38 protein-coding genes (1 of these 38 cut by a window edge) are annotated in these 42126 nt (G+C 56.3%); 28 read left to right on the top strand and 10 right to left on the bottom strand.

Features of this window, described 5'->3' with window-relative positions:
• The first annotated feature begins 386 nt into the window (after positions 1-386).
• From ACR0AM_RS17450 to ACR0AM_RS17440, 3 genes are all read left to right on the top strand, one after another.
• The gene (locus ACR0AM_RS17450; RefSeq protein WP_480477015.1) at positions 387-911 is read left to right on the top strand and encodes an RNA polymerase sigma factor; all 525 of its coding nucleotides are present in this window, start codon (positions 387-389) and stop codon (positions 909-911) included.
• A complete protein-coding gene (locus tag ACR0AM_RS17445) occupies positions 908-1645 on the top strand; it encodes an anti-sigma factor (protein WP_480477017.1) in 738 nt (245 codons plus the stop codon). Before ACR0AM_RS17450 ends, ACR0AM_RS17445 begins: the two co-directional genes overlap by 4 nt.
• Before the next feature lie 64 nt (positions 1646-1709).
• The gene (locus ACR0AM_RS17440; protein WP_480623600.1) at positions 1710-2768 is read left to right on the top strand and encodes a helix-turn-helix domain-containing protein; all 1059 of its coding nucleotides are present in this window, start codon (positions 1710-1712) and stop codon (positions 2766-2768) included.
• A 42-nt stretch (positions 2769-2810) separates the two neighbouring features.
• On the opposite strand, the gene ACR0AM_RS17435 is transcribed toward ACR0AM_RS17440, so the two are convergent.
• From ACR0AM_RS17435 to ACR0AM_RS17415, 5 genes are all read right to left on the bottom strand, one after another.
• Entirely contained in the window at positions 2811-4115 is a 1305-nt protein-coding gene (locus ACR0AM_RS17435) for a UDP-glucose dehydrogenase family protein (RefSeq protein WP_480494258.1), read from the bottom strand.
• Between the two features lie 381 nt (positions 4116-4496).
• The gene (locus ACR0AM_RS17430; protein ID WP_480623599.1) at positions 4497-5567 is read right to left on the bottom strand and encodes a DUF2793 domain-containing protein; all 1071 of its coding nucleotides are present in this window, start codon (positions 5565-5567) and stop codon (positions 4497-4499) included.
• Between the two features lie 169 nt (positions 5568-5736).
• Positions 5737-7176, bottom strand: coding sequence for a mannose-1-phosphate guanylyltransferase/mannose-6-phosphate isomerase (locus ACR0AM_RS17425; protein ID WP_480623598.1), 1440 nt, complete (start codon positions 7174-7176; stop codon positions 5737-5739).
• A gap of 71 nt (positions 7177-7247) precedes the next feature.
• The gene (gene galU / locus ACR0AM_RS17420) at positions 7248-8141 is read right to left on the bottom strand and encodes a UTP--glucose-1-phosphate uridylyltransferase GalU (protein WP_480519762.1); all 894 of its coding nucleotides are present in this window, start codon (positions 8139-8141) and stop codon (positions 7248-7250) included.
• Between the two features lie 643 nt (positions 8142-8784).
• Positions 8785-10020, bottom strand: coding sequence for a lytic murein transglycosylase (locus ACR0AM_RS17415; protein ID WP_480623597.1), 1236 nt, complete (start codon positions 10018-10020; stop codon positions 8785-8787).
• A gap of 185 nt (positions 10021-10205) precedes the next feature.
• Between ACR0AM_RS17415 and ACR0AM_RS17410 the strand changes: the two genes are divergently transcribed.
• The 4 genes from ACR0AM_RS17410 to ACR0AM_RS17395 are packed head-to-tail and all read left to right on the top strand — an operon-like array spanning position 10206 to position 14200.
• On the top strand, positions 10206-11165 hold the full coding sequence (locus ACR0AM_RS17410) for a cytochrome ubiquinol oxidase subunit II (RefSeq protein WP_480623596.1): 960 nt from the start codon (positions 10206-10208) through the stop codon (positions 11163-11165).
• The gene (locus ACR0AM_RS17405; protein WP_480623595.1) at positions 11162-13252 is read left to right on the top strand and encodes a cbb3-type cytochrome c oxidase subunit I; all 2091 of its coding nucleotides are present in this window, start codon (positions 11162-11164) and stop codon (positions 13250-13252) included. Before ACR0AM_RS17410 ends, ACR0AM_RS17405 begins: the two co-directional genes overlap by 4 nt.
• Positions 13249-13881, top strand: coding sequence for a cytochrome c oxidase subunit 3 (locus ACR0AM_RS17400; protein ID WP_480623594.1), 633 nt, complete (start codon positions 13249-13251; stop codon positions 13879-13881). Before ACR0AM_RS17405 ends, ACR0AM_RS17400 begins: the two co-directional genes overlap by 4 nt.
• Positions 13874-14200: a cytochrome o ubiquinol oxidase subunit IV gene (locus ACR0AM_RS17395; RefSeq protein WP_480623593.1), complete on the top strand. Its 327-nt coding sequence runs from the start codon at positions 13874-13876 to the stop codon at positions 14198-14200. Before ACR0AM_RS17400 ends, ACR0AM_RS17395 begins: the two co-directional genes overlap by 8 nt.
• Before the next feature lie 75 nt (positions 14201-14275).
• Here ACR0AM_RS17395 and ACR0AM_RS17390 read toward each other — a convergent pair whose 3' ends face one another.
• A complete protein-coding gene (locus tag ACR0AM_RS17390) occupies positions 14276-14977 on the bottom strand; it encodes a GntR family transcriptional regulator (RefSeq protein ID WP_480519774.1) in 702 nt (233 codons plus the stop codon).
• A gap of 67 nt (positions 14978-15044) precedes the next feature.
• Here ACR0AM_RS17390 and ACR0AM_RS17385 point away from each other — a divergent pair, with 67 nt between their 5' ends.
• Positions 15045-15590 (top strand): HutD/Ves family protein, encoded by a 546-nt coding sequence (locus ACR0AM_RS17385; RefSeq protein ID WP_480623592.1) that lies wholly within the window; start codon positions 15045-15047, stop codon positions 15588-15590.
• Here the strand turns inward: ACR0AM_RS17385 and ACR0AM_RS17380 are convergent.
• The gene (locus tag ACR0AM_RS17380) at positions 15587-16951 is read right to left on the bottom strand and encodes a formimidoylglutamate deiminase (RefSeq protein WP_480623591.1); all 1365 of its coding nucleotides are present in this window, start codon (positions 16949-16951) and stop codon (positions 15587-15589) included. The two genes, ACR0AM_RS17385 and ACR0AM_RS17380, sit on opposite strands and share 4 nt — an antisense overlap.
• 82 nt (positions 16952-17033) lie before the next feature.
• On the opposite strand from ACR0AM_RS17380, the gene hutI reads away from it, so the two are divergent.
• From hutI to ACR0AM_RS17315, 13 genes are all read left to right on the top strand, one after another.
• Entirely contained in the window at positions 17034-18242 is a 1209-nt protein-coding gene (gene hutI / locus ACR0AM_RS17375; RefSeq protein ID WP_480623590.1) for an imidazolonepropionase, read from the top strand.
• Positions 18239-19777, top strand: a complete 1539-nt coding sequence (gene hutH / locus ACR0AM_RS17370; protein ID WP_480623589.1) for a histidine ammonia-lyase — start codon at positions 18239-18241, stop codon at positions 19775-19777. The genes hutI and hutH overlap by 4 nt, the downstream gene beginning before the upstream one ends.
• Complete coding sequence (gene hutG, locus ACR0AM_RS17365; RefSeq protein WP_480623588.1) at positions 19774-20568, top strand: N-formylglutamate deformylase; 795 nt, start codon at positions 19774-19776, stop codon at positions 20566-20568. The genes hutH and hutG overlap by 4 nt, the downstream gene beginning before the upstream one ends.
• Positions 20565-22247: a urocanate hydratase gene (gene hutU / locus ACR0AM_RS17360; RefSeq protein WP_480494235.1), complete on the top strand. Its 1683-nt coding sequence runs from the start codon at positions 20565-20567 to the stop codon at positions 22245-22247. Before hutG ends, hutU begins: the two co-directional genes overlap by 4 nt.
• Before the next feature lie 142 nt (positions 22248-22389).
• The gene (nadA, locus tag ACR0AM_RS17355) at positions 22390-23439 is read left to right on the top strand and encodes a quinolinate synthase NadA (protein WP_480623587.1); all 1050 of its coding nucleotides are present in this window, start codon (positions 22390-22392) and stop codon (positions 23437-23439) included.
• A 6-nt stretch (positions 23440-23445) separates the two neighbouring features.
• Positions 23446-25014, top strand: coding sequence for an L-aspartate oxidase (locus tag ACR0AM_RS17350; protein WP_480623586.1), 1569 nt, complete (start codon positions 23446-23448; stop codon positions 25012-25014).
• Complete coding sequence (gene nadC, locus ACR0AM_RS17345; protein ID WP_480623585.1) at positions 25011-25859, top strand: carboxylating nicotinate-nucleotide diphosphorylase; 849 nt, start codon at positions 25011-25013, stop codon at positions 25857-25859. Before ACR0AM_RS17350 ends, nadC begins: the two co-directional genes overlap by 4 nt.
• Positions 25860-25973: 114 nt before the next feature.
• Complete coding sequence (gene bioB, locus ACR0AM_RS17340; protein WP_209507670.1) at positions 25974-26954, top strand: biotin synthase BioB; 981 nt, start codon at positions 25974-25976, stop codon at positions 26952-26954.
• The gene (locus ACR0AM_RS17335; RefSeq protein ID WP_480623584.1) at positions 26951-28084 is read left to right on the top strand and encodes an 8-amino-7-oxononanoate synthase; all 1134 of its coding nucleotides are present in this window, start codon (positions 26951-26953) and stop codon (positions 28082-28084) included. Before bioB ends, ACR0AM_RS17335 begins: the two co-directional genes overlap by 4 nt.
• Entirely contained in the window at positions 28081-28701 is a 621-nt protein-coding gene (bioD, locus tag ACR0AM_RS17330) for a dethiobiotin synthase (protein WP_480623583.1), read from the top strand. Before ACR0AM_RS17335 ends, bioD begins: the two co-directional genes overlap by 4 nt.
• Positions 28698-29984, top strand: coding sequence for an adenosylmethionine--8-amino-7-oxononanoate transaminase (gene bioA / locus ACR0AM_RS17325; RefSeq protein WP_480623582.1), 1287 nt, complete (start codon positions 28698-28700; stop codon positions 29982-29984). The genes bioD and bioA overlap by 4 nt, the downstream gene beginning before the upstream one ends.
• A complete protein-coding gene (locus ACR0AM_RS17320) occupies positions 29981-30601 on the top strand; it encodes a pimeloyl-ACP methyl esterase BioG family protein (protein WP_480519798.1) in 621 nt (206 codons plus the stop codon). Before bioA ends, ACR0AM_RS17320 begins: the two co-directional genes overlap by 4 nt.
• On the top strand, positions 30598-31353 hold the full coding sequence (locus ACR0AM_RS17315) for a methyltransferase domain-containing protein (RefSeq protein ID WP_480519800.1): 756 nt from the start codon (positions 30598-30600) through the stop codon (positions 31351-31353). The genes ACR0AM_RS17320 and ACR0AM_RS17315 overlap by 4 nt, the downstream gene beginning before the upstream one ends.
• A gap of 123 nt (positions 31354-31476) precedes the next feature.
• Here the strand turns inward: ACR0AM_RS17315 and ACR0AM_RS17310 are convergent, their stop codons facing one another.
• The 3 genes from ACR0AM_RS17310 to ACR0AM_RS17300 are packed head-to-tail and all read right to left on the bottom strand — an operon-like array spanning position 31477 to position 33712.
• The gene (locus ACR0AM_RS17310) at positions 31477-32403 is read right to left on the bottom strand and encodes a carbohydrate kinase family protein (protein ID WP_480623581.1); all 927 of its coding nucleotides are present in this window, start codon (positions 32401-32403) and stop codon (positions 31477-31479) included.
• 39 nt (positions 32404-32442) lie between these two features.
• Positions 32443-33540 (bottom strand): glucokinase, encoded by a 1098-nt coding sequence (locus ACR0AM_RS17305; RefSeq protein ID WP_480623580.1) that lies wholly within the window; start codon positions 33538-33540, stop codon positions 32443-32445.
• A complete protein-coding gene (locus ACR0AM_RS17300; RefSeq protein WP_480492735.1) occupies positions 33524-33712 on the bottom strand; it encodes a family 1 glycosylhydrolase in 189 nt (62 codons plus the stop codon). The genes ACR0AM_RS17305 and ACR0AM_RS17300 overlap by 17 nt, the downstream gene beginning before the upstream one ends.
• 219 nt (positions 33713-33931) lie before the next feature.
• Between ACR0AM_RS17300 and ACR0AM_RS17295 the strand changes: the two genes are divergently transcribed.
• From ACR0AM_RS17295 to ACR0AM_RS17265, 7 genes are all read left to right on the top strand, one after another.
• Positions 33932-34681, top strand: a complete 750-nt coding sequence (locus ACR0AM_RS17295; protein ID WP_480623579.1) for a sugar phosphate isomerase/epimerase family protein — start codon at positions 33932-33934, stop codon at positions 34679-34681.
• A complete protein-coding gene (locus ACR0AM_RS17290) occupies positions 34681-35727 on the top strand; it encodes a LacI family transcriptional regulator (protein WP_480623578.1) in 1047 nt (348 codons plus the stop codon). The genes ACR0AM_RS17295 and ACR0AM_RS17290 overlap by 1 nt, the downstream gene beginning before the upstream one ends.
• Before the next feature lie 22 nt (positions 35728-35749).
• Positions 35750-36499, top strand: coding sequence for a basic amino acid ABC transporter substrate-binding protein (locus ACR0AM_RS17285; RefSeq protein WP_480623577.1), 750 nt, complete (start codon positions 35750-35752; stop codon positions 36497-36499).
• Positions 36500-36563: 64 nt separating this feature from the next.
• Positions 36564-38210 carry an amino acid ABC transporter permease gene (locus ACR0AM_RS17280; protein WP_480623576.1) on the top strand — a complete coding sequence of 549 codons (1647 nt, stop codon included), beginning with the start codon at positions 36564-36566 and terminating at the stop codon, positions 38208-38210.
• Positions 38207-40192, top strand: a complete 1986-nt coding sequence (locus ACR0AM_RS17275; RefSeq protein WP_480477083.1) for a beta-galactosidase — start codon at positions 38207-38209, stop codon at positions 40190-40192. The genes ACR0AM_RS17280 and ACR0AM_RS17275 overlap by 4 nt, the downstream gene beginning before the upstream one ends.
• Positions 40193-40314: 122 nt before the next feature.
• Complete coding sequence (locus tag ACR0AM_RS17270) at positions 40315-41439, top strand: extracellular solute-binding protein (RefSeq protein ID WP_480477085.1); 1125 nt, start codon at positions 40315-40317, stop codon at positions 41437-41439.
• A gap of 116 nt (positions 41440-41555) precedes the next feature.
• Positions 41556-42126, top strand: the 5' portion of a protein-coding gene (locus ACR0AM_RS17265) for an ABC transporter ATP-binding protein (protein ID WP_480605635.1). It continues 542 nt past the right edge of the window; the window shows 571 of its 1113 coding nt (coding positions 1-571); the start codon lies at positions 41556-41558; the stop codon falls past the right edge of the window.

The raw sequence follows: 42126 nt of genomic DNA, 5'->3' as shown, positions 1-42126 counted from the left end.
ACCCCATATCCCGCCGCGCCTAAAGGACAGATGCAACCCTGCGGCAGACCAACCCATCCCAACATCCAAACACGCTAAATAAGACCTAACCACCAAACCCGCAACCAATACCAAATACTCAAGCAAGCAAAAACCGCAATCGAACGGCTAATGTGCTTTGGAACACCATGCCTTTGGTCGAAACCAATACAACTGCCGCAAATGGCCAGTATCCAACACCCAGTTGGTTGCAGAAACAGGCGCTGCAACAATTACAGACGCAAACGTGACTGCTTGGAGCAGGAGTTTCGTTTTATTTCACTGCTAAATATGGCAATTCTGCCCTTGCGGGTCCGATCCGCGATTGAGAAACACAAGCAGGTCGCGATCATTCGATGAGAGCTGAGATGACTTCTGAACAAGCCGTCCGCGATGCGGTTCAGACGCATTCGAAGCGTGTCTGGCGGTTTGCGCTGGCATTATCGGGTGCCTCGGATGTAGCCGACGATTTGTTGCAGGCCACATGTTTGCGCGCGCTTGAAAGACATCATCAGGTGACGTCGCATAACCGTCTGGACAGCTGGTTGATGACAATCTGCCGGTCGATCTGGCTGAATGAGCTGCGTTCGCGGTCGGTTCGGAGCGCGCAGGCGCTGTCGGTGACCCCCGAAGCGGATCTGATTGCAACGGGACCAGACACAGAAACGAATATTTTCGCGGCTGAAGTGTTTAATCAAGTGATGCAGTTGCCTGAGGCACAGCGCGAAGCGGTAACGCTCGTCTTCGTTGAGGGGTACAGTTATCGCGAAGCAGCTGCCTTGTTGGAGGTTCCAATTGGCACGATCATGAGCCGGCTTTCGAATGCCCGGCAGAAGCTTAAAACCGTGATGCAGATTGATGCAGCGGACACCGCGCGACGGAGTGGCAAATGACGTTTTCCGACGAGACGCTTCTAGCGTATCTGGAAGGCAGCCTGGACGAGGCTCAGACCCGCGCTATTGAGGCTGCGGTTGAAGATGACGCTACGTTGGAACATCGTCTGATGGCGCTGGATCCGTTTGCGCCAGTTGTTCGGGATGTTTTTGAGAACCTGCCCGCTGAAGCGCCGAAGGTGGACCTGCCGGAAAAAACGACGCGGCCCGGCATTAACGGGTTTCTGCGTCTTGTTGCGGTGGCTGCCAGCGCGGCTTTTGCAGCCGTCGCCGTAACATTCTGGGCCTCCCGGCCAGCAGATTTAAGCTGGGCCCAGCAGGCCGCGATCTATCAATCACTTTACGTGCCGGAAACGATTGCATCGCTGGACAGCTCGGACGCGTCGCTGGCCAAGCAATTTGCAATGGCCGAAGCCGAGTTGGGACGATCGCTGAATCAGGACATACTGGAAGCATTGCCAGGGTTGGAGCTGAAGCGTGCGCAGGTTCTTTCATTCAAAGGCAAGCCCTTGATCCAAGTGGTTTTTGCCGATGATCAGGGTCGACCACTTGCCTTCTGTGTTATTCGCCAAGGACCGAATGCCCAAAGTACCGACGTTCAACTATCAGTGTTGAGCGGTTTGGCAACTGCAAAGTGGGAGCAAGGCGGTTATGGATATATGCTGTTGGGCAGTTCCCCGCATACGGATTTAAGCGCTGAACTGGAAGTGTTGACCCGTACATTCTCGGGCTGATGGAAAACCCTTGTGAACAGTTGCAAATGCCCGAAGAATGCCGGGTATGACGTCGAAGAAAACCATGCCCCTTCCAGAAGACGAGGTCGATGATCTTGGCCCAGCCAGTATCTATGACGGAGATCCGGCAGAAGAGGACGACCCTTGGTTTTTGCCCCCGGACCAGGACGTGGAGGAAGATTTCTTTCTGCCTGGTCCCCGATCAGATCAGCGCCCGTTGTTCGATCCGCGCGATTGGCATTCGGCACAATCAGAATTGTCGGCAGAGCTTGCTGATCTTGCCCTGACCTTTGGCGCTCTGGATGAGCGGCTGCGTTTGGGGCCTGAGGGGTGGACGCACCGTTTGGCACTTATGGAAACGTCCGATCTGGGGTGGTGGACAGGGGATCGGGTCAGCGTAGACCGCCTGGCTTTGTGGGCGGGTCTGAGGATCGGCGCGACCCACGATGACGTGCAGGCGCTGTTTCGGGCAGGTTGGGCCGTGCGCCGTCTGAGCTCAGGCGCAGGCCCGGCTACAGGCGGGTGGGAAAGCGGGTTGACCGCGTTTCTCGACCGTCTGGCTCAGGGCTCTGATGCGACGCCCGAAGCGATCGTTGATCTGGCCGAAGTCATGCAGAATGCTGAAAGGTTGCACCCGGTAACACAATCGGCGATCGCGTTTCATGCTTGGCGAGCTATATCGCAGGGCGTCGGACACGACACCGAGGCGGCAATCATCGCAGCGCGGCACGCGGCTTCGATGGGGCGGGGCGGCGCAATGTTCATGCCACTGGCGTTGTCTGGTCCGGGTGCGTTGCGCGGAACGGGTGGGCCGACGGAAAAGTTAGGGTCTTGGATACAGGGCGCCGGGCAAGCCGTTCTTGCGGCCTTGCTGCACCTCGACCGGATCAGTGCCTGGGAGGGCAAGGCGCGCGACGCGACGCAGGATTTGAGCGGTCGCACCCCCCCGCGTCTGATTGATGCTCTGGCGGCGTGGCCCATGGTCTCGGCCCCGCTTGCGGAAGAACTTACCATTTCTTCGCGCGCGGCGGTTCAGCGGAATTTTGACCTGTTCACCCGGAGAGGTCTGGTGCGTGAAGTCACCGGCCAAGGCCGTTACCGGGTCTGGACTGCCGCACTATGATCCGTCAACCACTTGAAGATGCGTGCGGAGGGAAGCACGCTTTCAGCGCCCAACACCGACATAGGTGTCGAACCCTGACTTCAGCGCCGTAGTTTTCGAGTAGATGTTGCGCAGGTCAACCATCCTGGCTGTGTTCATTGACGCCGCAATTTCAGAAAGGTTCAGCGCGCGGAATTCATTCCATTCCGTCAGCAGCACAACAACATCTGCGCCCCGCGCGGCGATATATGGATCGTCGCACCATTCGACGCCCGGCAAAAGCGCTTCTCCTTCAGATTTTCCCTGTGGGTCAACAACGCGCACCTTTGCGCCTCCGCCGATCAGGGCGGGAACGATGGACAGTGATGGCGCGTCGCGCATATCGTCTGTGTTGGGTTTGAACGTGACACCCAGAACTGCCACGGTCTTGCCGTTGAAATGATCGTCACATGCGTCACGAATTTTCTCGATCATCCGCTTCTTGATTTCGTCATTAACGCGGATGACGGTCTCGGTGATCTGCATCGGATGCGCGTGGTCCTGCCCGATCCGCGCCAACGCGGCCGTGTCTTTTGGAAAACATGAACCACCGTAGCCGGGTCCCGCATGCAGAAATTTGTTGCCGATCCGCCCGTCAAGGCCGATGCCGCGTGCAACTTCTTTAACATCCGCGCCAACTTTTTCGCACAGTCCTGCGATTTCATTGATGAAGGTGATCTTGGTCGCCAAAAACGCGTTGGCGGCGTATTTAATCATCTCGGCACTTTCCAGATCGGTGGTTAGGATCGGGAAGTCGCGCAGATACAGAGGGCGATATATTTCTGCCATCACTTCGGCTGCGTGGTCGTTTTCCACGCCGACCACGACGCGGTCCGGGCGCATGAAATCGTCGATTGCCGCGCCTTCGCGAAGGAATTCAGGGTTCGAAGCCACGTCGAATTCGGCCTGGGGGTTGGCGGCCTTGACTGCTTCCTGCACTTTTCTGTTTGTTCCGACGGGCACAGTCGATTTCGTGACGATAACGGTATACCCGGTGACAGCCTGAGCGATTTCTTCCGCCGCTGCCATCACATAGGTCAGATCCGCATGGCCGTCTCCACGCCGGGTTGGCGTTCCAACTGCAATAAAGATAGCATCCGCGCCGTCCACTGCGGCTGCAAGATCGGTTGTAAAGCTCAGACGGCCAGCCGCGACGTTTCGAGTCATCAGCACGTCCAGACCCGGTTCATAAATAGGCACCTGTCCGGCTTTGAGCATATCGATCTTCTGCTCAGCCTTATCAACGCAAATCACATCATGTCCGAAGTCCGAGAAACACACACCGGACACAAGGCCCACATAACCTGTGCCGATCATTGCAATGCGCATCTGCCAAATCCTTTTTTGCCAATTACTATCAACGGCGTGGGCACAATCGAAGAATCCAGCGCCGGTTTCAATGATTTACAGGTATGGTTGCTGAGTTCCCATGTATTCTTGTTGTTTTTTAGGCAACAAGTGCGGGAACAAAGTTTTTACAATCCGTCGTGCAGCGCAGAAACTGTTGAATCAAGGCCATTGTCAGCTGAGAAGATACAATTCTGGGCATGGATCAGCAGTAGACAGCCACCAGGCGAGTGGTGTTGCGTCGCTCTCTTTTCGCCCGGAGAAAGGCGTCTGTGGCGGGTCCAATGAAATCGGCGATTGCTAAAGAAATGGGTCGACTACACAAAAAAACCGCCCGAACCAAAGTTCAGGCGGCAGCTGTACTCAGAACCAGCGCCCTATGGCGATGACACTTGGTGAAAAAGCCGCTGTATCCGAAGTTACCGAGAGGGCTCTGCAAGTGACTTGAGTGTTTTCGGGTACATCAAACCCGATGAAACGATTGTTAAATCCAGCGCTGCCACTAACGCTTGGCGCAGAGGAAAATGGCGCTGGGTAGTCCCACGTCATTGCAGCGCTTGCAAACAATGCGCCTTCAGCGGTCGTGCATGCGACAGGAGGCAACACGGCGGTGCAAATCATGGTTCCATCAGCAAAACGCGTGAAATCGCCACTGGCATTACTTCCGCGCTCTATGACCGCACCGGTTGGTGTGCCGCCAACTTCTGATACCGCCCCCAGAAGGTTGCCCGGCCCATAGCCGTAGTCGGCACGCATCAGGCGACCCGGAGTGGTATCCGTCATATTACCCTGAATAGCTGCACCAGCCGCTGTTCCGGTCGTAGGGTCAAAAGTCAGAGCTTCCGTCCAGGTACCTCCGTCAGGGGACACTTTAATTGAGAACCCCGTACTTCCGGATAACCCCATTTCAGCGTGGCCGGTCCAGTTCGACTGAAACACCAGCGATGCCGTATCGCTGGCACCCGCCTTGTTGATCTTCAGCTGATGCCCGCCGCCCTCGTGGCTCAGAAGCGTGGCCGGGCTTCGGACAGACAAGCGATTCGTAACGTCCGAACTTGTCGCCACCCCGATACCATCCAGGTTCTGAGTATTGACGGGCAAGGGCAGCCAGTCAGACCCATTCCAGAACTTCAGTTCACCAGTGGCTTCGTCCCAGGCACGCCAGCCCGCATACGGGGTCAAGAAATGCCAGGCGTTGTCCAGCCATGCGGCAAGCTCTCTTGCATGTCCGGCCCAGTCCCCGGTGGGGGTGGCGCCCAGAGCATAGATATCGCCCTGCTCGGGGACTACGGGCGGGGTGCTGGCATTGGTCGTTTGCACTGAAAGCTGAACGACCAGATCAAGCTGTCGCAGTGCTTCATTGTGGGTGACGTGTTTTTGGGCCTGCGAAGGCTGCAGAAAAGGCAAGTGCAGTCTGGGTGAGATCTGTGACACGGGGGGGCCTCCTGTGGCTGTCGGTCCGAAAGTCGGTTGCGCGCCACCCTGCCGTAAGGCGCGTCAATCTCGTCTGACCTGGCCGACCGCACAGGAAATGATCTGTTAACCCGAGTATCTCCGGGGATAAGCCGACCCGAGTATGGCCTGTGGAGAACTATGTCGCCGCTTAATCCCGGGCATAAATGTCTTCATATCGAATGATGTCATCTTCGCCTAAATAGGTGCCGGTCTGCACTTCGATCAATACCATGGGCACCTTGCCAGGGTTCTCCATCCGGTGCACAGCACCCAGCGGGATATAAACTGACTGGTTTTCACTGACCAACCGTTCCTGATCATCGATTGTGACCTTGGCGGTGCCCTCTACCACAATCCAATGCTCGGACCGGTGGTGATGGGACTGCAGGCTGAGCGCTGCGCCAGGATGCACATGGATTCGCTTGACCTGAAATCTGTCACCGATCACGAGGCTCTCAAACCAGCCCCAGGGGCGGTGATCGACCGGAAGCGTATCTGCCTGTTTGGCCCCTTTTGCCTTTAAGGCAGCAACAGCCTGCTTGACATCCTGGGCTTTTTCCATACTGGCAACCAGCACAGCATCTGGCATCGCAACTGCGATAACGTTCTCAAGCCCCATTGCCACCACTTCCTGCGCTGGCGATTCTGATCGTATCAGAACGTTGCGGCAGTCGATTGTGGTTACTTCCCCATGTGTCGCTATGTCATTTTCATCAGGATCTGACAATTCTTGAACAGCCGTCCAACTGCCAACATCAGACCAACCTGCGGAATAGGGAACCACGCTGAGGTTGGGAGCTTTTTCCATGACCGCATAGTCGATCGATATGTCATCGACGTCAGCCCAAGCTGAAGGATCCAATCTCAGGAACCCCAAATCTGTCTTGGCGCTGTCGACGGCCTTTTGGACAGGTGCAACAAGGTTGCTAGCGTACTTTTCATATGCGGCAACGATGTCACGTGCCGCAAACAGGAAGATGCCGGAGTTCCACAGGTAACTGCCATCTTTCACCATCGCCTGCGCCGCTTCCAGATCCGGTTTCTCCACGAACCGATCCAGGCGAACTGCACCCTCGGACGCGTCTGGGGCGTCGTTCAGCTTTAAGTAGCCATACCCGGTTTCGGGCCGAGTGGGCGTGATGCCAAATGTCACCAGATCGCCTCGTTCGGCAATTGCGCGCACGCCTATGTCGACTGCCTGATGAAAAGCCGCCTTGTTTGGAAGCACATGATCTGAAGGTGCAACCAGCATGATGGCATCCGGATCACGTGAGGCAAGGTACAACGCAGCCGCCAGTACGGCAGGGGCCGTGTTGCGCCCTTCAGGCTCAATCAGGATCGGGCCGGGGGCGATCCCCACAGCTGTCAACTGTTCAGGGACAATAAACCGAAAGGCATCGTTGGTTAGAACCAGTGGTTTGGCATAGGGCGCATGCGAGGGCCCAAGCATACGGTCGGCACAATCTTGTAAAAGACTGGTTTTGCCGACAAGTGGGACGAATTGCTTGGGATAGCTTTTGCGCGACAGGGGCCACAAACGCGTTCCTGAACCACCACACAGGATGACTGGATAGACCGTTCTGTTCATACGCGTGCCCCTGAATTGCTGATGACCAACGATATTTTTCAGTTCTTTTTGTGGAATGAGTGATCCCTTGGCTACTGGGCCGCTTTTCCAGTTGCAACGATGTCATTCAGATACTGGCTCAGGTCATCACGCAGGTCGTCACGGGCAAGGGCAAAGGAAACGGTTGCTTGCAGAAAACCGGATTTTGAGCCGCAGTCGAAACGCTGCCCGTCGAACTTGTAGCCAAAAACGGGCACGCCGGATGCGATATCTTCGGCGATTGCATCAGTCAGTTGGATTTCACCGCCGCTTCCGGTTTTCATTGCGTTCAGGTTGTTCAACACGGAAGGTCGAAGAATATAGCGCCCGATAACGGCCAAATTGGATGGCGCTTTCGATGGTTCAGGCTTTTCAACCATGCTCTTGGCCGGAATGACCGGGCCGATACTGTCGACAACATCCAGCACGCCATACGAACTTGTCTTTTCTGGCGGAACCTCCATCGTTGCCACCATGTTGCCGCCCGTTTCCTCATAGGCTTCGACCATTTGTTGCAGGCATGGTTTGTCTGCAGCAATCACATCGTCAGGCAACATAACGGCAAAAGGTTCATCGCCTATCAAGCGGCGCGCGCACCAAACGGCGTGGCCCAGGCCCAAGGCTTTGTGTTGGCGGATATAGGCGATCGCGCCGCTTTCCATATTGGTCTTGTTCAGGATATCGAGAAGCTTGTTTTTGCCTTTGGCCATTAGTTCCTGTTCGAGGACGAGGTTATGGTCAAAGTAATCTTCAAGCGCGGATTTCCCGCGAGACGTCACAAAGATGAACTCTTTGATCCCAGCGGCGCGGGCTTCATCGATTGCATATTGCACCAGGGGGCGGTCCACCAACGTCATTATCTCTTTCGGAACGGACTTGGTTGCCGGCAAAAACCGGGTTCCCATTCCCGCCACTGGAAAAACTGCTTTGGTGACTTTGCGTGTCATGGTGCCTCTCAAATCAAAACTTGGCCGGTAAAACAGAAAACATCCGGAATGTCCTCTTAGTCTTCAAAACCGTGTCAATCAATCATGCCCAGTGTGCCGGCTGTTATTGACCAAATCGTGCCACCTCGGTCCAGACGAGTCAAAAGCCGACTCCGTTGTTTCCTGTATACAAGGCCCGAACGACAGTTCCCAGCGACCCTTCCCTTACAACTCTGTGCCAAAAATCTGGCGACGATTTGTCGATCACGGAAAGTTGATATTTTGGAGCAGCATCACTTGCCTTGATAAGCCCCCGAAGGGAGTTCCGCGTGCCTTTCTTTGGATGGGCTTATCGCCTTGTTATGACAAGTAGTTTTGGACTGCGCGGTCAAAAAGAACTCAGATGGAAGGGATTGCGTAACTGGAATTAACACGGCTCACTTAGTCGCAAGTTGCGTCAAGTAACGTGTCTTAAGGGCACAAGTAACCCGTCGGCAAACATCCGAGCTTCTTGGAAATACATGATCTGACACATCAAGTCCGTTTTTGAATGAGCAACAATATGGCCGAAATCATTAAGATTGATGATAAATGCGGTCTGTTGCGACCGGCGATAAGATGCTCAAGCAAGTCGAGAGCGACCGTTCAACGCATGCTTGGTGCCTTATCGGGCCAGTTTCGTTGTCATCGAGGCTTCAGGAAAGCAGGTAGGTGCAACACCCATCGTTTCCTGCCATCTGCCTATTGATCGGCGGGTTTTGAAACCTGGCAAGCCGTCAATGCCTCCGACATCGTACCCCAAGCTTTCCAGCGCGCCCTGCATCTTTGCGATGTCAGAACGGTACAAACCGCCGACCTTGCCCCACCGTCCTGCAAAATCGCCGCTTCCAAATTGGATTCTGTCACCGACATGGCCGACGAACAAAGCATACAGATCGCTTTTGTTGTATGCCTTCAGAACGTAAAAATTCGGAGTGACAAGAAAAGCAGGACCAAATCGTCCTGCTGGCATCATCAGGTAACCTACCCCCTTCATCTCGTGGGCTGGAAAAGGTTTGCCCGAGACCCGGTTTATGCCCATCGCTTCCCACTGCCGAATTGACTGCCCCTGGTCGGGTCCTTCCAATGTACATGAAACGGTTGCCGGCACAGACACTTCGAAACCCCAGTCACGCCCGGCGATCCAGCCGTGCTGTTTCAAGTAGTTGCCAATCGAAGTGATTGTATCATCGGATGACCCCCAGATATCGACCTGTCCATCGCCGTTGCCATCTGCGGCGTAATCCAAATAGCTTGATGGCATGAACTGGGGTTGCCCTAACGCGCCTGCCCAACTGCTTTTCATTTGCCGGGCTGGCAGGGGCCCCGCTTCTGCGATTTGCAGAGCTGCTATAAGCTCGGCCGTGAAGTATTCCGCGCGTGTGCTCATGAATGCCTTGGTCGACAGAACCCTGAACGCATCATGGCGGATTGGCACCTGCCCATAGCCGCTTTCTCTGCCCCAGATTGCCAGAATGATACGAGCAGGAACGCCAGTATTGCTTTCGACTTTGGCAAGAATCGCAGAGTGTTGCTTTGCCATCCTGCGCCCGACAGACGTTGCACCCTGAATTGACCCCGTATTGAAATACCGGCTGGGCGAGCCAAATTCGGCTTGTTTTTGCGCCTTGGGCGTTTTGCGTTTATGTCCGGGCGGAACCAGATCCGGCAGGTCCCAGTTCAGAGTAACACCGGAAAACGCCTGTTGCAGTGTGTTGCGTGAAACACCTTTGGCCTGCGCCTTGGGCCAGATCGTCTCCAACAGCCACGACTGAAACTGGCGTTCAATTGCTGCACGATTCTGTGCCAGTGCGGTCTGGGACAGAAGGATCAATCCTAGAGTGACAAGCAAAGTACGCATTGACGATTTTTCTGTCCCGACTGGCCTTGCAAGTCAACGGGAAGATGCCGCGCGACCCGTCGCTGTTTATACCCAAAGTTGAAAGAAAGCTGAGGATGGCAATTTGTGGTTCGGAAAACTCTTGAGAAATTTCATCCACTTGCCGATAGTTGGATGGGATCGAGATGAGGAGAGGACAGTCAGCTGTGGCACAAGTCGATACGTCCAATCCATCCTTGCTCAGACTTGCCGCTGTGTTCCTGTTGATCGCTTCGGTGCAACCAGCTTTGGCCAGCGACAGCTTTATGGACCCGCAAGGCCCAATAGCGGCAGTTCAGAAAACGCATTTGCTTCGGGCGACCGTATTGATCCTGCTGGCCGTTATCCCGGTATTGGTGCTGGTCCCGATAATAGCGTTTCGGTATCGCCGCCGAAGCAACCGCATTGCGCCTTACGCACCGGATTGGGATTTCTCGGCCAAGCTGGAATTTGTCATGTGGGGCTTACCTGTAATAATCGTGGCCCTGCTGTCCTTTTATCTTTGGAAGGCGACGCATCGGCTTGACCCGTATTCGGCACCGTTTGGTGAGGATCCGGCGCTGCGGGTTCAGGTTGTCGGTCTGGATTGGAAATGGCTGTTTCTGTACCCCGATCTCGGGATCGCCACAGTGGGAGAGTTTGGAATTCCGACAAAGCGGCAAGTTGCATTGACGCTGACGACCGATACCGTAATGCAGTCTTTTATGATACCCGCGCTGGCTGGGCAGATTTATGCGATGCCGGGCATGACCACCCAGTTACATCTTGTCGCGGATGCGCCGGAAGTGATGCAGGGCGAAAACACTCAGTACAACGGACGGGGCTTTACCAAGCAGAAGTTCCGCACTATCGCGATGAGCGGTGAGGATTTCGACACTTGGGTCGAAGAAGTGCGTAGCAACAGCATTCAACTAGACAAGGCAACGTATCGGAAACTGGCCATGCGGACTGACAGGGATGAAGTTCAGGCCGTTTTGGGAACATCTCGGATGCCGGATGATGCGCTCTACTTCACAATAGAAGACGACCTGTTCCGGAATATCCTGAGCCGTTACCACAGCGGTCAGCCTTTACCGATCGAGCTACAGCCTGGAACTGCATCATTTAGGCAGGAGGCGCAAAAATGACGCCGACCGAGACAGGTTTCTTCGGGCGTCTGAGTTGGGACGCTTTTCCAATTGCCGGGTTGATCCAGAACCCAAATACTAATGAGATCGTGGCCAATACAGCCGCAGCTGTTGTGATTATTGGCGTTGTGGTTGTCGTAGGATTGCTGAGCTGGTTTCGTCTATGGACACCCCTGTGGCGCGATTGGCTGACCAGCGTCGATCACAAGAAGATCGGTGTCATGTATATCGTCTTTGCCATCGTGATGCTGGCACGCGGTGTGCTTGAAGGCGTTGTCATGCGCGCGCAGCAGGCTTCCGGGCCCGGCGTCGGTTTCCTCGAAGCAGAACACTTTGCCGAACTTTTCAGTACCCACGGCACAATCATGGTCTTCTTTGTTGCCGTTCCCTTTGTCTTTGGTGTTGCGAATTACATCGTCCCGCTGATGATCGGTGCGCGCGATGTGGCGTTCCCGCGACTAAACCAGATTAGTCTGGGCCTTACGGTTTCGTCAGGCATGATGCTGATGGTTTCGCTGGTGGTTGGAGAGTTTTCGACCGGCGGCTGGACAGCGTATCCACCGTATACCGGCGCGGCGTTCAATCCCGGTGTTGGGCCGGATTACTGGATCTGGGCCATCGTAGTTTCGGGCATTGGTACCTCACTGACCGGTATCAATTTTGCCGTTACCATCTACAAGTTGCGCGCTCCGGGCATGACGTTCATGCGTCTGCCGATGTATTGCTGGACAATCATTTGCAGTTCGATCCTGATCGTCTTTGCCATGCCACCTTTGGGTGTCGCCGCGCTGATGCTTGCCGCTGATCGCTATCTTGATTTTCACTTTTTCACAAACGACCTCGGTGGCAACATGATGAACTATGCCAATCTGTTTTGGCTGTTCGGCCACCCCGAGGTTTACCTGTTGGTACTACCTGCCTACGGCATCTATTCCGAGGTGTTCGCGACCTTCTCGGCCAAACGGCTTTATGGCTACAACTCGCTTGTCATCGCAACTATGTCGATCGCGGTGTTGTCGTTCACGGTCTGGCTGCACCACTTTTTCACCATGGGTCAAAGCGCGCTGATCAACGCGGTGTTTGGTATCGCGACCATGCTGATTGCCATCCCAACCGGCGTGAAAGTCTATGACTGGATGGCGACGTTGTGGCGGGGACGCATTCGGTTCTCGGTGCCAATGCTTTATGGGCTATCATTTTTGATGCTGTTTGCCATCGGCGGGCTGAGCGGCGTGATCCTGGCAAATCCAACCGTAGACTACCAGGTTCACAATACGCTGTTTTTGGTAGCTCATTTCCACAACGCGTTATTGCCTGGCGTGTTGTTCGGATTGTTGGCGGCATACAATTACTGGTTCCCCAAGGCCTTTGGATTCCGACTGAACGAATTCTGGGGCCGGGTTTCTGTTTATTGCTGGACCGGGGGGTTTTTGCTGACATTCATGCCTCTCTACTTCGTCGGGCTGTTGGGCATGCCGCGCCGATCTTTCAGCTATAGCGATCCGTCTTTCCACCCTTTCATGATCGTGGCCATCATCGGAGCGATTGTTATTACCTGTGGATTGTTCTCGGTCCTGATCCAGCTATGGGTCAGCATTCGTGACCGCGACCAAACCCGTGTTCCGGTTGGGGATCCCTGGGATGGTCGCACATTGGAATGGTCTATCCCTTCACCGCCTCCTGCTTATAACTTTGCGATCATCCCCAAGGTTACGGATCGGGATGAATTCACTGCACAGAAGGCAAAAGGAACGGCCTATCCAACACCAGACGCTTATGAAGATATCGAACTGCCCCGAAACACGGGAATTGGCTTTGTTCTGTGCGTTCTCAGTGGCATATGGATGTTTGCGCTGGTCTGGTGGATCTGGTGGCTTGCGGCGTTAATGACGGTTTTGATGATCCTTGTGGTGATCATCTGGACATTCGACGACAGTACAGAACTCACCATCCCCGCGGAAGAGGTGCGAAGGGACCACGAAGCCTGGCTGGCATTAGTCCACAGCGAAGCGGCGGTTGATCGCGATTATGAAACTTCTCCGGAAAACCGCGGCCTTGCCCGCCCGGATCTGGAGGTGGCGACATGAAGCGCGCGCCCACTCACAGCTATCCCGGTATCAATCTAGGGGAACATCACGCCAGTGCCCACAAGGCAACCGAGGTTGTCACCTTTGGGTTCTGGGTCTTCTTGATGAGCGATCTGGTCTATTTTGGCCTGATGTTTGCGATTTACATAACGATGATCGATGCGCAGGCAGGTGGCCCCGGCCCGCACGAGTTGTTTGATCTGAAAAGTGTCTTTGCGCAGACCCTGATATTGCTGACCAGCAGCCTGACAGTGGGTCTTGCCATGCTGGCGTTGAAGTACAATCTGCCGCGCGGTCGCATTGTCTTATGGTTTGGCGTCACCCTTGTGCTGGGGCTTGGTTTTCTGGTGCTGGAAGTGCGTGACTTCATGGCCATGGCGGATAAAGGCGGCATTCCGCAGCGCAGCGGTTTTCTGTCGGCTTTTTTCGGGTTGGTCCCACTGCATGGTTTGCACGTTGCGACTGGATGCCTTTGGCTGATCGTTTTGGGTATCCAGCTGCGCGTCAAGGGTATGACGGATGTGGTTATCTCGCGCGTGGTGCGGCTGGCGTTGTTCTGGCATTTTCTCGATCTGATCTGGATTGGGATCATTACCATCGTGTATTTCGGAGGTCTGACCTATGGATAAGCGCTCTGAAATGCATCGTCGCGAGCGTCGGCGCTATGTGACCGGGTATGGTGGCTCACTTTTGCTGACCTTGGCGATGTTTGGCGTGGCGCAGGTTTATGGGATTGAAACGGTTGGTGTTTACCTGACCATCGGGTTGCTTGGATTGGCACAGCTTGTGTTGCAGCTTGTCTACTTCCTGCATATCGACCGTCGGCGCAGCAGCCGCGAAGATCTGCACCTGGTGCTGTTTTCGACACTGGTTCTGATGATCATGATCCTTGGCACTATCTGGGTTCTGGGCAGTCTGGCCACCCGAATGCACATGCACTTGATGTAGTGCGTACTTGAAACAAGCGGGGGTAGCGGATCGAGATTTTGGCATTCGGCGGGATCACCAATAACGAATACGGCCTCAGTACGTAGTCCGCATTTGATAACCCTGATGAAAGGTCATGCGCACAAAGGTGACCGGGGTTTTTCGAAACCACGTTGTCCGCTCCAACTGGAACAAAGGGGTGCCGGGCGGAACGGAAAGAAAATCCTGAAGCGGACCGGTTGCCGGAACAGCTGAGAATGCAATTTCCGCGTTCGAAAAAGGAACCTCGGCCAGCAACCATTCGTTAGGACCGGTGGTCAGAAAGTCTTCATCCATGACGTGCGGTACTGCGGCGGTATTGATCCATCGTTCCTCGTACTGGAAGGGGCGATTGTCGGCATGGTGCATACAGCGCAAATGCAGAATTTGCGTACCCTCGGGCAGTCCGAGTTTGGCTTGTAGCCATGCCGGACAATCTATCAGCGTACGGTTGACCAACGCATATCGGTATTCGGCATTCATATCTTCAATGGTTTGCCGGACTACCGCAATAGGTAGTCGGGCTTGTTTGACCGGTGTTGTGACCACACGCGTGCCGCCTTTGCGTTTCCGTGTGACAATACCCTGATCAGCAAGTTCACGCAGTGCGCGATTGACAGTTGCACGAGCACAACCGAACTCGGCGGCAAGCTCCAGTTCGGTAGGCAGCAAGCTGCCTTGCGGCCAGATTCTGGTCTGGATGCGATTCAGAACTTCATCGCGGACATCCTGGAAGCCGACGTTTTTCTGCTCGTTCACATTGTGCTCACTATATTTTTTGAACTTATTAGTATTATGTCTAGGTTAACGGTGAGATGCAAAGAATTTGACCCAGAACCTTATCAGATTGCAGGATTGCGCGGTTACGCCATGGGCCAATGGTGGCGGTGTAACTACCGAACTTGCCGCGAAGCGGGTCGGCGAGCACGTCGCCTGGCGTATTAGTGTGGCCCGGATCGATCGGGATGGGCCATTTTCCCGGTTTCCAGGGATGTCGCGCGTACACACGATCATCGAAGGGGCAGGGCTTGATTTGCTCGGCGATAGCGGCGTTTTAACGGCACGCCCTTTGCTGCCGCTTTCGTTCGACGGGGCGCTCGCGCTGAATGCGCGACTGTTGGGCGGGCCGTGTCGTGCATTCAATGTGATCTACGATTCAAAGGTCGTTGTTGTGGTGAACGTTTTTGCAAATGATCAGGAATTCGAAGCGACAGCGGGCGAGTTTGTCTTTGTCGCCTCGGGAATGGCCCATATGTCAGACAAAACGCCTCTGGTGGCTGGAGACGCAATGACGCTGAACGCCGCCGTTACGGTCAGTCCGGCTGTGGGCTCTAAGATCCTTCGCGTGAGTTTCAATAAGACCCCCAGCTAAAGCACAGCCAGAAGTTCACCTGTTGCCCGTTTGTAGTTACGCGCGACCTTGTCCCGCAGGAAGTGACGCCCGTTTTGAACCTGGTGTCGGCCTGCGGACCAAAGATCAGTTACGACACTATCTTTGGCGGCAAAGACTAGACCATCCAGCAGTTGGTGGGGCTGTAATGCGCAAAGGGCAGGGGCTTGGCTGTCAATGGCGACAAGATCAGCCAGCATTCCTTCGGCAATTTGCCCCGCATTGCGGCCTAGCGCCTGCGCGCCGCCAATAGCTGCGCCGCGGTAAAGGGTTTGTCCGACAGAACCTTCACCAACCACCAGCACGTTACGTGACAGGTCGCGCAGTCGTTGCGAATATTCGAGTGTGCGGAGCTCTTCGGTCATGGAAATCAACACGTTGGAGTCTGATCCCACGCCAAAAGCGCCGCCTGCATTCAAATAGACAGGGCCATTGAAAGGCCCATCGCCCAGGTTGGCTTCTGTCACCGGGCACAGACCGGCAACGGCATTGCTGTGGGCCATGGCGCGAGTCTCTTCGTCGGTCATATGGGTTGCGTGGATCAGGCACCAGTTGGAATCAACCGGGGCATTATCCAGCAGCCATTCGACCGGACGCGCGCCAAGGCCAGCCTGCACTTCCTCAACCTCTCTGGGTTGTTCAGCAATGTGGATATGGATCGGACCGGAATTTTGTGATGCCACCACCTGCGCTATATCGCGCGGACACGTGGCGCGCAGGGAATGTGGCGCGATGCCGACGCGACAGTCGTCGGGAAGATTGCCGAGCGCTTCCCGCGCCTGAGCGACAAGTTCGCAAAAACGGCCCACATCATTGCCAAAGCGTCGCTGCCCGGCCTCCAGCGGTTTTTCTCCAACTCCTGCATAGCTGTACAGAACGGGCAGATGGGTCAGGCCAATTCCGGTCTCGGCGGCGGCGGCCATGATCCGGTCGCTGAGTTCGCAAAGCCTGTCATAGGGCTGCCCGTCCGGTTGGTGGTGCAGATAATGGAATTCCCCGACCGACGCGTACCCGGCCTCCTGCATCTCAACATAGACTTGCGCGGCGATGGCCTGAATTTGGTCAGGGCTCAGGTGGGCTGTGAAACGATACATCAGATCGCGCCAAGTCCAGAAACTGTCACGGCCAGCCAACCGATATTCGGTCATTCCCGCCATGGCGCGCTGAAAGGCATGGCTGTGAAGGTTGCCCAAAGCGGGCAGGAGAGTGTCAACGCAGGTGTCGCCGTTTTGCGCGACCGCGTCGGTTGTCAGATGCGCGATACGACCATTCTTGATCTCGACTCGCAGGTTTTCTGCCCAGCCGGCTGCCAGAAAGGCCCGTTTTGCGAATATGACCGTCATTCCTACCTCCGGTTTTATGAATAGACATATGCCATAAAGACCTGTACCAGAAAAGAGAGAATTGCACCGAAGAGGGATTCGAATGCAAACCCACGATCATCTGTTCACAGATCTGCACGCCGCTACCATGGTTGGTGCGGATGCATACGGATTGATCGAAGACGCGGCGATTGTCGTGCGTGGCGACCGGATTTCATGGGTCGGTCCGAAGACGCAGTTACCGGAAGAATACGCGACGTTCTCTCCAACCTCGCTGGACGGGCGGCTGGTGACGCCGGCTCTGATCGATTGCCATACCCATGTGGTGCATGGCGGCGACCGCGCGGCTGAGTTCGAGATGCGCCTTAACGGTGCCAGCTATGAAGAGGTGGCCCGCGCAGGCGGAGGGATCATTTCGACCGTGAAAGCCACACGTGCGGCCTGTAAAGAGGATTTGATCGCGCAGGCTCTGCCGCGCGTGGACGCGATGATCGCCGAAGGGGTCTCGGTGATCGAAGTCAAATCGGGCTATGGGCTGGATCAAGAAACTGAGTTGACCATGCTGCGCGCCGCGCGGGCCCTGCAGGAAAGCCGCCCGGTGCGCATAGCGACCAGCTTTCTGGGCGCTCATGCTGTACCCGCCGAGTATAAAGACCGGCCCGAGGCGTACATTGCTGAGATTTGCATTCCGACGCTTCGCGCGGCTCATGCCGAGGGTTTGGTAGACGCAGTTGACGCATTTTGCGAAGGGATTGCCTTTCTGCCCGACCAACTGGTGCCACTGTTTGACGTTGCCAAGGAACTAGGACTGCCGGTCAAATTGCATGCCGAACAACTGTCCAACCTGGGTGGCGCGAAACTTGCTGCAAGCTATGGTGCACTTTCTGCCGACCATATCGAGTATTTGGACGAAAGCGGTGTCAAAGCCATAGAAGCGGCAGGCACGGTGGCCGTGATCCTGCCTGGGGCTTTCTACACCCTGCGCGAGACGCAACAACCGCCTGTTGACCTGTTGCGCATGTACGAGGTGCCAATGGCCCTTGCGACCGACTGCAACCCGGGTTCGGCTCCGATGACATCGCTTTTGCTTGCAATGAACATGGGGTGCACTTTGTTTCGAATGACACCTGAGGAAGCTTTGAAAGGTGTCACCGTGAATGCCGCGCGTGCACTGGGCCTGAGAGACTGCGGCAGGATCGTTCAGGGCCTGCGGGCGGATCTGGCCGTCTGGAATGTCACTCACCCGGCCGAGCTTGCCTACCGCATCGGTTTTAATCCCCTTCACGCCCGTATATTCGGAGGCGCATTTTGACCACTCTGACTTTAACTCCCGGTGCTGTATCTCTGGCGCAGCTGGAACAGGTATTCCGCCAGGAGTGCGCCGTTCGACTGGACCCGGTTTGCAGGCCTGCCATAGCTGCGGCGCACGCTCGCATTATTGAGGCGGCGACTGGTCAAGCCGCCGTTTACGGGGTTAATACGGGTTTTGGAAAACTGGCAAGCGTCAAGATCGCGGCCGAGGATACCGCGACGCTACAACGCAACCTGATCCTGTCCCATTGCTGTGGCGTTGGACCAGCGATCCCGCGTGCTGTTGCGCGGCTCATGATGGCGCTCAAACTGCTCAGCCTCGGACGTGGCGCGTCGGGTGTGCGGTTGGAGCTGATTGACCTGCTGGAAGCGATGCTTGTCGCAGGCGTGACACCGGTGATCCCGGCACAGGGGTCTGTTGGTGCTTCGGGCGATCTGGCACCACTGTCGCACATGGCAGCCGTCATGATGGGCGAGGGTGAAGCTGAGTTTGGCGGTACAGCCATGCCTGGCGGCGACGCACTGGCAGCGGCAGGTTTGACCCCGGTCGAACTTGGTCCCAAAGAAGGGCTGGCACTGATCAACGGCACTCAATTCTCGACGGCGTTTGCGCTGGCGGGGCTTTTCGGCGCGTGGCGGGCGGCGCAAAGCGCTTTGGTCACTTCAGCCCTGACAACTGATGCGATCATGGGGTCTACCGCGCCTTTGCAACCCGAAATTCACGCCTTGCGTGGTCACCGAGGCCAGATCGAAGCGGGCGCAACCATGCGCGCGCTACTGGCTGGGTCGGTCATTCGCGAGAGCCACCGGGAGGGTGATACGCGGGTTCAGGACCCGTACTGCATCCGCTGCCAACCGCAGGTTGTTGGCGCCGCGATGGATGTGCTGCGTCAGGCTTCAGTAACCCTGGAAACCGAGGCCAACGCCGCCACCGATAACCCTCTGGTTCTGGCCGAGGCCGGGTTGATCGTATCAGGCGGAAACTTTCATGCAGAACCGGTCGGATTTGCCGCCGACATGATTGCTCTGGCAGTGGCCGAGATCGGGGCGATTGCGCAGCGGCGTATCGCGCTGATCGTCGATCCGGTACTCAGCTTTGATTTGCCTCCGTTTTTGACACCCAAGCCCGGTTTGAACTCTGGCATGATGATTGCCGAAGTCACGACAGCCGCGCTGATGAGCGAAAACAAGCATCTGGCCAATCCCTGTGTCACGGATTCAACACCGACTTCGGCCAATCAGGAAGATCACGTGTCAATGGCAGCCCATGGCGCGCGGCGGCTGGGACAAATGGTGACCAATCTGGAACGTATCCTGGGGGTCGAGTTGCTGTGCGCAACGCAAGGGGTTGAATATCGCGCGCCGCTGCCAACCAGTGAAAGCCTTCAAGGTGTCATGGCGCGCCTGCGTTCGGTTGTACCGGCGTTAGAAGATGACAGATACATGGCAAATGACATCGAAGCAGCCTCGGCCCTTATTGCAAGCGGTGAGATTGCCGAAAGCACCGGTGTGGCCATGCCAGAGCTTGGCGCATGACTGCTCCGGTCGAGGTTGTTCAGGGTGGTAGTCCAATTGTTTTGGGCCTGCCTCACACGGGCACTTATGTGCCTGCGGCGATTGATGCCAAACTGAATGCTCGGGGTCGGGCGCTGACAGATACGGATTGGCACATCCACATGCTCTACGACGGGCTTTTGCCCGGTGCTACCACGGTGCGGGCCACCTTTCATCGCTATGTGATCGATGCCAATCGTGACCCAGGCGGTACTTCTCTTTACCCTGGCCAAAACACGACGACCTTGGTGCCGCTTACGGATTTCGACGGGCAGGATATCTGGGACATCCTTCCAACTGAAAAAGATACCATTGAACGACGTGACGCATTTCATGCGCCATATCATGCCGCTTTGCTGGCCGAACTGGAAAGGGTGAAGGCGATCCATGGCATCGCTGTGCTGTATGATTGCCACTCAATCCGCAGTCACATTCCTTTTCTGTTCGACGGCGTTTTGCCCGACATGAACATTGGAACAAATAACGGGATGACCTGTGCACCGGAAATCGAAACAATTGCACATGAATTCGCCTCTTCATCCCCTTTCAGCACCGTTTTGAACGGGCGCTTCAAAGGCGGGTGGACGACACGGCACTACGGACGCCCGGATAACGGTATTCACGCGATCCAGATGGAGCTGGCGCAGTCGACCTACCTGACATCAGAAACGCCACCCTGGACTTTTGACGCCGCCAAAGCCACCCATCTCCGGCGTTGGTTGAAAGACATTCTAGACGTCCTCAATGACACAGCATTGGAGCTTGCCCGATGACCGATCCTCGCAAAAACACCCGTGACATCTTTCCACCCACCGGACCTGAACTGAACGCCAAAAGCTGGATGACCGAAGCGCCGTTGCGGATGATGATGAATAACCTGCATCCTGACGTGGCCGAAAACCCGCATGAGCTGGTGGTCTATGGCGGGATTGGCCGCGCGGCACGGACGTGGAAGGATTTTGACACCATCGTTGCCAGCCTGAAAGATCTGGAAGAGGATGAAACTCTGGTCGTCCAGTCCGGCAAGCCGGTTGCCATTGTTCGCACCCATAGTGATGCACCCCGCGTATTGATCGCAAACTCGAACCTTGTGCCGCACTGGGCCAATTGGGACCACTTCAACGAGCTCGATAAGAAAGGTCTGATGATGTACGGCCAGATGACCGCTGGCTCGTGGATCTATATTGGTACACAGGGCATCGTGCAGGGCACTTATGAAACCTTCGCCGAGGCCGGGCGTCAGCATTATGGCGGTGACCTGACAGGTAAGTGGATCCTGACTGGGGGGCTGGGTGGAATGGGCGGCGCGCAGCCTCTGGCCGCTGTCTTTGCAGGGGCTTGTTGTCTGGCCGTGGAATGCAACCCGGACAGCATCGACTTTCGCTTGCGCACTAAATATCTGGACGAGAAGGCCGAGACGCTGGATGAAGCGCTGGCATTGATTGATCGCTGGACCAAGGCGGGCGAAGCGAAATCTGTTGGTCTGTTGGGAAATGCCGCTGAAATCTTCCCGGAAATATACGCTCGGATGCAAGCTGGCGGGATGCGCCCCGATATTGTCACGGATCAGACCAGTGCCCACGATCCGGTAAATGGCTACCTGCCGCTTGGTTGGACCATGGCGCAATGGAAAGACAAGCGCGAAAGTGACCCGAAGGCGGTCGAAAAGGCTGCACGTGCTTCGATGAAGCAGCACGTCGCTGCAATGGTGGACTTCTGGAACGCGGGCGTGCCGACGTTGGATTACGGTAACAACATCCGACAGGTTGCGCAGGATGAAGGGTTGGAGAACGCCTTTGCCTTCCCCGGCTTTGTGCCCGCCTATATTCGCCCGCTGTTTTGTCGGGGTATCGGACCCTTCCGCTGGTGTGCGTTGTCCGGCGACCCTGAAGATATCTACAAGACCGACGCCAAAATGAAGGAACTGTTCCCCGACAATACCCATCTGCACAACTGGTTGGACATGGCGCAGGAGCGTATTGCGTTTCAGGGCTTGCCAGCGCGGATCTGCTGGATCGGGCTGGGAGATCGCCACAAGGCTGGGCTGGCGTTCAACGAGATGGTTAGAAACGGCGAATTGAAAGCTCCGGTCGTCATCGGCCGAGACCATCTCGACAGTGGCTCTGTTGCCTCACCCAACCGCGAGACCGAGGCGATGAAGGACGGTTCGGATGCTGTTTCGGACTGGCCGCTGCTGAACGCGCTTGTCAATACGGCGTCGGGTGCGACCTGGGTTTCGCTGCATCATGGTGGCGGGGTTGGTATGGGCTTCAGCCAGCATGCGGGCGTCGTCATCTGTGCAGACGGAACAGATGCCGCGGCCAAGCGATTGGAACGGGTGCTCTGGAATGATCCCGCGTCAGGTGTCTGGCGTCACGCGGACGCAGGGTACGAGGACGCGAAAGCCTGCGCGCGTGAACATGGGCTGCGATTGCCGGGCATTTTGGGCTGACTACCACGCCAACCTTTGTTTTGTCGGTTTGCCTTAGCGCTAACGTCACATTTTCCGGTTTCGAACCGGTACTGTTTCGGCTAGGGCTAAGCCGTTCAGCAGCCCCGAGGGGTTGAAGGCAACTGACAAAGGTGGCTACCCGTTGCTCGATATTGCACATGTCCGCTCGGTGATTTCGGACGTTTATGACCTTGCCCCATCGGCCTCTCTGGCCAATGAGATGAAAGACACGTTTGCCCGCATGGATCGCGTGGTCAGCCCACCAGATTGGGCGATCTACGCGCCTTACGTGCGGGCCATCAATACGCTCAAGAAAGAACGTAACGCCGTGATCCTTGGGCACAATTACATGACGCCCGAGATTTTTCACGGTGTGTCCGATTTCGTTGGGGACAGTTTGCAGCTTGCGATCAAGGCCAGTGAGGTCGAAGAAGATGTGATCGTTCAGGCCGGTGTTCATTTCATGGCCGAGACATCAAAGATCCTCAGCCCTCAGAAGACTGTTCTGATGCCCGACATGGATGCCGGTTGTTCGTTGGCAGAATCGATCACCGCTGAGGGAATCGATGAAATGCGCGCCAAGTACCCCGGCGCGCCGGTTGTGTCCTATGTAAACACCACTGCCGAGGTCAAAGCAGCTTCGGATATCTGCTGCACCTCTTCGAACGCGCTTCAGATCGTGAACGCCATGGAAAGTGATACGGTCATCATGACACCGGATCAGTATCTGGCGCAAAATGTTGCCAATCAAAGCCACAAGAACGTGGTGTATTGGCCTGGCTCTTGCATCGTGCACGAACAATACACGGCACAGGACCTGCGCGACTTCCGCGAATGGAACCCGGGAACACGGCTGATCGCGCATCCTGAATGCCCGCCGGATGTGGTGGCCGAGGCAGACTATTCCGGCTCGACCAGCGGCATCATCAAATACGTGCACGATGAAAAGCCGAAAAAGGCGATGCTGATCACCGAGTGTTCGATGGCATCCAACATTGCCGATGAATTGCCCGAGGTCGAATTTGTCGGGCCATGCAACATGTGCCCGTATATGAAGAAGATCACGCTTGAAAAGATCCTCTACTCCCTGCACACGATGGAAGGGCAGGTCGAGGTCGCCGAAGATGTGGCTGAAAATGCGCGCAAATCCGTTCAGGCGATGATCGATCTGTCCCGCAAGCTTGGCATTTGATCTGAAATGACCAAAGTCACCACGGATCGCGTCATTATTGTGGGGGCTGGCATCGGTGCGCTTTATGCAGCACTGAAGCTCGCGCCGCGACCAGTGGTTGTAATCTCACCCGATGTTTTGGGTGAAGGTGCAAGTTCCTCATGGGCGCAAGGCGGTGTGGCCGCAGCAATGGATTTGTCGGACAGCCCGGAAAGCCACAGCCTGGACACCGTAATGGCTGGCGCTGGCATAGTCGTTCCGGCTGTTGCCGATCTGGTCACGCGCGAGGCGCGTCAATATATCCTCGACCTGACGACATTGGGCACGCCATTCGATCGCACCAAGGATGGCAGTTATGTGTTGTCACGCGAAGCGGCGCATAGCTTCGCGCGTGTCGTACGGGTGAAAGGGGATCAGGCAGGTAGTGAAATCATGGCTGCCCTGATCGAACGGGTGCATGAAACGTCCTCGGTTCAGGTGTTGGAAGGTGTCCTTGCCACGGCGCTGGACGTATCCAACGGTCGGGTGACTGGTGTCACGGTTCAGGACGCATCAGAAACGGGGTCCGAGCCCGTTACGCTCTGCGGGCCTGCTGTGTTGCTTGCCGGGGGTGGCTCTGGCGGGTTGTATGCCTTGACGACCAACCCGGCGCGCATTCGCGGGCAGGTCATCGGGATGGCCGCGCGTGCTGGTGCACTTATTGCTGACGCCGAATTCGTTCAGTTTCATCCGACGGCAATGGATGTTGGTGAAGATCCGGCACCGCTGGCAACCGAAGCGTTGCGCGGCGAAGGGGCGACCCTGATCAACAATAAGGGTGAGCGGTTCATGTTATCCGTTCATCCGGACGCAGAACTCGCCCCGCGAGACGTCGTCGCGCGTGCAATTTTTGCCGAAGTGCAGGCAGGTAACCGACCCAAGCTGGACACCCGCACCGCATTGGGCTCGAAGATAACGGACCTGTTCCCGGCAGTTGCTGAATACTGCGCGCGCAACGGCGTCGACCCGGTCAACGAACCGATTCCGGTCGCACCGGCAGCGCATTATCACATGGGCGGTATTGCCACCGACACTGACGGTCGCGCGACACTTGACGGGCTTTGGGTCTGCGGCGAGGCATCTTCGACAGGCCTTCACGGTGCCAACCGGTTGGCCTCGAACGGGTTGCTTGAGGCGCTTGTCTTTGCACGCATCTGCGCCGAAAGTATCGGGGCATCCGTTCCGGTGGTGTCAAATGCCGACCCCGTTGCATTGCAGTTTGTTCAGGTAATGTCCCCGGACACAACAAAATCTATCCAGGAGTTGCGCGAAACCATGACGCGCGACGTGGGCGTTGTCCGGGACCGGGCGGGCCTAATCCGTGCTCTGCAAACTATAGCGCAGTTGGAGGCGCAGCACGATGCCTGCCCGTCATTTCGCAACATGTGTGCAACCGCGACCTTGATCGCTGCCGCAGCCTTGCAGCGCGAAGAAAGCCGCGGTGCGCACAAGCGATCCGACTTTCCAAAAGCCAATGATGGGCCCGGAGAGCGGTCCCGGATGTATTTGTCCGAAGCAATGAGCATTCGGGCCAAAGCCTGCGAGGAACTGTCATGACATATGCAATCCTGCCGGATCTGATTCTGGAACCCGTGGTCCGCGCTGCGCTGATGGAGGATCTGGGAAGCTACGGTGATGTGACAACCCGCGCTGTGATCTCACAGGAAACAACCTATACAGCCAGCCTGAACGCACGCGAAAACGCTGTTGTGTCGGGGATGCAAGTTGCTGCAATCGCGTTCCGGCTTGTGGATCCGTCGCTTGAGGTTGACGTGCGGATCAAGGATGGTTCGCGTTGCGAACGCGGTGATACGCTGATGACCATCAAGGGCTCTGCCGCATCGATCCTGTCCGGCGAACGTGTCGCTCTGAACTTTGCCGGTCGCCTGACGGGTATTGCCACAATGACAGCCGCATTTGTGGAGCAGACCAACGGCACAACAGCCCGTATGACCTGTACACGCAAGACAACGCCAGGTCTGCGCATCGTGGAAAAACAGGCCGTGCTGCACGGTGGCGGTTTCAACCACCGCTATTCCTTGTCAGATGCGATCCTGATCAAGGACAACCACATTGCTGCGGCAGGCGGCATCCGTAAGGTTCTTGAAGCCGCTAAGGCAAAGGCCAGTCACATGATGGCGGTCGAGATTGAGGTTGATCGACTGGACCAGCTTTCCGAAGTGCTGGACGTTGGCGGGGCTTCGGTTGTTTTACTGGACAACATGGACAATGACATGCTGCGCGAAGCGGTTGCCATGGTGGGCGGGCGGTTGAAGACCGAAGCCAGCGGCAACGTGACCTTGGAACGGGTCGCATCGATCGCGGCGACAGGGGTGGATTACATCTCGTCCGGTGCCTTGACGCATTCTGCCCGCACCGTCGATCTGGGGCTCGATTTCTGAAGGCGCGGCATTTCCGCTTGATTTAAGATCGTTTGCGCCAACACAGTTGCGTATTCAAGTTTTATCGATAATAAATCCACAGCAACGCAAGCTGCAGAGAGTTTTATAGATAAAATGATCATCCCACACTCCGGCTGGACCCGTAAAACTGCGCAAGCTATTCACGATCTTCCGCTGATGGATCTTTTGTTTCGTGCGCAGACCGTGCATCGCGAAAACTTTGATCCGAACCAGATCCAGACCTCGAAGCTATTGTCGATCAAGACGGGTGGCTGCGCCGAGGATTGCGCCTATTGCTCGCAATCAGCCCGTAATGGATCAACCTTGCCAGCATCGAAGCTGATCGAGGTTCAGCGCGTTCTGACCGAGGCCAAGAAAGCCCGCGATGGTGGCGCGACCCGGTTCTGCATGGGGGCGGCGTGGCGCGAGCCAAAGGCGCGTGACATGGATGCGCTGGTCGCGATGGTCGAGGGCGTCAAGGAACTGGGCATGGAAACCTGCATGACGCTGGGTATGCTCGACGACACTCAGGTGGTGCAGCTGCGCGATGCCGGTTTGGACTATTACAATCACAACATTGACACCTCGGAACGCTATTACTCCGAAGTCATCACCACCCGTACCTTTGCGGATAGGATCGATACGATGAACCGGGTGCAGGAAGCAGGGATCAAGGTTTGCTCAGGCGGCATTCTGGGGATGGGTGAACATACTGGCGACCGTATCGACATGTTGCTGACATTGGCCAACATGACGCCTCCACCTGACTCGGTGCCGATCAATATGTTGATGCCGCAGGCCGATACCCCACTTGCCGACGCCGAGCCGATTGACCCGATCGACTTTGTGCGGATCATAGCAACGGCCCGCATATTGATGCCCAAGTCCTATGTGCGGCTTTCGGCCGGGCGCAGCGACATGAGTGACGAGATGCAGGCGATGTGCTTTTTCGCCGGTGCCAACTCGATCTTTGTTGGCGAAACGCTTTTGACAGCAGAAAACCCCGAAGAAGACACCGACGCGGTCCTGTTTGCGAAACTTGGTCTTCAGGCCGAAAAAGCCGAAACGCGAAACTGCACGGAAGCTGCCGAATGAAAGCAGTCAACCGACTGGAATCGATGCTTGATGCGCTTCAAGCCCGGCACCGCCGCCGGGCCTTGATCCCGACGCAAGGGCTGGATTTCGCGTCGAATGACTATCTGGGTCTTGCCGGTTCTCAAGTGTTACAACGTGCGGCGCATGATGCGTTGTCGCGGGGTGTGCCTGTAGGTTCGGGAGGTTCGCGTCTGTTGCGGGGCAACCACCCTGAACATGAAGCGCTGGAGCGGGAAGCGGCCGCATTCTTTGGAGCTGAGGCCGCGCTGTTCATGGGAGGCGGGTTTCAGGCCAATCAGGCGATCTTCTCCACGTTGCCAGCGGCTGAGGATTTGGTCCTATATGACGCCCTGGTTCACGCGAGCGCCCATGAAGGCATGCGGGCCAGCCGTGCAGACCTGCGTGCCTTCCGCCACAATGACGTTGCGGATGCACGCAACGTATTGCGCGACTGGCAATCTACAGGCGGTTCGGGTCAGGTCTGGATTGCCGTCGAAAGCGTGTATTCCATGGAAGGTGACCTGGCGCCGCTGGAAGACCTGTCCGTACTTGCGCGCGAAGCTGATGCGGTTTTGGTTGTTGATGAGGCCCACGCAACCGGCGTTTTCGGAGAGCGAGGCAGGGGTCTCGCGCATGACCTGAACGCTGATCTGCTGACATTGCATACCTGCGGTAAAGGGCTTGGTGTCTCAGGCGGGCTGATCTGCGGTCCGCGCGTGATGATTGATACCCTGATCAACCGCGCTCGTCCCTTCATCTTTGCGACCGCTCCGTCGCCTTTGAACGCTTCTCTGGTTCGTGCTGCGCTACGGGAACTGGCCGAGGATGTCAGCCTGATTGAAGGCGCGCATGAACGTATGCGCCATGCCCATGACGCCGCACGGCAACTGGGGTTGCCCGCAGCCGCGTTGAACAGCCAGATCATCCCGGTTGTACTGGGAGATGACGAGCGCACAATGGCGATGGCGGCCACTTTGCAGCAGCAGGGTTTTGACGTTCGGGGCATCCGCCCGCCCACTGTCCCAAAAGGCACATCCCGTTTGCGCGTCTCGATTACCGGAAATGTCACCCTTCAGGATATCTCGACCCTGTTTTCAACCATCGCAATCTGTCAGTCGGAGGCCGCATGAGCGCGCTGATCGTTACCGGAACCGACACAGGTGTTGGAAAAACCGTGTTTTCGGCTGGTCTGGCGGCAGCTTTGCAGGCCCGGTACTGGAAGCCTGTTCAGTCTGGTCTTGAGGATGCTACGGACACTGAAACCGTCAGCGCGCTGAGCGGTGCCGAGGTCCTGCCCGAAGCGTACCGGCTGAACATGCCCGCTTCACCGCATCTGTCTGCCGAAGACATGGGTATTGAGATTGACCTCTCGCGTCTTGAAATTCCGAAAGTGGACGGGTCTCTTGTTGTCGAAGGCGCAGGGGGCCTTATGGTGCCGCTGAACCGCCAGTCGTTCTTTCTGGACCTGATTGCCGGATGGCAGGCTCCGGTTGTTCTTGTTGCGCGCACCGCCTTGGGAACGATCAACCACACCACATTGTCTCTGATGGCGCTTCGGGCTGTTGGCTGCGAGGTAGTCGGCGTCGCATTCGTGGGTGACCCCGTGCCGGACGTGGAGCAAACCATCGTCGAGATGTGTAAAGTGCATCATCTGGGACGCCTGCCATTTCTGAGCGACCTGACACCGCAGAGCCTGAACAGTGCATTTTCGGCAATTGATGTGGCGACCATTCGGAGGTTCCTGTGACCCCGTTGGAATTTGATGCGCGCCATCTGTGGCACCCTTATACACATGTGCTTGAACCTGGCCCGATGCACCTGATTACCGGGGCAGAAGGTGTCTGGCTGACGCGTGCTGATGGCGTCAGAATGATCGACGCAATGTCGTCCTGGTGGTGTACGGTGCATGGGCACAGGCACCCGGCCATCATCGATGCGATGCAAAAGCAGCTGAATACACTGCCGCATGTGATGTTTGGCGGTCTGACCCACGAACCCGCCGTGGAACTTGGCCGCAGGTTGGTCGACCTTCTGCCAGATGGCCTGGATCGCATTTTCTACAGCGACAGCGGCTCGGTCGCGATCGAAGTCGCGTTGAAGATGGCAGTCCAGTACCAGATTGCCAAAGACCGGGGCGAACGGTCTGAATTTGCCACGATCCGTGGTGGCTATCATGGCGACACATGGAAGGCGATGAGCGTTTGTGATCCCGTCAACGGGATGCATGGCCTGTTTCGCGGTGCGTTGTCGATCCAGCACTTTCTGCCACGCCCTCACATTCAATTTGGCGATGTGTGGCTCGACGATCCTTCCGAGAACGGGTTGGAGGCGCTGGAGGCGCTGCTGCACGACAAAGGGAACAGAATAGCCGCACTGATCCTTGAACCGGTGGTGCAGGGCGCAGGTGGGATGTATTTCTATCACCCCGCCTGGTTACGTGGGGCGCGTGGCTTGTGTGATGCGCATGACGTTTTGCTGATCTTCGATGAGATCGCGACCGGATTCGGACGCAGTGGCGAGATGTTTGCAATGGATCACTCCGGGGTGGTTCCGGATATCCTGTGTCTTGGCAAGGCGCTGACCGGTGGGCATATCACCTTGGCCGCCACTATCGCGACTGAGGCCGTCGCTCACGGGATTGGTGAAAGTGAGGCCGGAGTTTTGATGCACGGTCCCACCTACATGGCCAACCCTCTGGCTTGTTCGGCAGGGGTGGCGAGCCTCGACCAGTTGCAACAGCGAAACTGGAAGCAGGAAGTTGCATCAATCTCGCAGCAGATGAAGGCCGAACTCGCGCCCGCACGCAATTTGCCCGGTGTTTCAGATGTGCGCGTGCTCGGCGCAATTGGCGTCATCGAGATGGATGAGCGGGTCGACCCCTCCATCGCACATGGGTTGGCTACGGAAACCGGTGTGTGGTTGCGCCCGTTTGCTCGCAATATTTATTGCATGCCTCCCTATGTTATTTCACCTGACGAACTGAGCAGGGTAACGTCCGCGATGCTTGCTCTGGCTGGGGGGCAGAAATGAAAAGCCGTTGGCTGGCGCAATCAGACGACAGTACTCTGACCCTTGTGTTTGGTGGATGGGCACTGGGCGATGCTCCGTTCCGGGGTCTTACGGGGGGCGGAAATACTCTGTTGGTGGAAGGCTACATCAGTCTCGATGATCCCCTGCCTGATCTCGCCCGTTTCGATCACATTGATATGCTGGCCTTTTCCTTCGGTGTCTCGTCGGCTGCGCATTGGCTGGCGTGCTCGGGCTTTCGTCCCGACCGATTGATCGCCATCAGCGGCACTTTGCACCCTGCGTGCCCGGAACGTGGTATTGCGCCCGACATGATCAAGGCAACAGCGGCTCAGCTTTCCGAGCGCAGCTTCGCCAAGTTCTGCCGCCGTGCAGGTTTGCCAAGTGAGCCCCCGGAACTCGATATAGTCGCGGCGAAGCAAGAGCTTTTTTCCGTGATCCAGCGCGGGCCTGCCCCTGATCCGGGTTTTGACAGGGTGTGGATACCCACAAACGACCGGATCATTCCGACTACGGCCCAAGAAGCCGCATGGGCCTCAACCTCGGCCCGCGTCGAGCGTGTGGCGGCGCCGCACGTACCATTCCTACCGGGGCAAAGTTGGGCGAGTTGGGTATCATGACAGCGCAACTGGCAGACAGGGTGCAGCGGAGCTTTAGCAGAAGCTTTCAAACCTACCACGACACAGCAAGTCAACAAGCCTGGGTCGCAGGCAAGCTGGTGTCTGAACTGCGTCGTGCCGGAGCTCCGGACCGCTTTGAAACTGTCTTCGAGCTGGGATGTGGCACAGGGCATCTGACCCGTCTGATGCGACAAAGCTTTCACCTGCCAAACTTCATATTGAACGACATCGCACCACAGGCTCAGGCAACAGCGGATGCGGAAAAGGCCACGTTCATTGCCGGTGATGCGCGTGAAGTTCACTGGCCCTCCCGGATTGATCTGATCGTCTCGGCTTCGATGATCCAATGGATGGAAAGCCCGTTGCAATTGCTTCACAGAGCGATGGACGCGCTGGAGCCCGGCGGGTGGTTGGCGGTTTCGGGTTTTGGCCCTCAGCAATATCGAGAGCTTAGCGCGATCGGATCAGCTGCGCGTGCACCGGGTCTTACTACTCCGGCTGCTCTTGCCGCTGCTGTCGACGGCCCGATGCAGAAATTGGCCGTTGGTGAAAGCCTGAGGCGAACCTACTTCGATACGCCTCGCGAGGTTCTTAGGTATTTGCGAAGAACAGGTGTAAACGGCAGGGCGCAAGGAACATGGACCAAGTCCACGCTGGCTCGGTTCGAAAACGTATACGCTAAGGAGTTCGGCACGGATCGCGGGGTCTCGCTGACATATCATCCCGTGTGGATCATTGCCCGGAAGCGATAGATACTTTTCTGCCGTGGCCTAACGTAATTTGTGAGCCTGCCAAGCGGTCGCAAACTCCGCAGCCACGGCCCTCGGACTTGATGCGATTGTCACCAGTTCGATTTTTCGGGTTTTTGCCGACAATCAAACTTCGTGTGCCCAGGGCGGTTCTGCCCCGGCGCGTGATACTGTTACTGCGGCAACAGTTGCACCCAACGCCATGGCCGCCCGCAAGCTTTCGGAGGTCAGATTGCGCAGCCCCTGCTTTGTCAAATTCCCGGCGCGACTGAGTTCAGTCAGAACACCAGCGTTAAACGTGTCGCCCGCGCCGATTGTGTCGACAACCTGAACAGGTTTCACAGGAACCGAAACCTTGGAACCGTCGGCCAGGTACCCATTCGCTCCGTCGCCACCCCTGGTCACGATGAGGGCTGACGGACCGGTCTGCAACAAAAGAGACGCTTTGGCGGCCTCGGGCTCGGCTCCCGGGATGATCCAGTCAAGATCTTCGTCTGAAACCTTCACAATATCGGACTGCGCAATCATGCGGTTCAGACGGGTCCGATACCGGGTCTGGTCCTTGATGAATCCCGGTCGGATATTCGGGTCCAACATCACTGCGCGATCCGCTCCGTGGCGTTTCAGAAGTGAAGCATAGGCATCCGCGCAGGGTTCACACGCCAGACTGATACCCCCAAGATACAGGGCGGACACGGCTGTTAGCTGCTCCGGCATGTCCTCGGGTTGCAGCATTCGTCCGGCGGTGTTTTCATCGACAAAGCTGTAAGTGGCGTGACCGTCTTTTAGCTGTACGAAGGCAAGGGTCGTGGGGCGGTCAGAGACAATCACATGTGACGTGTCAACATGGCTTGAATTCAGCGCCTTTGTAATTTGTTGGCCAAACATGTCAGACGACACGCCGGTCAGCATTCCGACGGAAACACCTAGACGACCGACTGCGACCGCCGTGTTCAATATCGCCCCACCTGTGTGCGGTACAAATCCTTGTTCGCCCGACACTGTCGGCTCGGAAATCATGTCGATCAGGGCTTCACCACAGCACAGGATCATTTCGTAGTCCTTTTCAGAGTATTTTGTCAGGGAGACTTGTTATCGCATCAAAGCGTTCTTGCAGAAATTGTTCGCCCCGATGATGCCGAACTCTGCTTGCTCGGAGACATACAGGTTCAACGAGCGGCGCAGCTCGCTGAAACGGCCACCGCCGTTGAACGCTTCCCGGAACTCTTTGCCGAATAACCAGCGATTCTTTTCCGCGACGCCGCCAACAAGAAACACTCCGCCCGAAGGCATCAGTGTGACAGCCATGTCGCCCATCAAAGCCCCCAGATGGGTGTTGAACATCCGAGCGGCTTGTACCGCGATGGGGTCAGAACGGTCGCGGGCATCGAGCAGAATGTCTTTCGCCGAGCGCGTTGGTGTCTGTATATGGCCTGCCGCCAGCCCGATCGCCTGATATAGGATAGGCAAGCCCGTACCGCTCAGGAACATCTCAGCTTCCAGTGCGAGGCTGTCACCAAAAAAACACTCAGGCGCAATGCTGCGGGCTGCTTCAAAGATGTCAACTTCGTCGCGGTGACGCGGATACAGACCCACATGACCACCTTCTCCGGAGACTGTGTGATAGTGGCCCTCGGAAAACAGCAACGCTCCCACGCCAAGCCCGGTGCCAGGACCCACCACCAATCGCGTGCCTGCGGGCGGTGTCGCGTGACCTTGCAAGACGGCAACATCTTTCTGGGTTACTTCTGCCACCGACCACGCGGCAGCGGTGAAATCATTGATTACAAACGTATGACTGGCGCCGGTGGCTTTTGCCAATTCGGCCTCGGACAGGTCCAGATTGGCATTTGTCAGCCGAATCGTGCCATTCCGGACAGGGCCTGCACCCGCCGCCACGACCGCCTGTGGATTTGTTCCGATTTCATCCCGAAGCGCGTGAAACGCTTCCAGCAGATCTTCCAGTGTCCCCGTTGGGCGCTTGCGCAGGGCTGTCAGCTCTCCGTTCGTAACCACGCCCAGCCGCGTGTTGGTGCCCCCTATGTCAGCAACCAGATTCCAATGCTCATGCACCGCACCGAATGGTTGCGCTAACGGCTGAGAGACGTTCTGACCCCCGGAATGGGCAGACTTTAGCGCCATGAAAGACGCTTTGGGTGTTCTCTCAAGCGTTTCAAAATTCACGTTCACCAGTCCAAACCTTTTTCCACATTCGAAGGCCCATTCGCATTTGTCGCAGTAGTGACCAAACAAAACAGCCCTTTACCGGAACATTTTGTGCAAAAGCGTCCCTTACGGCAGCCAGGTGTCGGTCGAGATAATCCATGCGATTATCATTCTGAAGACGTTCTGCGCGCGCCATACCGTTTTTGGTGATACAGATTGGTGGCTCGCTCGTATAGCCCTTCATTGTTCGGATCAGAAATCGGTTGCGGGAAATGGCTCGATTTCCCACCCCATCTGGGTTTTAGGCAAAGGCTCGGAGCCTTATTCAAAGCTGGCGTACGGATCGAATCAATACGGCGCTTGACAAGGATACAGCTCGTAATTCACCATATTTGAAACGTTTCAAAGGTGAGGGATGCGAGTTTCTGCCCAACTCTACACAGTGCGGCAATGCGGTGATCTTGCAGATCAGCTGCAATTGGTTGCGGCCTGCGGTTTTTCAGATGTCGAAACCACTGGCTTGCACGGCCTGACCCCAGCTCAGATGGCGGGCACTATTTACGGGTCAGGCCTTAATGTTCGGTCTGCACATTTTGATTGGGAAGAGTTCGAAGGGCGATTTTCGGATATCGTCGAAGTATTAAACCTAATGGAATGCCGGGTGGCTGTCATGCCTTGGCTGGCGCCCCAGGTGCGGCCCGACACTGCCGAGGGATGGAGGGCGGTGTCGGGCCAGTTGTCCAAATGGGCAAATCAGCTGACAGATCAAGATATCAGCCTAGCGTATCACAATCATGATTTTGATCTTATCGGTGAGGCTGGTGACACACCTCTTGACCTGATCCTTGCCGGCGGAGATGTCTTTTGGCAACCAGATATCGGTTGGCTGGTTGCGGCTGGTCTGGATCCGGCGGACGCGATCCGCCGCCACGCCAATCGAATCCTGTCCGTGCATGCAAAGGATATCGACCCAGCAGGCGGAACAGGTGACGCGCGCTGGCGCGATTTGGGCGAAGGCGTGGTTGACTGGAACGCAACCCTGCGTGTGCTTGCCTCGACCAACTGCACGGACCTGTTTGTCGAACATGACGAAACCGATGATCACGTGCGCACCCTGCAAACGGGTCGGTCATTTTTGACGGAACAATTGGCAGGGTTTGGGTGATGGCGCGGGCGACGATCAAATCGATTGCCAGAAGTACTGGGTATTCCGTTGGCACAGTTTCGAATGCTTTGCGGGATTCTGTATCGGTGAAACGGGAAACCCGGGAAGAGATTCAAAAAGTTGCGTCGGATCTGGGATACCGGGTGAATCTGGATGGCCTGAAGCTACGCACCAATAAATCCTATAGAATCGGGGTCATGGTCAGTGTTTCGAACGACGCTGCGGAAGAGTGGGAAGGTGTAGAGTTTACGCGTATTCTAGCCGGTATATCCAATGCGCTAATAGGAACACGCTATCAGTTGAGCGTGTTCAGCACATGTGATGGCGAGGCCGCGGTGCAGACGTTGAAGTCCATCGTGCAGGAAGGGCAGGCTGATGGCGTGATCTTTTCCGGCACACGTGTTCATGATGAACGCGTCGCGTATCTGCAGGGGCAGGGCTTTCCTTTTGTCACATACGGCATGAGCGACAGCCCCCAACCGCATCCTTATGTGGATCTCGACAGTCAGGCAGCGGCTTATGATGCCACCGCCAGGCTGCTTGGGCTGGGGCATCGTCGCATCGCTTTGATAAACCCGCCGGATGACCTGATCTATGCACAGCAACGCCGCCGGGGTTATGCTGATGCGCTATCAGAATGCGGTGTGGAGTTCGATCCGGCACTGGTTTCCACCGGCCCGACCACCGCGGAATCCGGTCAGCAGAAATTTGCTACGCTTATGGAGTTGCCGAAACCGCCGAGCGCCATCATCTGCGCTAATGAGGCCATAACCCTTGGGGCGCTGTCAGCTGCCGATAAAGCCGGAGTGCAGGTTGGAAGGGACGTTGTGGTCATCTCGAACGACGACTTGAAGCTCAGCCAGTATTTTGTACCGCCACCCAGCACTTATTACTTGCCGATTGCTGAAACAAGCCGTCTGCTGGGTGAGTTCATGTTGAAAGCTTTGGACGGGGTCGATCCGTCCGAGATTCAGAAAAAGATCAGGGCCTCATTGATCGAGCGGCAACCTGACACCCCGGCGCCGGATGCGGCGCAAACCACCTGATCCAACAAAGGAGTACCTGAAAATGTTTAAAAACCTACTTGCCGTTGCAACACTCACAACACTGATGGCTCCAGCGGCCTTTGCTGCCGACCTGGAAGGTCGTGTTCTGAAAATCGGAACCGATGCGACATACCCACCGATGGAAACCGTGGATGAAACAACCGGTGAGATCGTGGGCTTTGACGTCGATGTGATGAATGCGATTTGCGCGAAGGTCAATTGCGTCCCCAATTTCGTAAACACCGCCTGGGATGGTATCTTTGCGGCCCTTCAGCAGGGTGAGTTCGATCTGGTTATCTCGGGCGTGTCGATCACACCGGAACGCGAAGAAACCATGGACTTTTCCGAGCCTTACATCGTTGTCAGCCAGGCCATTCTGTTGCAGGTCGATAATGCTGACATGACACTTGAGGATTTCAAAGCCGGTGGCCAGAAACTGGCCGCGCAAACTGCGACGACCAACGCCCAATTGGCGGAAGAGCTAGTTGGGCGCGAGAATGTCAGCCTTTACGACAACTTCTCGGCCGCCATTCTGGCGCTTCAGAACGCGGACGTTCAGGGCGTGATCATCGATGGCACGTCGGCAGCGGCCTATGAACAGGAATTTGCGGGCGAGTTGACTGTTGGCATCACAGGCTTGCAATCCGATCCGTTGGGTATCGTGTTTCAAGAAGGCGATCCGACGGTGGATGCGATTAACGCCGGTCTGAAAGCCATTCAGGAGGATGGAACGCTGGACGAACTGACAGCCAAATACTGGGGCACCAATTGATCCATTAGCGCCCTTCCGGTCCGGCGGCCAGCGCTGCCGGGCCTTGTCTTAGCGGAGAAGTTCCATGTTGCGCCTCAGCACGATCCGCCCGAGTAACCTGGTGTTGCTCGCAGCAGCGCCCTTTATTATCTACCTGTTCGCCACATCCTCAAAATACTTGCGGTCTCTGGTCGCAATTCTGGGGATCGGCACCGACGCGGGGCCCATCTTTGTTGGATTTCTGCTGATTGCGACCGTTGCGATCCTTGGATATCTTTGCGCACGCTACGTGCGGTTTTCACAAAACTCCCCCGGCTGGTTGCGATTCTGCGCGCTTGCCGCGTTCCCAACTTCTGCGGCGCTTTTGGTCATCAGCTTTGTTTCTCCGCTGCTTCTGATGCCATTTGCCGAGTCGGTCTTCTTCCATGCGCTCAGCGAAAACACATCACCCCTTATCGATCGATCCAGTCAGACCTGGGTATTGTTTCCGGGCGTGATCGCCAAGGTTCAGACGGGATTACAAGTTTTCCTGGCGGTTTACGCGGCTGTCGTCGCACTATGCCTAATTTCGGCACGTTTGCAGCCGCCCTGGCGCGGGCGCGTCTTGTTGGGGTTGGAGTGTCTCACAGGCGCGGTTCTGTTTTATCTCATGTTCATGGCTCATTGGCAGTTCGCGACCGGGGTGGCCATTACATTCCGCGCGGCCATATTTGCCTATATCTTCGCGGCCATTCTTGGTTTGGTCTGGGTCGGGTTGCAATCGTTTAAACCAAAGGCGCGTACGACGGTCGTCTATGGTTCGATCAGTTTGGCATTGCTTGCAGCCTCAGCCTTTTTCTTCATGCAGCCGCAGGTCAGCTTTGTTCTGGTGGGCAGCACCGAAGGGCGTATCGCGGTTGTGCGCGGCACGCCGCAGGCGCAGGCTGACGTTATCCGGTTTGGTGAGTTCGAAGGGGCCGACGGTCAGCAATATCGCATCCGCAGCGCAACCGATGCCACTGCCGCGCTTGAACAGATCGAAACGGTCGACAGTGTCTCGGGCGCTTTTGTCCCGGCCGATGCCCATACACAAGGTTATCCGGTCCTGTGGCAAACAAGATTTCTACCCGACAAATACCGCAATCCGGCCCTGGCATTTGCCGTGTTCGGGTTTTTGTTGCTGACACTGACCATTGGCGGGGCTCAGCATAAGCTGCATCCTCTGGCGGTCGGGGCCGAGTTTTTCGTGGATACGATACGCGGCATTCCGATGCTGGTGATCATTCTTTATATCGGACTGCCACTGGCGGGCGCAGTCAAAGACGCCACCGGCGGCGGTATCGACATGACCAATATGACCCGCGGGATCATCGCGATCTCAGTTGGTTATTCCGCCTATATGGCCGAAATTTTCCGATCCGGGATCGAGGCGATACCGAAAGGCCAATTGGAGGCGGGCAGCTCTCTGGGTTTGTCGCGCTGGCATACGGCGCGGCTTATCGTTCTGCCGCAGGCCCTGCGGATTGTCACTCCACCGCTTGGCAATGAGTTTATCGCGATGATCAAGGACACGTCATTGCTGTCTATCCTGTCCGTCCGCGACATGACCCAGAGGATGCGAGAATTTCAGGCGGCTAGCTTTCTGCCCTTTGCACCCTTCAATACGGCGGCAATCCTGTATGTCGTTCTCACACTCGGCTGTGCCAGTTTCCTGAAGTGGATCGAACGACGCACAGCAAAGGACACACGATGAGCGCGCTGGAACTTGGGGTTTGTTACTACCCCGAACAGTGGGACCCTTCGCAATGGCGAGACGATGCCGCCCAAATGGCAGACATGGGGTTGGATTGGGTGCGGATTGCTGAATTCACCTGGGGTCTGATCGAACCCGCGCGCGGTCAGTTCCACTGGGACTGGCTGGATGAAGTGATCGAGATACTGGGTCAGGCTGGTCTGCGGGTCATGATGTCCACCCCAACAGCCGCCCCCCCCAAATGGTTGATCGATGAGTATCCCGAAATCCTGCCCGTTGGGCCGGATGGTCGGGTCAGAGGGTACGGTTCGCGCAGGCATTATTGTTTTTCCAGTGAGGTTTATCTGGCCGAGGCGCAAAGGATCGCAACTGAATATGCCCGCAGATATGGTCAGAATTCGTATGTCCAAGCGTGGCAGATCGACAATGAGTACAACGACCACGATACAGTTCTCAGCTATTCCGATGCCGCGCGAACAGGTTTTCAGAACTGGTTGGAGGAACGATACGGGGCAATCGATGCGTTGAATGACGCGTGGGGAACCGTTTTCTGGGGGTCGCTCTACTCTCAGTTTGGTCAGATCGAACTGCCCAACGGGCTGGTCGCCACGCCCAATCCAGCCCATGCTCTGGAATTCGCGCGCTATTCTTCCGATCGAGTTCGTCTGTTCAACAAAACGCAGGTGGATGTTCTGCGCAAATATGCGCCGGGCCGGGATATTACCCATAACTTCATGGCAGGTAGTTTCGAATTCGATCACCACGCCGTAGCGGCTGATCTGGATATTGTCGGGTTCGACAGCTACCCGCTAGGGAACTTATTGGGCTCTACCCTTTCAGATGAGGAAAAGCGCCGCTATCTGCGCACCGGCGCACCGGATTATCAGGGCTTTCATTGTGATTTGTATCGCAGTCAGGGGCGCGGTCGGATGTGGGTGCTGGAACAGCAGCCGGGCCCGGTGGATTGGGCTGACAAGAATCCGTCGCCGGCAGAGGGGATGGTTCGGCTTTGGACCTGGGCGGCCTATGCACATGGCGCGCAAGCCGTGATGTTTTTTCGCTGGCGACAGGCAAAATCTGCGCAAGAGCAATACCATACTGCGATTTTGCGGTCAGATGGCAGCCCGGATCAGGCCGCTGTTGAATTGGCTGAGATCGTGAAGGATCGCGCCATTTTGCCGCCCGAGAGACGGGCAAAATCACGGGTTGCAATGCTACTGGATTATACCTCTATCTGGGCGGCGGACATCCTGCCACATGACAACGATTTCCCCAATGCCCAGATTTTTCGCGAGTGGTACACTGCAATTCGTGGTTTTGGGGTCGATCTTGATTTTGTTGGCCCTGAAGATGAACTGAGCGGCTACGCCCTCATCATATTACCTCAAAGCATGATCGTGACCGCTGACCTTGCAGACAAGCTTGACGCTTCGGGGGCCAAGATTCTGATAGGTGCTCGTTCCGGCAGCAAGACATCCGGGATGAACACCCCGTCCAATCTGGCTCCAGGCGAACTGGCAAAGTTAACAGGTATCCGTGTCACGCGCGTCGAATCACTTCCTTCACTTGCGCATGAGGCTGTGGTTCTTCCCGATGGGCAGCAATTTGAATTCACGGGTTGGCGTGAAATTGTCGAGACCAAAGAGCGCGTTTTAGCCCGCTTCAAGAGCGCTTATTGCGATGCCAGTCCGGCGGTCATCCGTTCTGACCGCACGACCTATCTGGCAATGGTTCCGCGAAATGAGCTTTTGCAGGCGATTGTCGGGGAGGTACTGAACTGGGCTGGGATAAATGCAACGCCTTGCGACCCCGATATGCGCATAACCCAACGCGGCTCGACCTACTACGCGTTCAACTTCAGTGACGTTTCAAAGCCTTTGCCTGCTGGTCGTGCACGTCAAATTCTGCTTGGTTCAGATCCGGTCAAACCAAGGGACATCACCGTTTGGCAGGAGAATGCAGCGCCTCATAAATCAGCTTAGACGTGTCAAATCGCGAAACTGGACATAAGATTTTCGCAAACTGTCACTTTTGGACTGACGGATGGGCGCAGAAAGTCCTATGAATAGAAAACAAAAAACGAGTCCAACAACGGGAGAACACTATGGTTACCAAGTCATCACTTTCCAGACGCACTGTTTTGAAAGGAGCGGGTGCCGCAGCGCTTGCCGCGCCTCTTTACAGCAAGAGCGCACTGGCTTCGTCGGGTGAAATCAACATACTGATGTGGTCGGATTATCTGCCGCCCAGCTTTATCGAAGAGTTTGAGACCCTTACTGGCATCAAGGTGAACTACACCGGGATCGGCTCAAACGAAGAAATCATCAACAAGATGAAGGCGACCAAAGGTCAGGGCTTTGACATCGTCTCGCCAACCAACAACCGCTCGTTGCAGTGGGAGCCGCTGGAGTTGTTGCAGCCCTTTGACATGAACAAGGTTCCGGTCGACCTAGTGAACCCTGCCATGGCCAAAATCGGTACGGATGCTTGGAACTTTGGCGGCGCCGGGGTTCACTGGTTGCCGCATATCTGGGGCACCGAAGGCATTGCATACCGCACCGACTTGTGGCTGCCGGCTGGGGACGCCCCATCCTATGGCGATGTTTGGTCGGAAGAAAACGCAGGCAAAACCATGGGCCGCGCGCATTCGATGATGCTTGGCGCTGGTCTTTACATGGAGCGTTCCGGCGAGATGGAGCCGGGTTCGGTCTGGGCCGCTTATGGTGACGAAGAAACCATGCGCAAGGTCTGGGGTCAGATCACTGACTGGTGCATTGCACGTAAGAATCGCATCAAGCTGATCTGGAACGATGCCGATACACAGAAGAACGGTCTTCTGAATGAAGGTGTTGTTGTCGGTCAGACCTGGGACGGCCCGCCACTGGCACTGAAATCGGCTGGTGAACCAGTGCACTATCAAGCGCCCATCGAAGGGGCGATGGCATGGGTTGACGGAATGTCGATTCCGTCTGGCGCGGCGAATATCGACCAGATTTATGCCTTCATCGACTTCGCCTATCAGGCCAAACCTGCCGGTGTTGCCATCGACAGCCATGGGTACAACTCTCCTGTTCTGGGGGCGGATCAGTATTCAGGCGACACCTACAAGAAGAACTTTGCCGAGGCCTATCCGGGCGACTCGCTGGCCAACCTCAATCCGTGGCCGGCCGAAGCCCCATGGTATGCTGAAACGCGGACCGAGTTCGTCAACAAGTTCAAGAGCGCATAAGCGATCTGAAACCATGCCCCTCGCGTTCTGCGAGGGGCCACAATCTGTGCGCCGCTCCGGCGTAACGGAAAGCTATGTGGTGTGGTGACAGTGCACACCTCAGGGAGATACCAAAAATGAGTGCAGGGGTCGGAGTCGATCTGGAAAACCTGTGGATCCGTTTCGGTGACTTCGTCGCCGTGCGCGATGCAAACGTCACAATTAACGGGGGAGATTTCTTTTCATTCCTCGGACCCTCGGGTTGCGGCAAAACAACGATCTTAAGGGCTGTTTCCGGCTTTCTCGAGCCCAGCGAAGGCAATGTTCTGATCGGCGGCAAAAACATGCGCGGGATTGGGCCCAACAAACGCCCCACAGCTCTGATCTTTCAGAACCTAGCGTTGTTTCCCTTGATGAAGGTTTGGGAGAACATCACGTTCTCGATGGAAATCAAAGGCGCCAGTGTTGCCGAGCGCCGCAAGCGCGCTGACGAGCTTCTGGACATGATCGCGCTTCCGGAGCAAGGCGACAAACTTCCCAGCGAATTGTCTGGTGGCCAACGTCAGCGAGTGGCCATCGCTCGTGCCCTTTGCGCCGAGCCGGATGTATTGCTTCTTGATGAGCCTCTGTCAGCACTTGACCTCAAACTGCGCCAGCACATGCGAACGGAACTGCGTGAGATACAACAGCGTGTGGGCATTACTTTTA

Source organism: Ruegeria sp. AD9, assembly GCF_056542305.1.
The sequence above is the reverse complement of the archived record's forward strand: the minus strand, read 5'-3'. Positions and strand labels throughout refer to the sequence as shown.

Excerpts from the sequence above, each read along its gene's own strand:
- ACR0AM_RS17425 (WP_480623598.1), bottom strand. The coding sequence starts at position 7,176 with ATGAACAGAACGGTCTATCCAGTCATCCTGTGTGGTGGTTCAGGAACG.
- ACR0AM_RS17300 (WP_480492735.1), bottom strand. The coding sequence starts at position 33,712 with ATGGCGCGCGCAGAACGTCTTCAGAATGATAATCGCATGGATTATCTC.
- ACR0AM_RS17435 (WP_480494258.1), bottom strand. The coding sequence starts at position 4,115 with ATGCGCATTGCAATGATCGGCACAGGTTATGTGGGCCTTGTGTCCGGT.
- galU (WP_480519762.1), bottom strand. The coding sequence starts at position 8,141 with ATGACACGCAAAGTCACCAAAGCAGTTTTTCCAGTGGCGGGAATGGGA.
- ACR0AM_RS17275 (WP_480477083.1), top strand. The coding sequence starts at position 38,207 with ATGAGCGCGCTGGAACTTGGGGTTTGTTACTACCCCGAACAGTGGGAC.
- ACR0AM_RS17290 (WP_480623578.1), top strand. The coding sequence starts at position 34,681 with ATGGCGCGGGCGACGATCAAATCGATTGCCAGAAGTACTGGGTATTCC.
- bioD (WP_480623583.1), top strand. The coding sequence starts at position 28,081 with ATGAGCGCGCTGATCGTTACCGGAACCGACACAGGTGTTGGAAAAACC.
- ACR0AM_RS17335 (WP_480623584.1), top strand. The coding sequence starts at position 26,951 with ATGAAAGCAGTCAACCGACTGGAATCGATGCTTGATGCGCTTCAAGCC.
- ACR0AM_RS17270 (WP_480477085.1), top strand. The coding sequence starts at position 40,315 with ATGGTTACCAAGTCATCACTTTCCAGACGCACTGTTTTGAAAGGAGCG.
- ACR0AM_RS17415 (WP_480623597.1), bottom strand. The coding sequence starts at position 10,020 with ATGCGTACTTTGCTTGTCACTCTAGGATTGATCCTTCTGTCCCAGACC.
- ACR0AM_RS17350 (WP_480623586.1), top strand. The coding sequence starts at position 23,446 with ATGACCAAAGTCACCACGGATCGCGTCATTATTGTGGGGGCTGGCATC.
- hutI (WP_480623590.1), top strand. The coding sequence starts at position 17,034 with ATGCAAACCCACGATCATCTGTTCACAGATCTGCACGCCGCTACCATG.
- hutU (WP_480494235.1), top strand. The coding sequence starts at position 20,565 with ATGACCGATCCTCGCAAAAACACCCGTGACATCTTTCCACCCACCGGA.
- ACR0AM_RS17280 (WP_480623576.1), top strand. The coding sequence starts at position 36,564 with ATGTTGCGCCTCAGCACGATCCGCCCGAGTAACCTGGTGTTGCTCGCA.
- ACR0AM_RS17310 (WP_480623581.1), bottom strand. The coding sequence starts at position 32,403 with ATGATCCTGTGCTGTGGTGAAGCCCTGATCGACATGATTTCCGAGCCG.
- nadC (WP_480623585.1), top strand. The coding sequence starts at position 25,011 with ATGACATATGCAATCCTGCCGGATCTGATTCTGGAACCCGTGGTCCGC.
- hutG (WP_480623588.1), top strand. The coding sequence starts at position 19,774 with ATGACTGCTCCGGTCGAGGTTGTTCAGGGTGGTAGTCCAATTGTTTTG.
- ACR0AM_RS17405 (WP_480623595.1), top strand. The coding sequence starts at position 11,162 with ATGACGCCGACCGAGACAGGTTTCTTCGGGCGTCTGAGTTGGGACGCT.
- ACR0AM_RS17320 (WP_480519798.1), top strand. The coding sequence starts at position 29,981 with ATGAAAAGCCGTTGGCTGGCGCAATCAGACGACAGTACTCTGACCCTT.
- ACR0AM_RS17315 (WP_480519800.1), top strand. The coding sequence starts at position 30,598 with ATGACAGCGCAACTGGCAGACAGGGTGCAGCGGAGCTTTAGCAGAAGC.
- ACR0AM_RS17285 (WP_480623577.1), top strand. The coding sequence starts at position 35,750 with ATGTTTAAAAACCTACTTGCCGTTGCAACACTCACAACACTGATGGCT.
- bioB (WP_209507670.1), top strand. The coding sequence starts at position 25,974 with ATGATCATCCCACACTCCGGCTGGACCCGTAAAACTGCGCAAGCTATT.
- ACR0AM_RS17440 (WP_480623600.1), top strand. The coding sequence starts at position 1,710 with ATGCCCCTTCCAGAAGACGAGGTCGATGATCTTGGCCCAGCCAGTATC.
- ACR0AM_RS17450 (WP_480477015.1), top strand. The coding sequence starts at position 387 with ATGACTTCTGAACAAGCCGTCCGCGATGCGGTTCAGACGCATTCGAAG.
- ACR0AM_RS17395 (WP_480623593.1), top strand. The coding sequence starts at position 13,874 with ATGGATAAGCGCTCTGAAATGCATCGTCGCGAGCGTCGGCGCTATGTG.
- ACR0AM_RS17295 (WP_480623579.1), top strand. The coding sequence starts at position 33,932 with ATGCGAGTTTCTGCCCAACTCTACACAGTGCGGCAATGCGGTGATCTT.
- ACR0AM_RS17445 (WP_480477017.1), top strand. The coding sequence starts at position 908 with ATGACGTTTTCCGACGAGACGCTTCTAGCGTATCTGGAAGGCAGCCTG.
- ACR0AM_RS17400 (WP_480623594.1), top strand. The coding sequence starts at position 13,249 with ATGAAGCGCGCGCCCACTCACAGCTATCCCGGTATCAATCTAGGGGAA.
- ACR0AM_RS17380 (WP_480623591.1), bottom strand. The coding sequence starts at position 16,951 with ATGACGGTCATATTCGCAAAACGGGCCTTTCTGGCAGCCGGCTGGGCA.